The sequence below is a fragment of the Shewanella submarina genome (assembly GCF_042646185.1).
Lineage (GTDB): Bacteria > Pseudomonadota > Gammaproteobacteria > Enterobacterales > Shewanellaceae > Shewanella > Shewanella corallii.
This window is the reverse complement of the sequence record NZ_JBHRTD010000007.1, coordinates 57,672-113,391: the sequence shown is the minus strand read 5'-3', so window position 1 is coordinate 113,391 and position 55,720 is coordinate 57,672. Positions and strand designations below refer to the sequence as shown.

Below are 55,720 nucleotides of genomic sequence, written 5' to 3'. Positions count from 1 at the left end.
GAGGCTTTTCATGCCAGGGGCAGTTGCCGTTAGCGACCTTCCCTCTCGACCTGCTCATCAAGCTTTACTGCCCGTTGTGCCGTGTCGATGGAGGCGCATTATAGGGAGCTGAATTAATTGAGCAAGGGCTTTTTATCGAAACTCAGCACGACTGCTCAGGAACTGAACTTTTCGAACAAGCAATAGACCACAACGGGCAATTATGCAGCAACTTGCGCCAGAAACTGTGACAAACACCTCCTGCTACGGCTCAAATTTTCAGCAAGCCTATGGAGCTAAAGCAAATAATTCATTACCATGAACAAGGCTGTTAACAGCATTTACCTTATCTTCACATAATTTAGAGAAGAGTCTTATGCAGAAGTCATTTCTAGTTGTGGTTATTGCCGCATTTATCGGTGCTTTTGGAATTCATCAGTTTGCACCTGCATTCTCTGCTTCTATCGCTTTCTTTGCGGGCGCCATTATTGCTGCCCTGCTGTTTATGTTTCTTTCAGCATCTTCAGCCAAGAGTCAGGCCGATTATCAGGGACCTATGATGACATTATATGTAGGCAACTTGCCTTATCGGGTACACGAAGGAGAAGTAAAAGAACTATTTGAACAATATGGTGCGGTAAGCACAGTACGTTTGGTACGGGATCGCAAGACAGGTCGACGTAAAGGTTTTGGCTTTGTTGAAATGGCTGAGTCCGGCGCCAGGGAAGCTCTTGCCAAATTGAACGATTTCAATTTTCAAGAGCGTACCATTAAAGTGCGTGAAGCAAAGACCCAGGACAACGGCGACTCAGATAACAGTTGATCCTATTCTGCCGGGGGGAAGTAACTCAATTTGCTGAACCCCAGCAGCTCCAATCTCTCACATAAGCCAGGCTCAATATTTGCGGTAGTGTGATATCCCAGCAGTAACCCCATCTTTTCAGTCACCATACTATTATCAGGTAACAGTGAGTCCACTCTGCGGGCGATAGCTTTCCCCGAATCCAGTAATGACACCTTGTCACCCAGACAATCTCTCATCTCCTGCTTCAACATAGGGAAGTGAGTACAGCCCAGCACCAGCACATCAAGGTCAGTTTCCTTAATCGGTGCCAGGATTTTCATCAGGTCTTCATAATTAACCGGAGCTCCTGCCATCTTTCGCTCAGCCAACAGCACCAACTCTGAACTGGCAAACAGATGAACCTGAGAATCACCGGCAAAGTCTTCTATCAATTGTCTGGTGTAATCACGCTTGATAGTACCAGGGGTAGCCAGCAGCCCTATCTCGCCCACCCGACTCAACTGAGCCGCAGGCTTAATCGCGGGAACCACGCCAACCACAGGTATAGACAGTTGGGCGCGCAATGCAGGCAAAACCAAAGTACTGGCGGTATTACAGGCTATCACGACCAGAGCAGCATCAATTTGCCGGCTGAGTCTGACCACCAGGTCCACACAACCGGAGATCAAAACTTCATCCTGCAATTCACCGTAGGGCAGTCTTGCATTATCAAACAGGTACACATAATCCCGGCCGGGCAGCAGGCTACGGATCTCCGATAGTACGGATAAACCACCAATACCTGAGTCAAAAACAAGAATAGGCCGGAACACGCAAACTCCCATTGGCTGATAGAAAGGAGGGAAAATGAAATTTTCACACACTGGCTGGTGAAGCGTAAAGTGAAGAAACTGGACAACTGCTGGCTGTAGTATACTATTTGCGCCCCAAACGACAGACACAGGTGGTAAGAGACACATGAACTTTGCAGCTATGGACCCAACAAGCTATGACGCTCAGCTAAATGAAAAGCGAGCTTTGCTGGAACAGGATTTTGCCAAGTATCTGCCACCCGCTCTTGAAGTATTCCCATCCGAACCGACTCACTACCGCATGCGCAGTGAGTTTCGTGTTTGGCACGATGGCGACGACCTCTTCTACTATATGTTCGACAATGTAGAAAAGGTGAAAATACGTACCGACCAGTATCTGCCTGCCGGTAAGCTGATTAACGAGATGATGCTGGCTTTGATGGCAGAACTGCGTCCCAATCAGGTACTGCGCCGCAAACTGTTCCAGGTTGATTTCCTGTCGACCCTGAGTGGTGAAATTCTGGTGTCTTTGCTGTACCACAGACAGCTGGATGACGCCTGGATGGAAGAAGCCCGGGCCCTGAAGAACCGCCTGTCTGAAAAGTTCAACGTTAACCTGATCGGCCGCGCCCGTAAGCAAAAGTTCGAACTCGACCGCGACTTTGTGGTTGAGACCCTGAACGTTAATGGTCGCGACTACCACTATAAGCAGATTGAGAACTCCTTTACCCAGCCAAACGCTAAAGTCGCAGTAAAAATGCTGGAGTGGGCGCTGGATGCAACCAAAGACAGCAATGGCGATCTGCTGGAACTGTATTGTGGGAACGGTAACTTCTCTATAGCGCTGGCACAGAACTTTGACCGTGTACTGGCCACCGAACTGGCCAAGCCGTCAGTGGACGCCGCCCAATACAATATCAAGGTAAATGGTGTTGAGAATCTGCAGATCTTCCGTATGTCTGCCGAGGACTTCAGCGAAGCCATGAGCACCGGCCGCAAGTTCAAACGTCTGGAAGGCGTAGATCTGAAAAGCTATGTGTGCAATACCATCTTTGTCGACCCACCACGCGCTGGTTTGGATCCGGACACAGTGAAGCTGGTACAGGGCTATGAACGCATCCTGTATATCTCATGTAACCCGGATACCCTGAGAGACAACCTGGATGCCCTGAGCGAAACCCACAAAATCAGCCGTTTTGCTCTGTTTGATCAGTTCCCGTACACCCACCATATGGAGTGTGGCGTGCTGCTGGAGCGCAAATAATCCTGTGCTGATAAAAAAGCCGCTTCAGTCGAAGCGGCTTTTTCTTTAGAAGTAATACTTCAGTCCCAAGCTCACCATGTCATTACTAGCTGGCAAAGTGAAATGCTGCCACTCCAGGCTCACACCCAGCCCAAGCATTGCCTGCCATTCCACCCCCAAACCAAAATAGCCATCTGTTCCATGTTGTGAATCACTGGCAACTTTTACACCGTCGACATTAAATGCCCGATAGTCGTCCTCCCAGAAAAAAGCTCCCAATCGTGCTTGTGCTTTCAGTTGCGGAGTAATTGGGAGCCCCAACAAGATAGAGGTCGCAACCCCTTGCGCAGAGATAGGGTGCAGCTCCCCAGCCAAGTCATAGAATGCCTGACTATCGGGGACATTGCCTGAGTACCCTATCTCAACCTCGCCCAAATCTATGTATTCCACCGAGAAGGCCAGATAGTCGGTAAATTGATACCCGACACCTAGCTTCCACCCAAATCGCTCATCATCGATAAAAGTGATACCGGCATTCATCTCCGCCATCTGAGAGGAAATATTGCCTATATCTGTGTCAGATTGAACATAACCAAGATCACCGGAAACAAACCATGAGTTTTGCTTATCATCATTGGTTTCAGCTGACACCGTGGCTGTGCCACCCAATAATAACGCCAGAGCAGCTCCTATACGGGCGAATGGTAAACGGCACAATCCTGCCAATACCACCAGTAACAGCATTGAGATATACGACATACTTCCACCTGAGTTTTGGTTGATAACCTCTTCCTGTGCATATACAGCAACGCCACCCGGATCACGAATAACGCCATTTTCAACACCATCAGCGTCGTTGGCACCACCGTCCTTGATTGTTACCTGAACACACCAATCTCCTTCATTGAGACCTTCCTGATACAGCTCACTGCCAGGAGGAGGACAGTATCCAGGTTCCCCAGAAAAAGAGCTTATGAAGTTGTCACCATCGGAAACAAAATCAACCCAGGTGCCATCAATAAATTTGCGGTAAACAGCGTTAGCTGGAATGGCTTCACGCTGAGGCAATACAATAGATGCAGTGTCACCAGTGGATGGTAAATCATGAACTTCGAAATCGAACACACCACCAATATTGGTAAAGGAATCCGGCGTAATCGATGCGTTGGACGTAATGTCATCCTTAGTCAACTCAACCCCTTGATGCTCAGAGAAAAGAGCGAAATTACCCAAACGGCAGCTCAGGCCAGGATTACATTCGACGATATAAGCCTGCTGCTCTGAAACCCTCTCGGGCAACACATTTGGCTCATTGGAGCTGTCCAGATAATCAGGCAAACCATCAAGGTCACTATCCATAGTGCCTTCTTCAATATCTGTAATACCATCACCATCGCTATCGGCATAACCCAGCACAACAGCAGTATCCATTACCTTCAGGCGCAGTTGTGCTGAAGCCTGAAGTGATGGTTCGCCACTGTCACTAACCTGTATCCCCAGAGTCAACAAGCCAGACTGAAGCTGATCAGGGTCAAACTGCAACTTATTGCTAGCACTCTGAACATCTATCTCTGAGGTATCAAGCCACTCAAGTGTATGGGTATCAGCAATATTTACATCCCGAATTTGGGCAACAACAGTCACTTCACCAGCATCTTTGCTAATCCAGGACGTTGGTTCACCAGCTTGGTAAGCCATCAAGGATACCGAAGGTGCAATGTTTTCCTCCTCGATGAAAACCGTATGGCTGAATTTGGCACCCAAATTCAACTCATCACTCAAGGTGACAACAACTGATTCGCTCCCCTCTGACTCAACACCGTCATTGAAAATGCTGAAGGTGATAATACCTTCCATTCCTGACTCGATAGTGAGCTCACCCGAGACCAGGTCATGGTCTTCAATGCCAGCTGTACCGCTCACAGAGTACGGAATAACCAGGGGATATGCCGGAGATTCACCATTCAGGTGGACACCGATTGAGACAGTAACACCTTCAACAGCCTGCTGATCTTTACTCACTGAGACCAAGGGCGCTACGTGTACCAGCTGAACTGACTCAGCAATGTTGCCAGCCTCATCTTGGGCTTGCCAAATAACCTCATGGGTGCCAGGAGCAAATAAGGGCTTACCGTCTATCAATGACTTTGGCAAAGGCTCACAGCAACTTGTATTTACGCCGTTGATAAAGTCGGTTGCACTGGCCTTCCCCAGTTCCACGCGGGTAAACAAGGCATCGGCATCTACATAGACATCATCAGGTAGGGTAATGACAGGGGCAATATCGTCGACAAACGGATTCTGATTGGCATAACACTCTTCGCCATTGGCCATACCATCACCATCACTGTCTATCAGCGCATCGTCTGGATTATTGATATCCATTCCACAGGCCAACTCTTCAGCGTCAGCAATACCATCACCGTCAGTATCCCTAGCCAACACACGAATATTGAACTCTGGCAAACTCGCTTGGCTGAAACCATCGCTGACGGTTATCACCAGCCCGTTATACCGACCCACATCATCATAAGCAGGAGTTCCGGACAAGGTACCAGTGTTCTTATCAAATACCAGCCAGTCAGGTAGAGAATTGATGCTCAACGTCAATGGATCGTTGTCGGCATCAAACACCTCTGGGGTAAAGACATAACTATCCCCCTCGGTTATCTTGGTCACCGGTGTTCCGCTAATAACAGGGACATCATTCACTCCAGTGACAGTAACAGTTACTGTCGAGCATGAAGACTCACCCGCTAGATCCGTAACACAATAGTTAATGACCACCTCACCATTAAAGTTTTGAGGTGGGATATAAACCAACTTGTTATTGGCGATCTTTGCTGAACCCGTCTCTGTAGACACTGAGCTCAAAGTCAGCACATCACCACTATCAACATCCTCTGCTGATGCAATAATATCGACAATAAGCTCTCCGTCTTCAGCCATTGTCGAATCATCAGGGTTGGAAACTGGAGGGCTATTTGTCACTTCAACTTCAAGCAAGACTACTTCAATACCACCTCTGCCATCATCAATTGCAATGCTGACTCGATAGAGGTTATCGGGCACTGCGTTAAACGCCGGAGCAGAAACAAATGCCAACTCACCAGAGATACTATCAATTTCAAACAGATCAGTGTGCTCTCCCACTTCATCTGCACCATTACTGGAATTGTAAAGGCTGTAGCGCGGCTCATCACCGTCGATATCTGTGGCTGTAATCGTTGTTACCGAAGATTGGCCAAAGCGCACAGCAAACACATGCGACCCAGTATAGGTTGGAGCACGATTTACGTCGGCAATATCAATATCCAGAATCACTTCATTGGTTGCCAGCGCTCCCGCAGCGTCTTTGGCCCAAATACGGATATCGATATACTCCCCGGCTTGGGTGTAATCCGGGGTACCAGAAACAGAGCCTGTGCTCATGTCAAAGCCAGCCCAACCAGGCAGGTTTTCAACATAGAAGTAGGCCAAATCCGGCGAGTCAGCATCGGTAAGCACCGGAGTATAAGTAAATACCTGGCCTTCCTCGCCAAAGCGGGTCGGGCTAAGTTCTCCGGTAAATACAGGGGCATCATTGGCGTTATTCACCAGGATAGTAAACGGCACGATACTGTCTTCCAGTATGGTTCCGTCATCCAGCTCACTGCTAACTTTGATCACTATATCTGAATGGGCGCCGACATCGTCTTGCCCGGCCGTGCCGGTAAGCTCCCCTGTTGCGGTATTGAAACTCAACCAGCCAGGCAAATTCTCCACACTGAAGGTTAAATCCAATGAATCAGGATTGGTCACTACAGGGACAAAAGAGTAGGGCTGCCCCTGCAAAGCAATGTCTGTTGGCACGCCGCCAATCTTCAACATTGGGATAGTGATAACAGGCTCAGGCTTAGGCTCACCCTTGTCCTCTTCATCCAATGCAATCTTGTCTTCAAGCGCGTCAAAGTCCGCTGTATCCAAAGAGGTGTAATAAACGAACGCTACCGCGCCACCTGCGGGAATGGTTTCCGCGTTGTAGGTCAAGGTAATACCTGTGTCGCTGGTTACTATGTTGCCCTTATCTATTGGACTATCCCATGCATCAGAGACAAATGGGTCGGTATTGCTAAAGCCAAAAATAGATACCCGAACATTTTCATCTTTGGAGTAAAAGAAAATAGGCGAACGGGACTCATAGTCGGTCCATATCGGATCGCGTGAGCTGTAGGTAGATGCCTGAACGACCTCTTTGCCATCACCGGCAGCATGGCTATAGAGCACAACATTCTCGGTGCTGTACCCGCCGCCCGCATCCACGGTATTGTCCGGATCAAATGAGCGCATATAGCGCACATTCTGCATATTCTCATCTGAGATATTCGACAGAGTTACTACATTGCGGAAGTAGCTATCCTTTTCATCAAAAGTGATTTTTTGCTGAACAACCAGCGTGTCATCCCATATGGACTTCAATTTGGCGCCAACGGTTTTGTTAGCAGGGTCCGAGATATCCTGTACCGTCGTAGATAGCTGTTTCGCCCCCTGAACTGCGGAATTGGATTTGGCATGAGCCCTACCAGAATTATCCCTATAGCCGACCACAAAACGCTCTTCTGGACTGCCGGGCAAAAAGTAGTCCATGGAGATATCATCGCCCTGACCGAACCCATCAATATCGCGACTCATACCAATATTAGAGCGGGCCTTGGTGCCATAAAACCCCTTAGGCTTACTGCCTTCAGTACCAAAATCACCCCACTCAGAGATACCCAGCTCGATGTTTTTACCGCCCAGGAAAATTTCACCGTTCACCGTATCAGCACGGCTATCACCGCCTTCAACTTCATCAGGGTCAAAAGTCACAATAACGGTAATAGACTGCACGGCTTGTATGCCAGACTCATTATCAGTCGCAGACACTATGACGTGGTACTCATTGTCTCTGTCAGCATCAGTCGGATTATCCCAGTCTGGTTTGTCGATAAAGCTAAGCTTTCCGGAAGCTTCGTTCACCTGGAACAACGCCTGTTCTGTACCGCCAACTATCGAGAACAAAGGCGCCGTTTGTTGGTTCAGGGTCTTTATATTTATGACTTCACGCTGATTTTCCAGCACAGTAATCACTCGCGGCGTTACCACGGCATATTGGGTTTGATTGGCTTCCTGATAATCGGAAATACCATTACTGTTGGTATCATCAAACACGCTGGCATCATTAGGGTCTGAGTCCACATCATCCGGCACACCGTCACCGTCGCTATCAACGGCTACGGAAATGCTGATGGCCTGGCTGAATACCCCTCCCAAGCCATCGTCCGTTTGCACTCGGATAGAGAAGCTACCTGCTTCCAGGTTTGCATAATCGCTGGCGATGACTTTATCGCCAGCGATAGAGAACAGGCTGTTGTTTGTATCACCAGCACCGTCATCCAAGCTATAGGTAAAGCTCTCTGGCGCTGGGTTGTCTGCATCGACAGACAACAATTGTCCAACTTCCGCGGCGCCGTAACCCGCCACCAGGTTGTAGTTAACTAATTGGATGGCTGTGGGAGCTTCATTAGGCGGTGGAAGAACCCGCAATACCGTGCAATGCTCTTCCGTCGCTAAGCCATCAGTGATCTCAAAACACACATTGGCATCGCCGATATCCACTACATCAGGAGTGCCTAGCACATTGGTAGTTTTCAAAACAGAACGAACACGGAAATTACTCCTATCAGCAATATATAATGTACCGTCCTTGGCAATATCCATTGCGCTAGGATAACGAAACGATGCCATCAATGCGTTGGTGGAATCTTTATACGTCGGTTCGCCATCGCCAGCGAAAGTCGTGACCTCACCACTGGCAGCATCGATACGTCGAACTCTGTGAGAGCTGTATTCCAGCACATAGACATTGCCATCATTGTCGACACTAACAGCGATTGGACTGTTAAATGATGCAGACAATCGGTCAGCGCTGTTATCAGCCCCTGCGTCACCAGTACCGGCAAAAGTAATCACATCACCAGATGGCGTGATTTTTCTGATGGCATGATTGCCGCTGTCGGCGACATAGATGTTGTCGTTAGCATCAATTGCCAGCCCCTGTGGGCCGCCAAAGGAAGCATTAGTGCCGTTAGCATCATCAAACCCAGAAATGCCGGAACCTGCAAACGTGGTAACTATCCCGGTTCCGGCTTCGATTTTATTGATAGTCTTGTCTACAGGTGAGGCTGTGTAAATATTCCCTATAGAGTCAACGACGACACCATATGGACTGGATACTGTTGCTACAGTGGAGACTAAGCCGGTTGTGCGATCCAGTTTCCTGATTTTATTGTTGCCTTCATCGGCAATGATTAGGTTACCTTCATTATCCAAAGTTAAATGGCGTATATGGCCAAACGATGATGACAATCTATCTCCGTCTACTGAACCTTCGGTTCCATCACCTACGTATGTAGTAACACCATCATGGGCCAATCTCCGAATGATAAAATCAAAGAATTCCCCTATATAAATTTCTTCGCTATTTAAGGCTGTGATACCCCAAATAGTTTTAAAACTGGCCTGCATAGGATCCGCATCATTGGTCACGCCAGAAGCACCACTACCAGTCAAGGTTGTAACTTCTGTCCGATTAGTCAGTGCAGCCCAAGCTGGCAATGAGGAGCTAGATTTAATGCTCCAGGTTAGCGGGTCACCATCAGGATCGCTGGCGTTAAGGCGTAATGCCAGTGTGTCACCAACTGTTACCTCATATAATGGCTCCATATTTATCACTGGGGCAGTATTGGCAACAGCCTGACCAGCAAAAATAGAAAAGCCCATCACTCCTGACATCACTGAATGACAAGTTCTGGATAAGGAATCAGTGATTTTAGTGAAAGTTAGAGGCAGAACGGCCTCCAATTGAGCATCGGAGATAGATAGATTTTTGCGCGTCATTATCAATCCTTTTGATCACTACATGCACGACAATTTGATTGTTTGACGCAATTCCGTTAACACGCCAACAAGACCCCAAAGACTAACAATAACGACACAAATTATCCACAATCAGACAGCAACACTTTGTTTCAATTGCGTAAATTTAGTCATTACTTATTTAGTATAAATTGACTTATCTCTTAAAACCCAAGAATTGAAAGTGAGCATAAGGTGCGGGTTGCTGGTTTACCGGTTGTTCTTTGTAAACCGAAGGAATGTGACGGGAGAAATGATTCCACAACGCGGCAAAAGCTACAAAAAAGGCATACTCACTGGTATGCCTTCTAAATTCTGCAAAATATAAACTACTTGTTTTCCATCTTTTGCTGAAGGGCCTCGGCACCTTTGGCGACCATGCGCAGTTGCATCACCAACTGCTCGGCCAGCTCTTTGCGTTCAACCCGCTTCATATCCAGAGCGGCAGCACCAGCGTTGAACACCAGGGTCACCAGAGCTTCAGCCTGGGCCCGGGCCAGCTCGGGATTGCGGCCGACTCTGTCTTCCGTGTAGTGTGCCAACTCAGAAATAAAATGTTCTATCTCCCGGGCAACCGCAGCGCGGAAAGCGGCGGAGGTGCCGGAACGCTCGTGCAGCAAAATGCGGAATACGTTGGGGTTGGAATCCAGCACTTCCATAAAGGTTTCCACCGAAATACGGATAACGCTGCCACCGGCCTCAGCACGCTGGCGTCCTTTACGCATCATCTGTCTCAGCGTCAGGCCACCTTCATCTACCATGGTCAATCCAAGCTCATTCATATCCTTGAAGTGACGATAAAAAGAGGTCGGTGCGATATTGGCTTCCCGGGCAACCTCCCGCAGGCTCAGACTGGAAAAACTTCTTTCCGCACTCAGCTGGTTAAATGCTGCATCAACCAAAGCCCGTCTGGTTTTTTCTTTTTGTTGCGCTCTGATCCCCATCCTGCCGCTCACAATAATCTAAGTGGAATCAGCAAATAATACCGATTTTACAAACAAAACACAGCCCCGGCAGCAGAAGCTTCGGCCTGTTCCCACAGGCTGCAGCAACTGGTCTGTTTACATTGGCGTTACCTTGACGCATCAAAGGTTTACAACTAAATTAGCTTACAGATGTACGCTCAAAACAGAAATGGAAATCCAATGAAGCGAAAACCCCCTGTTCTTTGGCTTAATGTAGCCTTCTTTGCCCTGACCTTTTTTGGTGCACTGATATTGGTGCCCTGGCGGGGATTCACCCACGGTTTTGAAGGAATGGAATGGCTGGCCTTTGGTTTGCTGGCATTTTTCAGTGGACTGTCGATTACCGCTGGTTATCACAGACTCTGGTCTCATAAGACATACAAAGCCAGTGCCCCCGCCCGCTTTCTGTTTGCCCTCGGCGGCGCATTGGCACTGCAAAACTCAGCATTACACTGGAGCAGCGACCACAGGGTTCACCACAAACATGTGGATGACAACGACAAAGATCCCTACTCCGCCAATATGGGCTTCTGGTACAGCCATATCGGCTGGATGCTGAGGGAGTATCAGGCTCACAGGTACCACGACTACAAGAATGTGCGGGATCTGCAGAATGATGCCATCGTTATGTGGCAGCACAACCACTACCTCAAGCTGGTCGTGCTGATGAACATAGGCCTGCCGGCGTTTCTGGGTTGGCTCAATGGCGACATACTATCCATGCTGCTGTTGGCGGGATTGATGCGTCTGGTACTGGTTCACCACTGTACTTTCTTTATCAATTCTCTGGCCCATATCTGGGGCAGCCAACCCTATACAGACAAGAACACTGCCAAGGACAACGGGGTTCTGGCCTTCTTTACCTACGGCGAGGGCTACCACAATTTCCACCACATCTTTGAGTACGACTATCGGAACGGCATTAAGTGGTGGCACTACGACCCAACAAAGTGGCTGATCAACCTGCTGGCCTGGTGCGGTCAGGCCAAAGATTTGAGGAAGGTCCCACAGGAAAGAATCGAAACCGCCATGCTGCAGATGCAGCTCAAGCACGCCAGTAATAAAGTGGCGCAACTGCCAAATTGCGATGAAGTGCTGGAGACCTTGCAGTACGAGTACGATGCCCTGAGAGAAAAGCTCAGCAGCTACTACCAGGCCAAAAAGGCGCTGCTGGATGCCAGACGTCAAAAATTGTGTGTCCAGCAACTCAACGAACAGGTGTTAGCACTTAAAGTTCAACTTGCTCAGCAAGTTAAACAGTGGCGACAACTGACTCATCAGTACGCCTGAGCCACAAAACCAAGTTAAAGCCTGACGGCCACCTTGCATGGTGGCCGTATCTGATTATTATGGTCGCCATTAAACTCCATACAGATATGTCCCACATACAGGTTTGTGAACTATGGCAGAGTCCGGCATCAAACTCACTGAATACAGCCACGGCGCAGGTTGCGGCTGCAAAATTTCCCCCAAAGTTCTGAGCACCATTCTGGCGTCCCAGCTTCCGGTATTTAAAGACCCCAATTTGCTGGTCGGCAACCAGAGTCGTGATGATGCTGCCGTTTATAAGCTGAACGACGAAACCGGCATAATCAGTACCACTGACTTCTTTATGCCGATTGTGGACGACCCATTTACCTTTGGCCGAATCGCTGCAACCAATGCCATCAGCGACATCTACGCCATGGGCGGCACACCTATTATGGCAATCGCCATTCTGGGCTGGCCGGTTAATGTACTGAGCCCTGAAATCGCCCAACAGGTGGTAGATGGCGGCCGTCAGGCCTGTGCCGACGCCGGCATTATGCTGGCCGGTGGCCACAGCATAGATGCGCCTGAGCCTATCTTTGGCCTGGCGGTAACAGGCCAAATCCCGTTGAACGAACTCAAGCAGAACGACACAGCCAAGGCTGGTGATCGCCTGTATCTCACCAAGCCGATCGGTATCGGCATTTTGACCACAGCGCAAAAGCAGAAGAAGCTGGCTGATGAAGACGGGCATATTGCTGTCGATGCCATGTGTCAGTTGAATAAGATTGGCGCCCGTATCGCCAAGCTGCCGGGCGTGAATGCCATGACTGATGTCACCGGCTTTGGTCTGGCAGGTCATCTGCTGGAGATGTGCCAGGGTGCCGATGTCCATGCCTCAGTAGACCTTGCCAAATTGCCACTGCTGGAGAAAGCCAGACATTATCTTGAACTGGGTTGTGTACCCGGTGGCACCCACAGAAACTTCGACAGTTATGGTGAACACCTGCCCCAGCTGACCGATGAGCAGAAAGCACTGCTGTGCGATCCACAAACCAGTGGCGGCCTGCTGGTTGCCGTCGATGCCGATGGCGAAGCAGCACTGCAGAAATTGCTCAGGAGTGAAGGCATAGAGCCTGTCTGTATTGGTACTCTGACAGCCAAGACAAATCAGGATCAGTGGGTGGAATTGATCTGATGAGTCAGAACATCATTCCCGCCGGTCAGTATCGCGACATCTTTCTTGCTGACCGTCCCATGATCGACAGCCGTGCGCCCATTGAATTTACCAAGGGTGCCTTCCCGGCTTCGGTCAACCTGCCATTAATGACTGATGGTGAACGCCAGAAGGTGGGCACCTGTTATAAAGAGCAGGGTCAGGAAGCGGCAATGGAGCTGGGGCATCAACTGGTTCGCGGCAAGATTAAGCAGCAACGTGTCGATGCCTGGATAGACTTTATCCGGGCCAATCCCAACGCCTATCTGTATTGCTTCCGCGGTGGTCTGCGCTCGCGTATCACTCAGCAATGGATTAAAGAAGCTGGTATCGAGATCCCCTTCGTTGAGGGCGGATACAAGGCGATGCGACAATATCTGATCGAGGTTATCGAGCAGACTCCAACTCGCGTTCCCATGATGATTCTCAGCGGCATCACGGGATCGGGCAAGACTGACTTCCTGCAACTGCGCAAAGAAGCCGTGGATCTGGAAGGTATTGCCAACCACAGGGGTTCAAGCTTTGGCAAAAAGCATGATCCTCAACCTTCACAGATTAACTTCGAAAATCGACTGGCAGTGGCTTTGCTCAAGCATGAAGCTGCCGGACACCAGCGACTCTTGCTTGAGGATGAAAGCTTCCTCATTGGCCGCAACGCCATTCCCAAGCCATTCCACGAGCAGATGCAGCAGGCAGACGTGGTGGTATTGGAAGAGGCCTGGGACGACAGGCTGCAACGTCTGCTGAATGATTACGTCATTATTATGCACTCCGGCTATGTCGAGCGCATGGGTGACGAAGCCGGTATGGAAGCGTTTAAAGATTATCTGGTGCGCAGCCAGAAAGGTATCGAGAAGCGCCTGGGAGGCAAAGCGGCAGCTGAAATCCGTCAGCAGGTCGAAGATGCGCTGGTGATGCAGGAGTCCCGTAACGACCTATCAGGTCACTTATTGTGGATAGCCCAGCTGCTTGAGCTGTATTACGACCCTATGTACCACTTCCAGATGGAGAAGAAAGCGCCCCGAATTCGCTTCAAGGGCACTCATCAGGAAGTACATGAGTGGCTGGACAGCCTTAACTGAAGAAACAAGCATCAGCTAAAAGAATCCCCGGCCAATGTGCCGGGGATTTTGTCTCAGTCAGGACTATGGGTTCAGACAGGAAGGAGATTGGATCAAGGTGAAACAGGAACCATAATGGTGCACGTCAGTGACATCTGAGTGACAGCCCGTTTGCAGTGACATTAAATCTCTTTATCCAGATAGCGCTTCAATAACTTGCCCGGTACTGAACTTTCGGTCGCCACCGCCATCGCCCCCCACCTTGCCGCCTCGGCCATTGCATCAGCTAAAGAATGACCTGACAGTAACCCATGTATCAGACCACCGGCATAGGCATCGCCCGCTCCGGTGTCGTCTACCAGCTCAGCTTCGACCGCCGCAATACGAACAACACCTTGCGATGAACACAGGCTGGCGCCGGCTTCCCCATGAGTGACCACAAATGCCTGCAGCTGGTCTCCGGCAATACTCAGTGCAAACTCCCACCATGACAGTTCACTGCGTCCAGCCAGATCAGACTCAGATGCCAGCAAAATATGGCAGGGACGATGACGATTATCTTTGGCCAACTGCGCCACCACCAGGCAATGGTTCAGGGCGGTTTTGGCCCAACTGACTGAACCTTCGGCGCTGGAATTAATATAGAGCGCATCCCAGTGCTGCCAACGTGGCGGTGCCGGCAGTTCAAACAACGGGCGCTGGGGACGAATAATGGTACGTTCCCCATCAGGGCTCATCATCAGCATCATCTCGCTGGTACTGCCCTGAAGGCGGGACACCAGATGACAGTCGAGCCCACGGGTGCTGGACTCAGCCAACAACCAGTCTCCAACTTCATCACGGCCGACCTGGCTGACCAAAGCGACTCTGTGACCAGCCCACACCAACCCTAACCCTGTGTTGGCACCACCACCGCCCAGACGACGTCCCATATCCTCATAATGAAAACGTCCGCCGGTAACCAATGGCTTATCCAGTCGCAAAATGCGGTCACAATTCAGATTGGCAACCAAAACAATATTTGCCATGAGAAATCCCTGTTTTTAACCTAATTCAATGTTATGAAATGACGCCTTTAGCATCAAGTTGTTCTCAAACTATCAAAACCACTTGTTTTCAGGCCAAAAGCTCATCTTTTTTGCCCCATTTCTGAACAAAAAACACGCAAATCAATATGCTGGCAATCGTGCAATTTTATTGACCGTCAACGCAAAATTAACTCGCTTTACCAGTGTCAGAATCGGACTTAGAGTCGCGCCGAATTTATCACCATTTTTTCTCTTTTTCCGGAGCACCCAAGGTGGAAATGAGCACGACTTCCTCCAGTAAAAACAGCACTTTCGTTCCGGTTGCCGGTCTGAGTGTTTTCGCATTGGCATCAGGCTACTTAATGAGTCTGATCCCGCTGTCATTGCCATCCTTCGGGCTGGAGATTTCGCTCGCCCCCTGGTTGGCAAGCGTCTTCTATTTGGGCCTGTTATTGGGTGCAACCGGTATTGAGCCTGTCGTTGCTAAAATTGGCCACAGAATTTCATTTATTCTGTTTCTGGCAGCCCTGTTATCGACCATTTTGTTGATGATTGCTCTGCCCAGCGCCGAAGTCTGGATGCTGGCCCGTTTGTTGGCGGGTATTGCTGTTGCCGGTGTATTTGTCGTGGTTGAATCCTGGCTGTTGATGACCGACAGCGCCAAACAGCGCGCCAAACGCCTGGGCCTGTATATGACCTCACTGTACGGTGGCACCGCCATCGGCCAGCTGGGTATTGGTCAATTCGGTACCCAGGGACTACTGCCATACACTCTGGTTTGTATTCTGATCGCCACAGCTATCCTGCCACCTCTGTTGGTGAAGAAAGGCCAGCCAGCAGCGATGGAGCATCAGAAAATTGCCTGGCGCGATGTAAAGAACCTGAGCCGTCCGGCCATTATGGGTTGTCTGGTGTCAGGCCTGACCATGGGTCCAATATACGGCATGCTGCCAATTTACATCAAAAACCAGACAGGTAACGAGACTCAAACCGGTCTGTTGATGGCTATGGTGATTCTGGGCGGTATGATGGTGCAGCCTTTGGTGAGCTACCTTTCTACCCGCATGAGCAAGAGCCTGCTGATGGCCCTGTTCTGCCTGTTGGGTGCCGCCAGTGTGTTTATGTTGGTCACCGCCAATGACAATATCACCATGGCGATTGGCTACTCGCTGCTGGGCGCCAGCACATTTGCTCTGTACCCGGTCGCTATTACGCTGGCCTGTGACTCTATGAGCACCAGCAAGATAGTCGCAGCGACTCAGTTTATGCTGTTGAGCTACAGTCTGGGCAGTGTTGCCGGTCCTATGCTGGCATCCGTGTTCAAGGATATGCAATTCAGCCTGTTGATGTATCTGGGAATCTGTCTGGCCAGCACCTGTATTTACATGCTGATCAAAAGCTTTAAAGCCCCGAGAGATCAGCAGCCACTGGCCACCTGATACAGAGATCGAATCCATAGAAAACGCCTCCAACTGGAGGCGTTTTTTTATCTATAGCCTGGGGATTACGGCCTGCGGAACAGGTACTTCACGAAGGCGAGCCGGAAATGCACACTGCCCATGTAGAGAAGTGAAATCACCAGCAGATTAGCCAGTGCAATCAAGAGGAAAAACTCTGGGATACTCCAGCCCAACACCTCTAACAACACAATAGCCAACGCCGCAGAACCAATCATAAACAGCGCATTGAATATGTTGTTGGCGGCGATCACCTGAGCCCGCTCAGCCGGCCTCGCTTCAGCCTGGATAAAACTGTACAGAGGCACTATGTAGATGCCTCCACTGACACCTACCATAAACAGTGAGCTCAAAAGCCACCAGTGAGCCCCTGTGGCGGCAAAAGCTCCCAGGGTGTAACTTCCCTCAGCCGGTGGGTTAACCCACATCAGGGAAGCGTCCAGCGCGCAGCCAAACAGCATGAGTCCCAAGGCCCCCAAAGCCACCAGTCCCAATTCCACTTTGCCCCGTGCAAGCTTCACCGAAAGAAATGACCCAGTCCCAATCCCAAGGGAGAACAGTGCAAGCAGCAAGCTCACTACTGCGGGGGTAGCAAACAGTTCACTGCGGGTAAAGTTGGGGAACTGAGTCAGATAAATCGCCCCGGCAAACCAGAACCAACTGATGGCCAGAATCGCAATGAATATCTGCTTTTGTGACTTTACTGATTTAAGTATTTGCCAGTTGCCTTTGCGTTCAGTCACCTCACCAAGTGGCGGCAGAGACGGAATAAACTGACTGGCAATTAATCCAAGCAGAGCAAAGGCGACCACAGCCACAGCGCTGATAGTCTGAGCCTCAAAGGCGGACATAATCAGCCCGGCCCCCAGCGTACCGCCAAGAATGGCCATAAAGGTACCCACTTCAACCCAGGCGTTACCCTGGACCAATTCATCCGGCGCCAGGGATTGTGGCAATAAAGCATACTTTACCGGCCCAAAGTAAGCTGATTGGGTACCCATAAGAAACAATAACCCCAACATAGCCAGATAACTCTGAGTCAAAATAGCGATAGCCCCTGCGCACATCAGCAGCAGTTCAATCCACTTCAGACGGCGGATAAGCCAGGCTTTGTCACGACTGTCTGCCAGGTGTCCGGCATGGGCAGAGAAGATAAGGAAGGGCAGAATAAACAGGGCTGCCGCAAGATTGACGAACAGATCCACCGACATGGGCAATGAATCCAGACTCGCCCAGGCGATCATCAGCAGTAACACGTTCTTGTAAACATTGTCGTTAAGCGCGCCCAGGCACTGCACAACAAAGTAAGGGAAAAAACGTCTGCTGAAGAACATAGGTTCACAATCCTTATTCAGTGCATTCCTGGAGCGGGACAGGCCAAGCTCGACCTGTCAGCGCTATAGTTGCAAGGCCATCAGCATTCTGCCCTCGCCCGGACCAAAGTAATCGTCCTCGAAACCAATTTCAACAAAGCCTTCAGCCTCATACAGACACCGGGCAGGATTATCCGGAGATACCGTCAGCATGACCCGCTTTACCCCATCAGGCACAGCAGAGATACCGGCACGAATAAGCTGTTTGCCTATGCCTTTACCTCGATATTCGCTGTCTACTGCCAGTGACAGTATCCAGAAATCCTCAGGGTTGGCGGCTCGCACGGCCAACTGATAGCCCGCCAACCGACCCGAGTCGCTATCCCGTGCCAGCATCAAACCGTCATGCCAACAATCGAATACCTGGCGAAAGAAAAAGTCAGGGTAAGAGTGACTGCCAAACACCTGCTGTTCGAGCAAAAAAACTGCCGCCAAATCAGATTTGGCGGCAGCGTCGATAGAAATTACGGGATTCAATCAATGACCTTCCAATATTTTATCCCAGGCCAGTTGTGGCGCTCCCACCACAATGAAATTGGGATTTTCCATAGTCTCCCTTTCATTGTAACTCAGTGGGTTAAGGGTGATATCCATTAACTGGCCGCCAGCTTCTTCAACTATGATCTGGGCCGCACCAGTATCCCACTCGCCGGTTGGGCCAACCCGCACATAGCAATCTGCCCGGCCCTCTGCCACCAGACAGGACTTAAGCGCTGCACCACCCATGACAACCAGTTCACAGTGGCGGGGATCATGAAACAGTCGCAGTACAGATTGGGGGTCCTGACGGCGACTGACCGCCAGTCGTAATGCGGGATGCTCTGAGTCCAGAATAGGATGGCTGCTGATGCGAACCTCCCCCTGGTCACTGCGCTTATAGGCACCCAGCCCGGCAATGGCGTAGTAGCAGACGCCTGTCATGGGAACATAGACCACGCCCATAATGGGCCTGTTATGTTCAACCAGGGCAATAATCACTGAAAAATCACCGCTACCGGCAATAAACTCACCTGTACCATCCAGTGGGTCGACCAGCCAGTATCTCTGCCACTTACAACGCTCACTCAGGGCAATATCGGCGGCCTCCTCCGAGAGCACGGGAATTTCCGGCGTCAGTGCTGACAAACCTGAAAGAATAATGGCGTGGGATGCGAGGTCAGCTGAGGTCACAGGCGTATTGTCGGCCTTGATCTCCCGGTCGAACTCCCCACCCAAATAGATTTCACGGATCTTGGTGCCAGCCTCTGTGGCAACATTGATAACGGCTTCAATCAGGTTTTCAGGCTGCATAACTACTCCGGTCACTGCCCAGACATTTCCGGTGACACCGGAAAAAGATGTTACTTAAAGTTTTAGATGCTTTTGCGCCAAAAACAATGCGCTAACGCTACGGGACTCAGAAAAATCTTCCCGCTCCAGTAGTTGCTCCCATTCCTGCTGCGGCCAGGGCACCACTTCAATCGGCTCAGGCTCATCGCCTTCCAGCTGGCTTTCTGTCAGCTCTTCGGCCAGAAATATCTGCATCTTACTGGCAAAATAACCGGGAGCCAGGCTCAGCTCTTTCAACAAAGTCAGCTTGCCAGAGGCAAAACCTATCTCCTCCTGAAGCTCGCGGTTGGCGGCCTCAGCGGGTGTTTCACCGGGATCGATCAACCCCTTGGGGAAGCCAAGCTCGTAGTCATGTGTACCGGCCGCATATTCCCTCGCCAGCAACAATTTTCCCTGATGCACAGGCACCACCATCACGGCGCCGCGGGTTCCACCCTTCATTCGCTCGTAAAAACGCTCCACGTTATTGGAGAACTTCAAATGCACCTGCTCAACCTGAAACAGACGACTGCGGGCAACCACTTCCCGGTGGAGAATTTCAGGCTTTTGCCGTTGCGACATAGCGGCCTCTTAGCATAGGGTGATAATGGATGCGGACCCTGTCAAAATCCCTCTGAACTCAGTTCGCACCTTAATTAAGTTGGATACAATTAATCTTACTATTCTGTTTTTAATCCACAACTGTAATTTACTCTCTCAAGAATAAGAAAAAAGGAAAGGTATTCAATGCTTCCCTGGGACAAAATTGACACTGTGCTGCTGGATATGGATGGCACCCTGTTGGATCTGCATTTCGACAATCACTTCTGGCTGCAGCTGGTTCCCCGGGAGCTGTCGCGGGAGAAAGGGATCAGCATCGACGAAGCCAGGGCTATGGTGGAGGCTCAGTATGAGCAGGTCTCCGGCACTCTCAACTGGTACTGCCTGGATTACTGGCGTGAAACGCTTGGGCTGGATGTTCTGGCACTGCATCGGGAGATGGTCGAACGTATTCAGATGCGGCAGGACAGCATGCCGTTTCTGCAGGCGCTGGAGCAAGCCGGCAAGCTCAGGATTCTGGTCACCAACGCTCATCCCGACAACCTACAGCTCAAGCTTGAGCATACCGAGCTGAGACGCGGACTGGATAAAATGATTTCCAGCCATGAGACCGGCTATCCCAAGGAGCACCCCGCATTCTGGACGGCGTTGTTTGAGCGGTTTGAACTTGAGCCCGAGCGCTGTCTGTTTATTGATGACAGCGAACCCATACTGGCTGCCGCCCGCAAAGCCGGAGTGGGTTTCCAATTGGGTATCAAAAATCCCGACAGTCAAAAGCCCCATAAAGCGTTTGCTGACTTCCCGGCAATTGACGATTACCACTTGTTGCTGGAAGAGCTGCAATCAGGCTGAGTTGCATATCACTCTTTGTTTAATTAGGTCGAACTCCACATAGCTGTATTTGCAATCCCACCGGGAGGTTCAATTGAAAAGGGCTTTTATCTATATTGGGCTATTCGGCGCAGGTGTCGTTACCGGGCTCCTGACTAACAACCTAAGCTCTGACGAAGCAGACCTTAATCAAACATCAAATATCGCTCCAGCGACACTGCCCTCAGTCTCAAATGAAAGAGACACCAGCCATTCTTCTGAGTCTGCCGCCCCAATTGGCAACCCTCAAGACTCTCCATCAAACATTGCACAGGCTGCTGACCAGATAGATGACCGCACTTCCAGTCAAGTTAGCGATCTCCCGCTGGAGGAAGAGATCACCCAACTGTCTGCCAAATTACAGCTTTTGAAAAAACGTCTGGCAACAGAGCGAGTGTGTGCCGGTGAAGCAGTAAACAGCGATTGCGAACTCAACCTGAATACAGACTTTACCTCTCTGGTCATCAACCAGAATGGCTCAATAAACCAGAGTGAACTCAGCGCCCTGTTGCATCATGAAGACTTTCCAGTATTCATACAGCACGTAGCCGATTCCCCCAAATCTGATGTGAGTATGCAAAAAGAGGCGGCTTTGCAGCAAAAAATGTTCAGTGTCGCTGAGCAGTTCACAGGAATAACGCCACACGCAGCAGCCTGTAACGACAGTATTTGCACTGTGGAGCTAGGTTATGGCTCAGCTGAAGATTGGGAACAGGCTCAGGGGCCGCTTTATGGTGAATTATCAGGAGCCTTGTTTTTAAGCGATAACGATAACGTCATAAGACTGGTTTCGATTGTTGGCAGCGAGAGTTTTAGCGTCAAACAATAAGAAAGGGCGCATCAGCGCCCTTTTCATTAAGGTAATCAATCACAGCCCGGGGATCACGCCGGAATAACGGATAGTGTAGTAGCCATCCTGATCCTGTGGGCCAAGGAAGCCCAGAGCCTGTTTCAGGTCACCCGGCTGTGCATCGGTTTCACGAATCTTGCCATTAACCAGCAGCTTGTTGTTCTCGCCAACCGTCACCTCACCTTTGACGCCGAGTTGATTACTGTTCTCATCGGTACTCAGCACCACCTCACCATCCCGACAGGCCAGTCCAAGTTGAATATTGCCCAGCGGGTAATCACCAAACTGGTTTTTTACCGCCAGGTGATTCAGGAATACTTTACCCGTCAAGGCTTCACACCAGGGCTGACCTTGCTCCAGCTCAGGCACAATCAAACTGAGTTCGCCATCAACCTTGGTTCTGAAAGGCAGTCTGGCATTGCCAATCAAAAATCCACTGGGAGCTTCAAAACGAAGGTCTTCAGCCTGAATACCTGACATAGACCAGGACACCAGCCCCCGTCCGGCAACTGCACTGGCTCTGTTGCCTACAGACAGTTCAGCAGACACTTTCCCCATCAACAGAGGTAAAAACTGCAGATTCCAGTTCACCTGCTCCAGTTGACGCCTGTCAACCGTGACCATATCGGCGCTGCCATCCCAGATGGTACCTGTAACGCCGGCGACTTTAACCTGTGGAGGCAGGGGTGCCAGTTGCACCGCAACCCTTGCGGGAAACAAGACGACCATAAACACCAGGTAAATCAGCAACCCCAAAAGAATCTTTTTAACCACGCTTACTTCCTGTTTATTGTCGTTCAGCGAGACAACTGCACCCGGCGAACCTGAACATAGCCGGGGGTGTCGGTAGAGGAAACATCCAGATTATCCAGTGCCAGGCCTTTCTGCTGCACCAGTTCGTTCAGATACCCCAGGAGTGCATCAAAAGGCACATCATCCATCCAGAGTTGGATCTTGTCTCCCTGTGGCTGCATACGGGTAATTTCCAGACCATACTTGGCGGCGGAACCTGTGACAGCTGAACTCAAGCTTCCCCGAAATGCTGCCTGACCACCACTCTGGCGCAACGACATTATCTTGTTGGCCGTCTGCTTTACATAGCTGAGTGTTTGTTGCTGCGCCTGCAGCTGACGGCGGGCGTCCTCTTCGGCGTTGGTAATTGGGGTCCAGATTCCCCAATACAGCACACCAATCACCCCAACCATGGCAGCGGCGGACAACATTTGCTGCTCGCGCTGAGCCAGACCCGCCCACCAGGCTTTGAAATTTTCCATTACAGACTCCTCAGGGTCAGAGTGCTGGTCACCTGATCATCACTGCTGTTCATAGCGCCGGCGCTGACATCAAAATCTTTACCTGCCAACTCTCTGAACCTCTCTATCTGCCCATAGCTCTTGGCGCTGACCTGCATACGTAACTCGCCGCGATTGCTGTCGAACCTGAGGCTGTCAGGGCGCAATTCAGGCACCTGATTAAAGGACCCCTCGAGAGATACCAACATGGCAAACAGGCGATCACCACCACCCTGCCCCTGAAGTTTACCCAGCTCACTCTTCATCTGACTGCGCAGGTTCACAATACGGCTGCTGCCGGGCACGGCTTTGCGATAAATGCTCTCAGTCTGGGCTTTCAGCTCGGCAATCTGCGCGTCCATCCGATAGATATTGATCCCCTTGTTGGCCAGAGCCAACACCACCACAATACCCGCTGCTATGGCCGCATTTCGCCACAGGATTAAATGCTTGCTGAGCTCACGCTTGGGCTTATAGACCCCGCTGAGCAGGTTAATTCCAGCCTGTGGCAATCCCCTGGCCAGCACCTGCAATGGCAGCTCCAGTGGTTGCTCATGCACCTGAGTACCCGGAATTGTCATGCTGGTATATGTTGCGACTGAGACTTGCTCATCGCCGCCTGTCGGCAGCAGTCTGGGCACTATCACTTCGGACCAATCAGCCGGAATACTTTGCCCGGAACCAACAGATGTTCTCAGCAGCAGTTCACGGCCAAACATCATGGCTGCCCACTGGCAATCGGCCAGCGGCAGTGCGAGACAGTCTGGCACTATCACTCTGGCCTTGAGCCCTGCTTCGGTTAACCACTCCAGCCAGTTCTGCATCTGCTCATGAGTTACCGCGACCACGTTCAGCTGCTCACCTTCCCGGGCGCCCACCACAAAGTGCATCTGCTCGACATTATCGACCAGTTGTTCTTCCAGCATAAATGGCAGAGCTTTCAGTGCCTGACGCTGACCTTTCTCAGGCAGAGTTACCTGAGTCATGGCCAGTGCTGCGCTGGACACCAGCACTTCTACCGGACGATTGCCGGCGCGCTCAGTTAATGAGCTCAGTTCACCGGCATTGGCCAGCTCACCGGAGGCGATAATCTCCTGCTCCTGCTCTGACCACACCAGCCAGGAACAGGGCTGTTCGTAAGCACTTCCCAGGTGGATAAATAACCGTTCAATCACACTGACTCTCCATCAGCTACGCTTCTCTTCGGCAGCTTGCTTGTCTTCTGTTTTGTTCTGGGCGCCAAACTGGCGGGTAACCACTTTAAACTGGCCACCTGAATTCTTCAGCACACTCTCCATCTGGAAAATGGCGTTATCGACCCGGGCACCGGCATGCAGCAAAAAATACTTACTGTCGACCACGATACTGGACTTCATCTTGGCATCAACACCGGCTCCCGGGTTGGCGTCAGTCCAAAAATCTTCAAGATTTTCATAACCTGCTGCAGGGCGTTGACCTATCAGATTTTCCGCTTCACCTACAGAAATCTGATTATCAAACATGGCCGCCAACAGTGCGGCCTGCTCTACATCAACCGTGTTGATGTTCAACACCTGCTCGCTGTTACCCGGTATCACACACACATAGGGCGCCAGCGCCTGATAAACTTCCTGCGTTACACCCATTACGGCCCGCAACTCACTCTTGTCATTCATCAGAGTATTGGCCGCGCGATAGGGCACAGTGCGGGACTCATACTCAGAATCTTCAGCGCCGAAAGGGCTGGCGACTGTGTCTTCGTCCAGATAATCCTTAACGGTATGACTGAGGCTTTCAGCCATAAAGTCATCCATGCCCAATGCCACCAAAAGCGCCTGAAACTGGCGGGTTGGCAGTGGCATTTTGGGCTGACCATTCTCATTCTCTTCGCTTGGCTGCGACAAGGCATTGAGGTTGAAACAGCTGCGCAGATCCTTCATCTCGCCGCCAATCTCGCCATATTCGGCCGGGAAAACAACATCGGCCAGCGCCCAATACTGCTGCAGATGCACCGTACCGTCGGCATCATCCATATCCTGCTTAAGCACTTTCTTTGCCAGCTCTTCGGCGCTGATGGCGTACCAGTAAGCCTGATCATATTGGGTCAGGTTCATGGTGCGGCGCACTGACAACTGGTTACGACCGGTAATATCTGCGGCTATCACCGCAATCACGGCCACAATCAGCAGCACAACCAGCAGGGCGACACCTTTTTGTTTTTTAATCATGATCAGGTCCCCGGCTTTTGCTCACCACCGCCTCCGGAACCACCTCCAGAGCCACCAGAGCCGGAACCGCCGGAGTTATTACCACCTGTGTTGTTGCCACCGGAGTTATTTCCGCCGTTGTTGCCACCATTGTCATCGTTATCGGCTTTAACACTGCCCTGCTCAGGCAGCAGGAACTTGCGGGTGACCACCCCAAGACCATCCAACTCAACTTCCATGGCGATCGCCTTTGGCATCACACTGCCATCGGCAGTTTTCTCCCAACTGTCATTGAGAAAAAAGGCGTACTTCACCTCAAGTACCTTATCCATCAGCACTGTCTTTTCAGGTTCAGCACCCAACTCAGGATCCGGATAGGGGTAATACCAACGCTCAAGCCTGTCTTCCACATGGATATAAGCCACGGCCTGAATGCTACCTCTGGGCAGTATTCCCTCTGGGTTCAGCCAACCCAGTCGGTAAAAACTGATCCCTTCAGACTGCGAGTCCAACAGATTGGGACCAGCCTGAAAAATCGTGTTACTACGGCCGCCTTCCAGCAACCGGGGACTACGGGCCACCATCTGCGCCAGATCCCGGCCGATGGCACCAAACCCCTGTTGCATACCTTTCAGTCGCAACGAAAAATCCTGGGTTACCTGATCATTGCGCATCACTGTTTGCAACACGGCATTGGCAGTGACACCCAACATGGCAAAGATGGCGATGGCAATCAGCATCTCCAGCAGGGTAAAACCCCGGCTGCCTTTACTCCTGATTCGCCACATAACTGCTCACCTGTGCCTTGATACGCTTAAATCTCTCATCATCACTGACGCTGATACGTATCATGCGAAATTTATCGTCTGTGGTTTTCACCACTTCCCGGCGCCAGTACCACTCCTTACCCGCCAGTTCCTCTTTGCCATTTTTCTTGCCTATGGCAGGAAAAGGCTCGCTGAGTCGGGCATCAACCATCTGGTTGTCGGCTACCCATTGCGCCAGGGTTCTGTCTTCCAGCACCGGCATGTTGGACATCATCTCTGCCAGTGTCTTGGTTATGGCTACTGCCGCAATAGCAAATACCGCCATGGCAACCATCACTTCCAGCAGGGTCATCCCTTTGCCGGATTTAAATTTAATTCGCCGGGTATTCATCTTCTCTGCCCAGCGTCAGTCTGCCCAGTGGATTGGCCACCACCAGAACATCAATATCTTTGTTGTTGTCATCCCTGCCGAGAAAACTGAGCTCAAAGCCACTCATCTCGCCACTGGGAAACAAAAAAACCTGTGGGTCCAGCTTCTTTTCCTTCTTGGTGAAGCCGACATCCGCTTCTTCAAAGGGCTCATCAAACCAGGAGGTTTCTTCTTCATCCTCCTGCACCAGTGGTAAACCTTCCACCACCAGACTCAATTCGACCGGCTCTTCAAATTCGCGACGGGAGACCATACGGCCATCCTCCAGAGGAACCCATTTACCTTCCCGCCTGAGCACAAACTCATAGCTGTGATCTTCCACCACCAGGCCGACAAACTGACCGCTCATCACCACCTCGTCCAGCACCAATTCAGTGGTTGCCACAAACTGCCTGGCGTGACGCTCCAGCTCTTTTTCAGGCCCGGCGTTGTTTATCGACAGGGTAACGGCTGATGCCGCCAGCCCCATCAACAAAATGACCAGCAGAACCTCAAGCAGGGTAAAACCCGCCTGGCGGGAAGACTGCATTACTGGAAGCTCTGCAGGTTCCAGCTACCGATATCGTCTTCAGTACCTGGTTGACCGTCAGGACCCGAAGAGAAAATATCGATCTTGCCGTTTTCACCAGGGCTCAGCAGCAGATAATCATTGCGCCATGGATCCTGTGGCAAACGCTTCAGATAACCATCTTCACGATAGTTGCGTGGCTCAGGAGAGATACTTGGCTTTTGAACCAGTGCATCCAGACCCTGCTCAGTGGTTGGATAAACACTGTTGTCCAGCTTGTACATATCCAGAGCGTTTTCCAGTGCAACAATGTCAGATACCGCCTTCTGCTGATCTGCCTTGTCTTTGTTACCCATCAGGTTGGGAACTACCATGGAGGCGAGGATCCCCAGGATCACGATCACCACCATCACTTCCAACAGGGTGAAACCTGTTTGTCTGTTGCGCCTTTGCATTGTCTACTTCTCCTTAAAAGGTGACGCCATCAGGGTCACATAAAACGCTTTGCTGTCAGCCGCTGATCATATTGTTGAGCTGCAGAATCGGCTGCAGGATAGCCATTACGATAAACAGCACCACCCCCGCCATGGATACCACCAACATGGGTTCAAATACTCCAAGGGCGATATTGACGTTGGATTCAAATTCTCTGTCCTGGTTGTCGGCAGCCCGCTCCAGCATCTGCTCCAGTTCACCACTCTTTTCACCCGAACTGATCATGTACAGCATCATGGCCGGAAACAGCTTGGTATTGGTTAACGCCGCTCCCAGACTGGTACCTTCACGCACTCTGGCTGTGGCGTCCTGAACTGCGTCTCTTACCCGCACATTCTGCAATACATCACTGGCGATACGCATGCCGTCAAGCAGGGGCACAGAACTGGCCGACAAAATACTTAAGGTACGCGCAAAGCGCGCCGTATTCAGCCCTTTGCTGACCTTACCAATAACCGGCATTTTCAGCAGACTGGTATGGTATTTCATTTTGAAGCCGGGCTTCATCAGCAACCGCTGGAACAGGATAACGGCTGCTGCAATAACACCCAGAATGATCAAACCATATTGCTGCAGAAACTCGGAGCTGGAGATCAGCAGTCGTGTTGTCCAGGGCAATTCCTGTCCCATATGAACGAACTGATCCACTACCTTGGGCACCACGGCAGTCAAGAGCACGGCGATCACCCCAATGGCAACCATGGTCAGCACTATGGGATAGATCATCGCCTGGGTAAGCTTGGACTTCAGCTGTTGTCGGCGCTCTGTGTAATCGGCCAGACGATTCAATACCACTTCCAGGTGACCGGATTTTTCGCCGGATGCCACCATGGCACGGTAGAGATCATCAAATACATGGGGAAACTCGGCCATGGAATCGGCCAGAGAGTAACCTTCAACAACCCGGGAGCGAACCGCCATAATCATGGAGGCCAGCCTGTCTTTCTCACACTGCTGTCCCACAGCCTTGAGCGCTTCTTCCACCGGCAAACCGGCCGCTACCAAAGTCGCCAGCTGACGGGTGAGCAGCGCCAGTTCCGCCGTGGAAACCTTACGCTTGAACAGACGCAGGCCACCAGTGGCACTGCGGGTTTCCTTTTCGACTACGGGCTGAATATCCAGAGGCATCAGCCCCTGATCTCGCAGCTGAGTACGGGCATGACGGGCAGTATCAGCCTCAATCACCCCTTTGTTTTGCTTACCTTTGCGGTCCAGTGCTTTGTATTCAAACGCCGGCATGGATTATTCCTCCCGGGTCACACGCAGCACTTCTTCCAGAGTGGTAATACCCGCTCTGACCTTGGCCATGCCATCGAAGCGGATACTTGGCGTATGCTTACGAACGTAACGCTCGATAGCCAGCTCACCTTTACCGCCGTGGATAAGCTCACGTACCTGATCATCCACAACCAGCAGTTCATGGATACCGGTACGACCGCGATAACCGTTATAGCCACAGGCTTTACAACCTTTGGCTCTGTAAATCATTTCATCGCCATCTTCCATACCCAGCAGCTCCCGCTCACGGGCATCGGGCTTGTGCGCCTCTTTACAGTCAGGACACAGAGTACGCACCAGACGTTGAGCCAATACCCCCAGCAAACTGGACGAGACCAGGAAGGGCTCAACCCCCATATCCTGCAATCGGGTAATAGCGCCTGAAGCGGTATTGGTGTGCAGGGTGGAAATAACCAGGTGACCGGTCAAAGAGGCCTGTACGGCGATCTGTGCCGTTTCCAGGTCGCGGATTTCACCTATCATCACCACATCCGGATCCTGACGCAAAATCGCGCGCAGGCCGCGGGCAAAGGTCATATCTACCTTGGTATTAACCTGGGTCTGACCTATACCTTCAAGTTCATATTCAATTGGATCTTCCACCGTCAGGATATTGGTATCCCGGGTGTTAATTTCAGTCAGACCGGCATACAAGGTGGTGCTCTTACCTGAGCCGGTTGGACCGGTCACCAAAATAATGCCGTGTGGCTTGCGGATCAGGTCATCGAACTGAGTCCGCACAGAAGGCGTCATACCCAGCTGCGCCAGGTTCAGGTTACCGGCATTCTTGTCCAGCAGACGCAATACCACACGTTCGCCGTGGCTTGATGGCATGGTTGATACCCGCACATCCACAGCCCGGCCACCGATACGCAGAGAGATACGGCCATCCTGCGGAACCCGCTTCTCGGCAATATCCAGACGCGCCATAACCTTGATACGGGAAACCAGGAGTGACGATAGTTTACGGTTGGGCTTGAGCACCTCTTTCAACACACCATCCACCCGGAAGCGCACAACCAGCTGCTTCTCATAGGTTTCAATGTGGATATCCGAGGCTTCCTCTTTAATCGCTTCCGACAACAAGGCGTTGATCAAGCGGATGATAGGCGCATCATCATCCCCTTCCAGCAGATCTTCTGTCTGGGGCAGCTCTTCAGCAAGAGTAAACAGGTCCATCTCGTTACCGAGATCTTCCATCAACTGCTGAGCCTCAGAGGAGTTGGCCTGATAGGCCTGGGTCAGCCTGGCTTCGAACTCGTTCTGGGCAAGTTGTACCAGCGGCAGGTCTTTACCGGTAAAACGACGGGCCTCCAACAGGGCTGCAACCGGCGTTGTCTCGGTATAAAACAGGGTCAGAGGTTGATCATCTGTTTTGGCCAGCACCAGGGTATACCTGTGAGCAAAGGCAAAGGGCAAACGCTCTCTGCCCATGGCTTCAAATACTTCATCACCCTGAGCTTCAACATCCATGCCCAGCTCACTGGACATTGCCGCCAGCTCGTCATGGGCATCTTGGGTATGAGACTGCTGTGAATTAGTCATTGGATCCGTCTTTCTGCTTCTGCTCGTCCAGGGTTTTCAGCACAGGCTCTGTTTGACGCATCTTCATATCCAGACCCTTGCGATCTTTGTAACGCTCGAGGATTTCATTCACCTCAGGCGACAGGTACTCTTCCTGACTCCACTCTTCCAGAATTGGTACATCTGTATTTGGCATCAGGTTTACGCCACGCTCCTGCTGTTCCAGCTGCAGTGCGCGGAAGTAGTTGTACTTACGACCGGCAATACCTTCCATGGTGACACCATCACGAATAATGGTCGGCTTAATAAACACCATCAGGTTCTTTTTCTTCTTGCCGCTGCTGGATGACTTGAACAGGTGCCCGATAATCGGGATATCACCCAGGAAAGGTACCTTCTGTACGCTCTCCTGCACCTCTTCGTTGATCAAACCGCCCAGCACCACAATCTCGCCTGAGTCAGCCATCACTGTGGTGGTCAAACGACGGGTAGCGAAGGTCACATCCACACCGGTTTTACCATTGATACCGGATACTTCCTGCTCAATGGTCAATTTCACCGATGTGCCTTCGTTGATCTGAGGGATCACTTTCAGCTTCACACCCACTTCCTTACGCTCAACGGTCTGGAATGGGTTGGAGTTACCATTGGAGGAGTTCTGGGCACCTGTCAGTACAGGGACTTCATCACCGACAATAAAGGAGGCTTCCTGGTTATCCAGGGTAGTAATAGAAGGCGTAGCCAGTACGTTGGAGTTGGTATCGCTGGACACAGCCTGCACCAGAGCACCAAAGTCGCCCATGGTCACACCCCATGCCATACCATTCACTTTACCCAGCGCCTGCGCGAGCAGGGTAATGTCGCCTGGAGTGTCTGGGTTATCAGTACAGGTCTTGTTATCACCTGAACCAGAACAGGTCTGAGAAGCCTTTTGCGGCTGAGCCTGCCAGATACCGGCACCAATCTCGCCTATGGTTGGGCCCAGATTGTTAAACTGAGTACCACCACCTGCGGTGGTCGCCCACTGCACGCCAAAACCAACATCATCGCCTTCGGCAACTTCCACGATAATGGCTTCAACCAGTACCTGCGCACGGCGAATGTCCAGCTGGTTGATCACGCTTTCCAGGGTACGCATCTGATCCGGCTCAGCACTGATCACCAAAGCATTGGTGTCCGTGTGGGCCATAATATTGATCTTACTGTTACGGGCAGAGCGGGATTTACCCCCCTCTTTTTCCTCTTCCAGCTTCTCGGCGAAGCCGGTCAGTACATCCACCAGATCTTCAGCATTGGCATATCTCAGGTAACGTACCTTGGTGTTGCCATTACTGGCTTGCTCTTCATCCAGCTTCTTAATCAGGGCTACAACACGTTCACGGCTTTTTTCATCACCACTGACTATCACGGCGTTAATACGCTCGTCGGCCACGACTTTGGGGGCCTGACCTGGCATTTGCGCCTGATTACCGGAGGAGCGATACAGAGTGTCGATAATACGCACTACCTCTGAAGCCGAGGCATGCTTCAAATTAACCACCTGGGTTTCGACGTCACCCTGCTGATCAACCTTTTGCACAATCTCAACCAGCTTGTTTACTGTGGCAGCACGGCCGGTAATCATCAGCACGTTGGAAGGGTCGTAGTTAACCACATTACCGCCACCGGCATTGTCGTTGAGCTGACGCAGCAAAGGCGCGAGCTGTTTGGCTTCCGTGTTGTACAGGGGAACAATACGGGTCACCATCTCGTCGCCGCCGCCCGGCTTTCCATCATCAGCCACCCGGATATTAGACAGTTTGGCGTCCTTATCCTTGATCACCTTGATAATGTTGTTATCCATTTCGACCACGGCGTAGCCGTATACCTGGAGCACATTAAGGAAGAACTGGTAATACTGCTCATCGTTCAGCAGGTCATAACTGCGAACGTTGATTTTGCCGCGAATGGTTGGGTCGACGATGATGGTCTTGTTCAGGTTTTTACCAACAATATTGATAAACTCCTGAATATCAGTGCCCTTGAAGTTCGCCGCATACTGTTCTGACCAGGCAGGCTGGGCCAGCAAAGCGGCTCCGGCTACCAAAGTGGCGATCAGCTTGCGTCGAAAGCCCTTGTTATTCATTGTTATTTCCCCTGCTTCATGTTCACTGCTGCGGCAAACTGAATAAGATTTCTACCAGTTGTCCCTGACGCTCTACCATCACTGAAACTTCTGTCAGCGTCGGCAATTGGGCCATCACTTCGATGGACTGCGCCATATCGGTTAAGTCGTATCCATTAATGGACTTCGCCAAATCATTGGGTTGGAACCCGGCGGCCTTGAACAGGCTGGGGTCTTTACCCGGATTCAGGCGATAACCGGATACCTCACCATTAAGTCTGACCGGTGAAATGGCGATAAAGTCCGTAATCTTGCCGGGATCTTCCAGCAAGAGGTCCCGGGAGTATTCCAACTCCTCGGCGATTTTTTTGTTATCTCTTTGGTCCAGCCTGTCCACCTTGGCTTCCTGCAGTCGCTCATTGGCTTCGCTTTGGGTGGTATATTTAAGACCGTCCAGCATCAGGGTTTCATACCGACCATTGTTGGTAATGATCACCCGGTCGGCATAAACCTCCTTCAATGAGGCTGAGGTGCCTTTGATTTTGTCACCCAGGCTATAGGTTTCCTGACTGCCGCGGGATTCGATAACAGCCAGACCATTACGCTCGGCCGTCGAGGCCACCACACCAGTCAGCTGAATAGAAAGGGAAGTTTTGGGGGCGTCGGTAATCATCTCCGCCACAGGCTCAGCCTTGGCGGCTTTAGGCTTGTCAGACACCTTGCCGAACAAAGCCAGACGATTGATACCATCAAGTGATGCACCAGCACCGCTGGCGGCTTCAGCTGACGTGAGTGTAGGCTGCCATGCCAGCTGATTGGAATCTGTCGGGATCAGCTTCCAGCTGATCTGAGCTGCCAGATACAGAGCGATTACCACCAATAACCAGAATACCCCGGTACTGACAGGCTTTTGCGGGATCCGGCTGGCCCTGCTGAATAATTTTTCCAATAAATCCATATTCACCGGGCCTGTATGGCCTCTGTTCTGTTTATTTATCTTTATAAGACCGACTCATGCTAACCCAGCATAGGGTTTGGCAACAAGCCGATAACATGTAAGGCGTTTTGGGGCGTTGGCTAATTTTCACCAATTATGGTAACTTTTCGCGCCTGAATCCGCCCGGCTTTGAGCCGCTGAAAAGCGCACTCAAACGGCAATTCTGTCCTGCGTCAACATCATTACATCAGGCAACGACCCTATGACCCAAACACAGGAACAAGCCAAAGCTGTCCGACTGGATAAATGGCTATGGGCTGCCCGCTTTTATAAGACCCGTGCCATCGCTAAAGAGATGATCAACGGTGGTAAGGTACATTACAACGGCCAGCGCCCCAAATCCAGCAAGAATGCCGAAGTTGGAGCCCTGATCAGATTACGCCAGGGATATGACGAAAAAGAGGTCGTAATCAAGCAGCTAAGCGACCAACGCCGAGGCGCAAAAGACGCCCAGCTTCTCTACGAAGAGACGGCGGAAAGTGTAAGTAAACGTGAACAGAATGCAGAAGCCCGACGCCTGAATATTCTTCACAATCCGGCCCCTGAACATAAGCCGGATAAGAAGCAGCGAAGGGCCATACAACGCTTTAAAGATATCTAACGATGAGATCAACCATGAGCCAAGACAAACTGTATCGTTACCTGTTCGAGAACGCCGATGTGCGTGGTGAACTGGTTCAACTGGAAGAGAGCTTCCAAAGCATAGTGGGCACCCACGACTACCCACAGGTGATCAAGCACCTGCTGGGCGAACTGCTGGCCGCAACTTCACTGCTGACTGCAACACTTAAGTTCAACGGTGATATCGGCATTCAGCTGCAGGGCAATGGTCCTGTATCTCTGGCGGTTATCAATGGTAACGATGAACAACAGATGCGCGGTGTTGCCCGTTACGAAGGTGAACTGGCTGACGACGCCACCCTGGCCGATCTGTTTGGCAAAGGTTATATGGTGATCACCCTGACTCCTGACGAAGGTGAACGCTATCAGGGTGTGGTTGCCCTGGATAAGCCAACCCTGGCCGAATGTCTGGAAGAGTACTTCGCTCAATCTGAGCAGCTGCCGACCCGTATCTGGCTGTTTACCAGCGAGCACAAAGCGGCCGGTATGCTGCTGCAGGTGTTGCCAAGCCAGAGTGGTGATAATGAAGAGTATGAGCACCTGACTCAGCTGACAGCCACCATCAAGGCCGAAGAGCTGCTGGAGCTGGATGCAGAAGAAGTGCTGCACCGCCTGTATCACCAGGAAGAGGTTCGCCTGTTTGATCCTCAGCCAGTAAGCTTCAAGTGCACCTGCTCACGTGAGCGCAGTGCCGCTGCGATTCGTACCGTAGATAAAGCTGAAATCGACTCGATTCTGGCTGAAACCGGTAAGATCGAAATGGGTTGTGAGTACTGCAACAGCAACTATGTTTTCGATGCCATAGATGTAGAAGGCATCTTTGCCAATCAGAGTGCACCAAACACTCAACAGTAAGCCCTATTGCTTACTTATATAAGACAATGCCCCATCCCGCGTGATGGGGTGTTTTTTTATATGATTATCGCCACTGCACCATCATTTACTGCCCAAGCCAGTGTTTCCGACACTGTTATCACAACAAAAACCCGTCAATCCCGCACTCACTCTTGCCTTCAAGGTTCATTGGTCATACCAAAAAAGAGCAAAATTCATCCAGATTTTCCATTACAAAACCCGCACCCTTAAGTTACAATTTCGCTACAGAGGCCACCTAACACCCGAATTGATCACAAGCAAGCGGCACAGACCGTAAATCACGGGTAAAGATAAGAACAATTTGGCATCTGCGGCAGTCGGTTTAGAACCGATTGGCCAACACCCGACAGACCCTACAAGATAATGGAGACTCCACTTATGGCGGACGGAGCCAACCGCGTTCATAAGAACCTCACCACGGCAGCACTGATTGAGCTGGCGATTGCCCGGGGCGAAGGGCAACTGACAGCAAACGGTGCCCTGGTGGCGAAGACCGGCGAGCGTACCGGTCGTTCCCCCAACGACAGATTCATTGTAAAAGATGCTGATTCCGCAGCCGATATCGACTGGGGCAGCGTCAACAAACCCTTCGAGCAGGACAAATTCAGCGCCCTGTGGAGCCGGGTCAGCGAGTATCTCAGCAGTAAAGAGGTATTTGTTTCTGAACTGGAGGTGGGTGCTGATCCTGAGCACTATCTGCCGGTTGAAGTCACTACTGAATATGCCTGGCATCAGGTATTTGCCCGCAACCTGTTTATTGAGCCAAAACAGTACAATGTTGCCGGTAAAGCCCACTGGCAGATTATGAATGCCCCGGGTTTTGAGTGTGTCCCTGAACGTGACGGCACCAACTCAGATGCCACAGTTATCATCAACTTTGCTGAGCGCAAGGTACTGCTTGCCGGTCTTAAGTATGCCGGTGAGATGAAGAAGTCCATGTTCTCGGTGCAAAACTTCCTGCTGCCAGCCAAAGGCGTACTGCCAATGCACTGCTCCGCCAATGTGGGCGAGCAGGGCGACACCACTCTGTTCTTTGGTCTGTCTGGCACAGGTAAAACCACGCTGTCTGCTGATCCCAAGCGCTTCCTGATCGGTGATGACGAGCATGGCTGGGCACCGGGCGGCGTGTTCAACATTGAGGGTGGTTGCTACGCCAAGTGTATCGACCTGAGCCAGAAAAATGAGCCAGTGATCTGGGATGCCATACGTTTCGGTACCGTACTGGAAAATGTCGTTATGGATGAGCAACGTGTCCCTGACTACACCAACTCCAGCCTGACCGAAAACACCCGCGCCGCTTATCCGCTGGAGCACATTGGCCGCCGTGTTGAGATCAACCGTGGTGCAGAGCCTAATGCTGTGGTGTTCCTGACCTGTGATGTGTCAGGTGTACTGCCACCAGTATCCCGCCTGTCCAAAGAGCAAGCCGCTTATCACTTCCTGTCTGGCTACACAGCCAAAGTAGGTTCAACTGAAATGGGCAGCACCTCCGCCATTCAGTCTACCTTCTCCACCTGTTTCGGTGCTCCTTTCTTCCCGCGCCCGGCAGGGGTGTACGCTGAACTGCTGATGCAGCGCATCGAATCCTTCGGCAGCCAGGTGTATCTGGTAAACACAGGATGGACAGGTGGTCCTTACGGTGTGGGCAAGCGCTTTGACATCCCGGTTACCCGCGCCATTGTTGATGCCATTGTGTCTGGTGAACTGGCAGATGTTGAAACCGAACACCTGGATGCATTGAACCTGGATGTACCTGTTGCAGTTCCTGGCGTAGACAGCCAGTTGCTCAACCCGGTAAATACCTGGGAAGACAAAGCTGCTTACGCTGAATACGCTGCCAAGCTGGCCAAAGCCTTCAACGAGAACTTTGCCAAGTATCAGGTGCCGGACTCCATTCGCAAGGCAGGTCCAAAGGGTTAACCAGGACGACAACTTGCTTGTATATACAAGCTCTGTTGTCCGATAAAAAGGCGGCTCCTTAAGGGGCCGTTTTTTATTGTCCGTATCCCCCGCCAATTCACCCATGCATAAATAAAGAGTGCTCCCGAGAACAATGAGTTAGCTGTAGCACGCTTGACAAGCCAGTCCGTGTTGAGCAGTTTATGTGCACTGAATATAAAGCGAGCGGTGTCCCCGCGGACAAAACCGCCTCCGGAGATCCCATGCCCAGCCTTCTGTTTCCCAGCTCTTTCAACCAAAGAACCTTCACCCGATCATTGCTCGGACTGTCATTGCTTGGACTGACCCAGATAAGCTTTGCCGAGCAGCAAGCTGTCCCGCAAATCGCCGCTGACTATGTGAATGACGGAATATTGCCTCCCATTATCCAGTGGCATGGTGCCAGTGAAGCCCTGATGAAGAGCGCAGACCATCCCTGGGTGACTGAATTTGAGCTGAGTGGTGGCAAGGTCAGCCCGGATTATGAAGCCACTATGGCCTGGCTGAATAAGCTGGTTGAACACTCTCCCATGCTGAATAAGGTCAGTTTGGGCACCAGCCCTCAGGGAAGAGAGATCTGGATGGTTATCGCCACCAAAGAGGGGGTTGCAACGCCCATTGAGCTGAAGCAGCACAGAAAGCCCACTGTCCTTATTCAGGCCGGTATTCACTCCGGCGAAATCGATGGTAAAGACGCAGGAATGATGCTGCTGCGGGATATGGTGACTGGTGACAAAGGGACGCTGCTGGAACATGCCAATCTGCTGTTTGTCCCCATTTTCAGTGTCGATGGCCACGAACGCCAGAGCGACACCAACAGGGTAAATCAACGTGGCCCTGTAGATATGGGCTGGCGCACCACATCGACCAACCTCAATTTGAATCGTGACTATGCCAAGGCTGATACCCCAGAGATGCAGCATATGCTGCGGGCCATCAATATCTGGCAACCTGATCTCTATATCGACGTACATGTCACCGATGGAATCGACTATCAGTACGATGTGACCTATGGCTATAACGTCAAACAGGGGCTTAGCCCTGCCAGCTTTGACTGGCTGGAGAAGCGTTGGCGTCCGGCTGTGGACCAGGCCCTGACCCAGGCAGGCCATGTTCCTGGCTCACTGGTGTTTGCCCTGGATAAAACCGATATCAGTAAAGGCATGAGCTACTGGAATCCCTCCCCCCGATTTTCCAATGGCTATGGCGATGCCAGACACCTGCCCACAGTGCTGATTGAAAACCACAGTCTCAAGCCCTATAAACAGAGGGTATTGGGCACCTATGTGATGATGGAACAAACCCTGAAAACCTTAGCTGACGAAACTGTCAGCCTCAGAGCCGCAATACATAAGGACAAATACGCCTATCCAGACAGGGTGACACTGGCATGGGAAAGCGAAACCCAAGCCTTCACCTGGGACTTTAAAGGCATAGATTATCGTCTGGAGACCAGTCCCATCAGTGGCGCAGAGGTGGTTCGCTGGACCGGCAAACCCAGACTCTATGAAGCCCTGCCATTGGAAGGCAAAACCAAGCCTGCCATCAGCGTCAGCCGACCGGCCGCTTACTATATCCCGGCTCAATGGCAGGAGGTGATCGACAGATTGGAGATTCATGGTATCCGCATGACCCGACTGGAAACACCAACACAAGTGCGCGCCGAACAGTATCAACTGACCAATCCTGAGTTTGATGACAAGGACTATGAAGGCAGGCAAAGAGTAAAGACTGATATCAGCAAGCAGTTTGTCACTGAAACACTGCCAGCAGGTACAGTGAAAATTGATACCAAACAACCTCTGGGAGATCTGGCCATTTTGTTGCTGGAGCCTCAGTCGCCGGACTCCCTGCTGCAATGGGGCCTGTTCAACCCCATTTTTACCCGTACCGAATATATTGAAGATTACGCGGTAGAACCCATGGCAGCCCAGATGCTGGCCAATGATGCCGGGTTGAAGGCTGAGTTTGAAGCCAAACTGGAGCAGGACGAAGCCTTTAAGGCAGACCCCAAAGCCAGACTGCGCTGGTTCTACGAGCGCAGCCCCTACTTCGACAGTGAGTATCAGGTTTACCCTGTGCTGAGAGCCCTGTAATCAGAGCCCGACTGAGGGGAAAACCTCAGCACCTGTTCTGCCACCCGCCGCCCGAGATACCGGGCGGTTTTTCTGTCTTCCAGATGCAGCTCTCCTTCGGGAGCATGAGCCGAGGCCCCCTGTTGGCACCCCAGGCGATTAACACCTTTATCCCTGTAGCCAGCTGCAGCATCCAATCCCAGCCACAACATGCCATGCTGGCTGGCCAGAGTCGCCATATAGTGCAGGCTTGAGCTTTGATCGCCGTTGGGGGAACCGCCACAGGTAAAACCGGCGGCCAGTTTGTCCGTCCAGAGCTGGTCACACCAAAGATCTGAGCTGGCGTCGGCGAACGCCTTAAACTGAGCAGCCACTGAGCCCATATAGGTGGGTGAGCCGAAAATAATGGCGTCACATCCGGCCAGCGCTTCGAACAGAGCAGGATTTGCAAACCGCCCTTCCACTATCTCCTTTCCCTGGATTTGATGGCTGATAACGTCAACCTGGGGGAAGGTTTCAATCCCCTGTTCTATCGCTTCAGCCATCTGCGCCGTCACCCCGGTTCGGCTGAAATAGACTATGGCTATTCGTAATGCTGCTTTGCTCTCCCTTGCCTCAGTCATAGTTGTTTCTTTCCTCAGGGTTATCACTCAGGTAGCTGACAAACTCCACTTCAAAACCCGCCGGGTCGATATAGTAAACATTGTCCCTGAATTCGGTCGGTTGTCCCTCTTTGGCGATACTGTATCCGGCGTCCTGCATCCGTTTTCTCAGGGCGTTAAGGTCGCTGGTAACAAAGGCAAAGTGCGCCAGTCCCTGTTGATGACCTTCCAGGTTACGGTTATCTCCTTCGCCATTATCACTAAGTGCGATATAGCTGAACTCATCGCCAAAGTGCAACCAGCGTCTGGGCTTACCGTACCAGGTGCCATCGCCACCACCTCGCACATGCCAGTGAGGCATAGCTGCGCCATAAAAGCTGATCATGGCGTCGATATCGGCCACCACTAAATTGATATGTTCGAGTCTGATCATCCTGTCCTCCTACTTGTTTTCCATTACCTGATTAAAAAGTTGCTGTAACAAAGCTAAGAATCGATCCCAGGGTTGAGTGTTCATTTGCGCACTCCCATTTGTTAACTTGGTTACAAGCCTAAAACCTCAAGTTAACTTGAGGTAAAGTACTTTTTTGGATTTTTTTTCATCAGGAGGCAGAAATGGAGTTTTCAGTAGGAGATGTAGCCCGTCGCTGCGGGGTAAAAGTGTCAGCCCTGCACTTCTATGAAGAGAAGGGATTGATCAAAAGCTGGCGCAATGCCGGTAATCAACGCAGATATCAAAAAGATGTGTTCCGCCGGGTCTCAGTCATTAAAGCGGCACAGAAGGTTGGCGTTAGTCTGACGCAGATAAAGCAGGCCTTTGCCAGCCTGCCGGACAATCGAACCCCAACCTCTGATGACTGGGATAAATTGGCAGCCAGTTGGCAGCAGGAGTTGGATAAGCGTATTCGATATCTGCAGCGGCTACGGGATTCCCTGGGTGGATGTATCGGCTGCGGTTGCCTGTCGATGAAGAACTGCCCCATCTACAACCAGGATGACAAACTGGCAGAACAGGGACCCGGTCCCGTGCTGCTGGACAGAGACAAGGAATAACCATTAATTTTGTAAGTGATTGATAAGGGTCTGCAAAAACCATCTTCAAAGGTCAACAGACCCTATAAAAGTGACATAGATCACCTCCTACCACATCTGCAGACTATTTTTATTGATCTATATTAAATGCAGCTATAGATTTACCTCAAAACATGCAAATTAAATACTTATTTAAATTTAGAGGTCGCTAAATATGTTGGATCAAAAAACAATTTCAGTTGTGAAAAGCACCATCCCTCTGCTGGAGTCTGCCGGCCCGGAGCTGACCAAGCACTTTTACCAGCGCATGTTCAGCCACCATCCTGAGCTGAAAGATATCTTTAACCTGGCCCACCAGCGTAAAGGCGATCAACCTGTTGCCCTGTTCAACGCTGTGGCTGCCTACGCCAAAAATATCGACAACCTGGCGGCACTGGGCCCGGCGGTAGAGAAGATAGCCCAAAAGCACACAGGTTTTTTGATCACAGCTGAGCAGTACAATATTGTCGGCCATCACCTGCTGGAAACCCTGAAAGAGCTGGGCGGTGAAGCGGTTACTGATGAGGTCATAGATGCATGGGGTAAGGCCTATGGCTTGCTGGCCGATATCTTTATCCAGCGCGAATCTCAAATTTATGATGATGCCGCAGCTCATGACGGTGGCTGGCGCGGAACCCGTAATTTCCGGATCACAGCCAAAAAGCAGGAGTCGTCAGTGATCACCTCTTTCGAACTGACTCCAGTGGATGGCGGCCCGGTCATGGGATTTGAACCTGGTCAGTACCTGAGCCTTAAGGTGGTACATCCGGACCTGGAAAATATCGAAATTCGTCAGTATTCACTGTCTGATGCCCCCAACGGCAAAAGCTACCGCATCAGTGTGAAGCGCGACCCTGAGGGCGTGGTATCCCAGTTACTACACGACAAATTTGCTGTAGGTGACCAGCTGGCTGTTATCCCTCCCGCCGGTGACTTCTTCCTGAAAACCTCAGCAGAAAAGCCACTGACCCTGATATCAGGTGGCGTTGGTCTGACACCTGTTATGAGCATGCTTAATCAACGTCTGAATGGTGAAACCGCTGAGACTCTGTGGCTGCACGCCAGTGAAGATGGCGCTGCCCACGCCTTCGGTGAAGAGATTAACCATAAGCTGGCGCAGCATAACAAACTGGCCGCCTACACCTGGTACAGAGTACCTGGCGCGACGGATATTCAGGGCAGCCATTATGACTTTGCCGGTACCATGGATCTGAACGCTATCAATGGCACTCTGCCGACCAATGGTGACTTCTACATCTGTGGTCCAGTAGGCTTTATGGCTCATGTTAAGGCTCAGCTGACCACCATGGGCGTAGCCGATGCCCAGATACACTATGAAGTGTTTGGTCCTCATAAAGGTCTCTGATTTTCAATGGCAGACTGCGGCATCAAGAAACAGATCCACTATGAATTGATTTTTTCAGTCCGCATAAAGGCCTCTGATTTCCAATGACTGCATACGGCATCGGGAAACTGATCCACTACGAATCAAATTATTGCAGTCCCCATAAAGGCCTGTAACTCTGAATAGCAAAAGGGCTGCACCCAGTGCAGCCCTTTTCAATATACCTGTCGCAACCTTTAATCAGCTTTTAAGTGAGCGCAATGTGGTTAATCACGTTTTGGCCTTCCCCTGCGAGCCAATCAAGCCTGCGGTATTGTTTTCACTCAGGGTTTTACCGCCCTGATGCGATAAACCAGAGGCACGCTCTGCTCGCCATGCTGCAACATATATCGGCCATCACCGGCATCAACCAGGCCTTCAAAACAGTTGTAGGGGCTAAAGTCATACTCTTTAAACTCCACCAGCTGCAATCCCGCTTTTAACAGCGCATTGATCACTTCCGACACACTGTGGGACCAGGTCGCGAACAGTTCACTGTCAGCACCGGCATTCTCGGTATAGGTTCCTTCCTGCTCCATATCCGGCTCAGGCTGATTAAAGTAGCTGTAGCCTTCCAGCAGAGCCTGCACGGGATGGAACTCAGCCAGTAAAAATGTGCCACCCGACTTTAGACTGGCCGCTATGGTTTTTGCCCATTTATCCAGATCCGGCAGCCAGCACAGTACGCCATAGGAGCTGAATACAAAATCGAACTCCTGCTGCAGCTCCTGTCTTGCACTGTATACGTCGGCACAGACAAACTCAGCCACCAATCCGGCCTTGCTCGCCAGCTCTCTGGCCTGATTAACTGCTTCGGTGGAGAGATCCAGCCCAGTAACCTCGGCTCCCAGTCTGGCCCAGGACAGGGTATCCAAACCAAAATGGCACTGCAGGTGCAGCAGGCTTTTGCCCTTTACCTCGTCCCCCAGTGCATCCAGCTCAATCTCGTTCAGTGAAGATTTACCGGCCAGAAAACCGGGCACATCGTAAAAACAGGAGTCCAGATGGATGCGGGTTCTGGCATCCCACCCTTTACGATTAATCTCCAGATACTCTTCCATGGTACTTACTCCATTACTGACTCTGACAATCGAGCCAGAGCGAAAATCAAGGTGGTGAATTTACTCACTCGATGTTGGCTATCCTGCTGGAAATTAGTGACAAATACCAACTCACGTCGACGCCAAACACCACCAGCGAAAATATAACAAATAAAATCAAACAGTTATAACTTTGGCACGTTAGCTGCTATTTGCTGTAACCAAAACAGCAACAGACAAAACAGCTCTTGTGGGCGCGCTACCCACAGATTGGTTCAGGGAGATATCGAATCAGTCGGCTGTATAACAGAAGGATTATCACTATGTTTCGCCAAGCTCTTATCGCCTCTGCTATCGCTATTGGACTCAGCGGCTGTGTTATCAATGTCAACGCCGGCAGTCACAACGCCGAATTTCTGGAAAGCCGTAACCTTAACCTGAGTGCATCCGGTATTACTGCTCTGGATGCAGAAACAGGTGCAGGTCATCTGGTCATCAAAGGTGTAGAAGGCCTGGATAGCATCCGGGTTAAAGCCGACATCTATGGTGATGCGGACATGAAATATGAGCTGATACTGGAGCGCCGTGGCGATACCGCCCGACTGATTGCCAAAATTGACGACCAGATCCAGATTAACTGGGGCGACAGCCCTTCTATTGATGTCACAGTCGAAATGCCAAAGTCTCTGAATCTGGAGGTGGAGGATGGCTCAGGTGATATCAAAATCCAGGGTGGTAATAACGTCGAGATTGATGATGGCAGCGGCAGTATCAACCTGTCAGGCGCCACAGGTAATGTCGAAATCGAAGACGGCTCAGGTGATATCCGGGTGTTAGGCGGCAAGGCGGTCAAAATAGGTGATGGCAGCGGCAGCATCTCACTGCAGGAAACCGCGGGCCCCATGAATATCAAAGATGGCAGTGGTGATATCAGTATCAGCAATGCCAGTGGTGAGCTGCAACTGGATGATAACTCCGGCAGCATCAGTATCCGTAATCACAATGGCAGCATGGATATCGAAGACGGCTCAGGTGATATCGCCATTACCCAGGTTCAGGGCAGTGTCACTATAGATGACGGCTCTGGCAGCATGCGTATCAAAGATGTCACCGGCATGGTGACCATAGACGATGGCTCAGGGGATATCACTGTGCGCAATACAGGTGGCCTGAACATTATCGATGAGGGCTCAGGAAGCCTGAGTGTCGACGGTGTCGAAGGCAAGGTGACCTTGAAGTAATACTGAACAGTTCCCGACGTGGTTCCGGCAGTTTGTTGTCGCCGGAGTCCACCCTAATACCGCTGCTTACCACTCCCTGGACAGTAGCGCTTTCTCAGTCGCCAATCAGTGCCAATTTCTGATTGCGACTGAGTTTTTTTACTGCAATCTCCCGCCTGAGGGCATCACCTTTATCCCCCACCAGCTCACGATACACCAGAGTCAAAGGCCCTTTACCCCGTAAGAAACGAGCGGTCTTCTTACCATTGGCACAATGCTCGGCAAAGCGTCTGTCCACATCTATGGTGACCCCGGTATACAACTGGCCTCCAGCGCATCGCACCATGTACAAATACCAGTTTTTTTCGCCTTTCTCCGGCTTGCCTTGTTGCTCAGAAACTCGCACTATGTACCCGCTGATCGGGTATCGGAACCCGGTTGGTTTGTTCTCAGGGCGGGGTGAAACTCCCCACCGGCGGTAATTTTCATTGCTTATTCTATGGGATTAAGTGTTTGAAATCAGCCCGCGAGCGCCTGTCAGCCGAGCGGTATGACAGGGACAAGCAGATCCGGTGAAACTCCGGAGCCGACGGTAATGAGCGCCGAGCAATCGACGCACTGAGTCCGGATGGAAGAGAATGTCAGTAAAGACGCGCCGTAACCGCGGGTATACCCTGTGGTTATCTGTCGTGCGTCTGTCTGTACCTGTGGCCAGCGTTTCAGGCCGCAGCTTTCCTGTGCCCTGATCCTAACTTCCAATTATTGAGGAAACTTATTATGGATCAGTCCTTACTAAATCAATTTGGCGATGCCAATCAAAGAGTCGAACATGCACTCGATGCCCTTAAACAAGGCAAGGGCGTGTTATTGGTCGACGATGAAAACCGGGAAAACGAAGGTGATCTCATCTTCAGTGCAGAGCTGTTAACCGTGCCGCAAATGGCGCAGTTGATCCGCGAATGCAGTGGCATAGTCTGTCTGTGCATGACAGATGGCAGGTTAAAACAGCTGGATCTGCCACCCATGGTTAACAGCAACACCAGTCAGTATGGCACCGCCTTTACCGTGACCATTGAGGCCAGCCATGGCGTCACCACAGGAGTGAGTGCGGCCGACAGGGTCACCACTATTCGGGCTGCTATCGCAGATGATGCCAAACCTGCTGATCTGGCTCGACCCGGTCATGTGTTCCCGCTGCGGGCAGATCCACGAGGTGTGCTGGGACGTCGCGGTCATACCGAAGGCACAGTTGATCTGATGCGCCTGGCGGGACTAAAGCCAGCCGGCGTGCTGTGCGAGCTGACCAATGAGGATGGCACCATGGCCAGGCTGGCAGAAATTATTCAGTTTGGTCAGACACATGGTTACCCGGTACTGTCCATTGAAGATCTGACGGCCTATCGGCTTGAACGTGAAATGGCAACCGCCAGTTGAGCTTGAGCAAGTAACAAAAAAGCAGCCAGTGGGCTGCTTTTTTAGTGACTGAATACAGACTATCAGGCAGAAGCACCCGGGTCATGCATAATGCTGGCACTCTCTTTAGAGGCCATCACTTCCAGATCTTTATCAATAAAGAACAGAGCTTTACCGTCTTCCCCCACCAGGCGAATCTTGTCGACGATAGACTTGAACAGCTTCTCTTCTTCGTGCTGCTCAGCCACATACCACTGCAGGAAGTTAAAGGTGGAGTAATCCTGGGAGGTAAAGGCAGTGTGAGCCAGCTGATTGATTGCAGCAGTGATCATCTGCTCATGCTCAAGGGTGTGTTCAAACAGCGCCAACAGTGACGGGAACTCAGCCTGTGGCGCTTCAATAGCACCCAGTAGTGGCATACCGCCAGTCTCGCTCACATAGGTGAACAGGCGATGCATATGCTCCATCTCTTCGGCTGCGTGGGCACGCATAAACTTGGCAGCCCCTTCAAATCCTTTGTCTTCGCACCAGGCACTCATCTGCAGATACAGGTTGGAGGAGAAGAACTCCATATTGATCTGTTCATTCAGCTTTTCGATCATCGCCGCGGCCAGCATATCTGTCCCTCTTGTAAACATATTCAAAATACAACCTCCACATTGTCGGGAAGGGCCTGATTAAAAGCAATGAATTAAATCATAAATTACCCTCAAATGTGCACTTGAATCACTTGCTTGTGTTACATTTGCTAACCATAAGTTACACACGGAATTGTGAACGGCCGATAGGATTATCTGGCTCGGAAGGCGACAAGGACGCACAGCAATGAACCTTACCCAAACCAGTACCCGAAATCCGGCTGCCACTCTGGTTGCCCTGTTGTTGATCCTGATCTTCGGTGCCCTGGCCATTGCCAAACTTCCCATCCAGTTGCTACCCGATATCAGCCAACCGCAAATTTCCGTCTTCAACAACTGGCGCAGTGCAGCGCCTCAGGAGATGGAATCCAATATTATCGAGCCTCAGGAAAACGTGCTGCGTCAGGTCCCCGGCGTGGTAGAGATGAACGCCAACATTGGCCAGGGGTTCGGCTCCATTACCCTCACCTTTGAAGTGGGCAGCGATATGCAGGCGGCGATGATCAATGTCATCAACGCCCTCAATCAAACCCCACCCCGTCCACTGGATGCAGGCGAGCCCTTCATCAACGTTGGTGGCGGCAACGGCGGTACCCCCAACCTGGCCTCACTGCTGATTTATACCCTGCCGGACAACCCGGAAACCGATGTCGCCCGCTATCAAAAGCTGTTTGATGATTTGGTGGAGCCGAGACTGAGACAAATTACCGGTGTCGGTGCTGTACAGATGCAAAGCCGACGCCCCAAAGAACTGCATATTGAGTTTGACCCTTACCGGGCCGCCGCACTGGGTATCACACTCGACCAGCTGCGCAGCACTATCTCACGGGCTGCGGATATTTCCGGCGGTACCGCCAAGGTGGGCAGGCGCGAATACACAGTGCGTTTTGTGGGTAAATACACCCCGGAAAATCTGGGCAGCCTGATCGTCACTTACAACGATGGCCGCCCCGTCTATCTGAATGAACTGGCGGATGTCACCGTCACCACCTCAGAGCAAAGGGGTTTTACCAAGCGTAACGGTTACCCGGCTTACTACATCACTGTGGAAGGGACCTTCGATGCCAATACGGTCGCCGTACTGGATGATGTAAACCTGGCTATTGCAGAACTGAATGAGCAGGTGCTGAATCCCAAAGGCCTGACCATGGAGCTCTCCTTCGACGCCTCCATCCATATCAAGCGGGCTATCCTGCTGGTTAAGGGGAATCTGGGTATAGGCGTGTTGTTGGCTATGCTGATCCTCTATGCCTTCCTGCGTAATGTGCAAGCCACCCTGATTATCGCTTCTACCATTCCCGTTGCCCTGCTGATCGCCTTTATGGTGCTGGATGCCATGGGCAGAACCCTGAATGTTATCTCGCTGGCGGGCCTGGCTTTTGCCGTCGGTCTGGTGCTGGATGCAGCCATCATAGTGCAGGAAAACATAGTGCGGCTGCGACAACAGGGAATGGCCGCCATGGACGCCATACTCCAGGGCACTGCGCAGGTAAAAGGTGCCCTGCTGGCATCCACAGCCACTACAGTCGCCATCTTCCTGCCAGTACTCTTTATGCCGGGCGTTGAAGGACAGCTGTTTTCAGACCTGGCGCTAACCCTGTCGGTGGCAGTGGTTTCCTCCTTCTTCAGCGCGATTACCATCATTCCTGTATTCAATCAGCTATGGCTCAAGCTGCCTCAGCACACAGAAGTTCACAGTCTGTGGAACAGACTCACAGCGCTGATCCGCTCTTTAACCAACAGCAGGGCCAAAGCATCAGCCTGGTGCGCCGCGTTGATTCTGGGGACCTCTGCCATTGCCATCCTCTTGATGCCCAGACCGGACTTTCTGCCCCAGGCCAGATCAGATGGTATCTTTACCTTCTTCTCGCTGCCCCCTGGCGCCAATATTGAAACCATGAACCGGGAGTTGGGTACCCTGATTGTCGACCGGCTCAAGCCTTACTATGACAAACAGCAACAACCCTATATCAAGGGCTATAACTTCTCTGTGTTCGGCGCCTTCAATGTGTTGTTTATCTATCCTGAAGACCCGGCCCGCATTGATGAGATGATTCAACACCTGAGGGAAAAGATTCTGGTGGATCTACCCGACACTCAAGCCTTCCCCAGCCGGGGTTCGCTGCTGCAATTTGGCTTTAATGGCGGCCGCTCCATCAATATCGATCTGCAGGGGCCGGATATGGAAGCCCTGATGCAGGTCGCCGCCACCAGCATGGGAATGATCAATGAAGCCTTGCCCGGTGCCACTGTGCGTCCGCTGCCGGGGTTGTCGCTGGCTCAGCCAGAGCTGCAACTGGTGCCGGATGAACGTCGTCTGGCCCAGGCCGGTGTCGACAGAACCCAGATAGCCAATGCGATTCGCGCCTATACCTCTGGTCTGTTTGTGGGGGAGTACTTCGACGGTAATGAACGTATGGACGTGCTGCTCAAGGGACCGGAATGGGATGTACCTGAGCAACTGGCTGCCACGCCGGTATTCACCCGTTCTGCCGGGATCCAGACTGTGGGCGAACTGGCGCAGATACGCAGAACCGTGGGACCAACCCAACTGCAGCGGGTGAATGGCAAGCGTGCGGTATCTCTGCTGGTGTTCCCACCTGAAGATATGTCCATGGACGAAGCCATGGAGGTCCTCCAGTCAGGTACTCTGGATGCCATTCGCGCCAGCCTGCCCGACGATGCCTCACTGGCATTCCGCGGCACGGCCGACAGACTGAATCAAACTATCACAGATATGGGCACCAACTTCCTGCTGGCGGTGATTATTCTGTTCCTGCTGATGGCAGCTTTGTTCAAGTCTCCCAAAGACAGTGTGCTGGTATTGCTGTCTATGCCCATGGCGGTATGTGGCGGGGTGATCAGCCTGCAGTTGCTCAATCTCATCAGTTTCCAGAGCCTGGATCTGCTGACCATGATTGGCTTTATCATCCTGATGGGATTGGTGGTTAATAACGCCATTTTGCTGGTTGACCAAACCCGTCAGGGCAGCCGCGATGGTTTGTCATTGGATGACGCCATTTATCAGGCTGTCGCCACCCGGGCACGTCCCGTCTACATGAGTACCCTGACCTCCATATTCGGCATGTTGCCGCTGGTACTGGTACCCGGTGTTGGCAGTGAAATCTACCGGGGGCTGGCCGCAGTGATTGTTGGCGGTATGACCTTCAGCGCCCTGTTTACCCTGATCCTGATGCCCAGCCTGCTGCAATTGGCCGGAGCGGCAAAGTCCCAACACTTATCCCATACTCAGCAGATGAACCCAGAGGTAAGTCAATGAACAGCAAACTCACTGCATCACTGCTGACCGCAGTTTTACTGATAAGCCCACTTCTCTCCGGCACTGTGATGGCGGCAGACGCACCTGCCCGGCTGGTAGCCGTAGCCGAAGTGGAAAATCGTCCCCTGTCTCCCAAGATTATGGTGATCGGGTCAGTGCACAGCCGCAACAGTGCCGAACTGACCGCTGGCGTAAGTGGCAAGCTGGAATGGGTGCAGGAAGCCGGCACCAGAGTGAATGCAGGAGATATTGTCGCCAGGCTCGAGCAAACCCGGCTTAAACTGCAACTGGCTGAACAGCAGGCGATGACCAAACGAGAGCAGATCACACTCAATAAATTAAAACGCAACTACAGCCGACTGCAGAGCCTGGAGAACAGTCACGGCGTCACCCAAACCGAGCTGGATGATGCCAAAGCCGAACTGGAACTGGCCCACAACAATCTGGAGCTGGCACAAATCAAAACTGACCTGATTGCCGACTCATTGGCCCGCACTGAGCTGAAGGCTCCCTTTGCCGGTATCGTGACTCAAAGATTGCACCAGGCCGGGGAAGATATAGGTCCCTCTGAGTCAGTTGTCGCCATCACAGATCCTGACAACCTGGAGATACGCCTGCACGCCCCGCTGAAACACAGCCGCAGAGTGAAGGCCAATGATGAGCTGAGGATCTACCACGCCGAGGGGGAATTTACCGCCCGTATCCGCAGTCTGATCCCGGTCTCGGATGTACGCTCCCAAACCTTTGAAGCCAGACTGGACCTGCCATTGGAGATGCAGGAGCTGTTCAGTGTCGGCGAACTTGTGTCTTTAGCCCTGCCGGTTGCCCCTGCGAGGCTTACCACCCTGGTACCCAGAGATGCCATAGTGCTGCGCTCAGCCGGTGCCAGTGTATTCCGTATCAATGCCGACAACACCGCCGAAAAAATTGATGTAGCCCTCGGAGATGGCGAAGGTAAATGGATTGCAGTGGAAGGCGGGCTGAAAGAGGGCGATAAAGTGGTGATCCGCGGCGCCGAAACCCTGCAGGATGGCCAGCAGGTGAAGCTGGATTCGGCACCAACCGGCGCAGTCTCATCGGCAAGCTCAGGAGCCAGTTAATCCATCCAGACTCCTTAATGGTTTTTGCCTCAGGGATCATATAGTCATCCTGCTTGGCCGTGGCATAATAGCGGCCACCAGCCTATCGCGAAACCTATGCAGGGAGTTCATATGCAAGCCAAGCAAGATCCATGTAGCCATCCGGGACTGATGCATCCGGATCAAGCCATTCCCAAACTGCTTGATCAGGTACAGCCAACCGCTGATACAGAAGTCGTCCAGCTCAATCAGGCTATGGGTCGTATTCTGGCTGAAGATCTGGCCTCTATGCTGGATCTGCCTCCTTTCGATAACTCCTCTATGGATGGTTATGCTTTCCGTTTGGCGGATCTGCAACAAAGCAGCACCCTGAAACTGGCGGGCTACTCCTTTGCCGGTCACCCCTATGAGGGCGAGTATCAGCCTGGCACTTGTATCCGCATTATGACAGGCGCGCCAGTACCAGCCTGTTATGACACAGTGCAAATGCAGGAAAAAACTCAGGCCGATGGCGAGCTGATCACCATTGAAGCGCCCGACGCCACAGGCACCAATGTGCGTGGCCGCGGTGAAGAGCTGAAAGCCGGTGACAAGGTCTTGGTTAAAGGGACCCGAATCGGTGCCGCCGAAATGGGCGTACTGGCAACCATAGGCCAGAGTCAGGTGCGGGTATACCGTCAGCTGACAGTCGCCTTCTTCTCTACCGGGGATGAACTGCGTCCAGTGGGCAGCGATCTGGCACCGGGTCAGATCTACGACTCCAACCGTTACTCGATTCTGGGCTTGCTGCAAAAAGCCGGTGTTAACTGGCTGGATCTGGGCGTGATTGCCGATGATCCGGAAGCGATTCGCGCCGCCTTTCTGGAAGCCTCCAGCAATGCCGATATGGTGCTGACCTCAGGCGGTGTGTCTGTGGGTGATGCCGACTACACCAAGCAGATTCTGGATGAAGAGGGCGAAATCACCTTCTGGAAGATGGCCATCAAGCCGGGCAAACCTTTTGCCTTCGGTAAGCTGGGGGATGCGGTATTCTGTGGCCTGCCGGGTAACCCTGTTTCCTCCATGGTGACCTTTTATAAAATCGTGATGCCATTGCTGCAAAAAATGCAGGGCCTGCCGCCTCAGCCCAGCCTGAGCGTGAAAGCTACCCTGACCAGCCCAATCCGCAAACATCCGGGTCGGGTTGAGTACCAGCGTGCCATCCTCAGCCGTAACGATCAGGGCGAGCTTGAAGTCTGTACCACAGGCTCCCAGGGGTCGGGCATGCTGACCTCCATGAGTCTGGCCAACAGCTTTATCGTGATGCCACAGATGCAGGGCGATACCCCGGCCGGTACTCAGGTTGATGTTGAGCCGTTCAACGAAATTCTCAGTTAATCATAAGCGAAAGGTGTCGACCCAGATCGGCGCCTTGCAGGAACTCCCAATGAGTGAGCACCCACAAGAGCTGTTGTCTGATGCCGAGATGCTCAGATACAGCCGACAAATCTCTATCCGCGCCATGGATATCGATGGCCAGGAAAAACTTAAACTGGCCAGGGTACTGATTATCGGTGCCGGTGGTCTGGGCTGTGCCGCCAGTCAGTATCTGGCTGTGGCCGGTATTGGCCAGATGACATTGGTGGATTTTGATACCGTGGAGATCTCCAATCTCCAGCGTCAGGTACTGCACCAGGATGCCAATGTAGGCCAGCCCAAGGTGGAGTCAGCCAGGCAAAGCCTGACCGCTCTCAATCCCCATATCCAGATTGATACCATCAATGCGGTGCTGGATGACCCTGAGATTGATGAGCTGGTCGGTAAGCACACTCTGGTACTGGACTGCACAGACAATGTGATGGTGCGCGAGCAGCTCAACAGCGCTTGCTTTAAGCACAAGGTACCTTTGGTCTCCGCCGCAGCCATCCGCATGGAAGGCACAGTCACTGTATTCGACTACAGCGAAGACGCACCTTGCTACCACTGCTTCAGCGCCCTGTTTGGCGAGCAGCAGCTATCCTGCGTGGAGTCGGGCATTCTGGCCCCAGTTGTAGGTATGATCGGCTGCCTGCAGGCCACAGAGGCCATTAAGGTACTGACGGGTATGGGACAAAGTCTGGCGGGCCGCATGTTGATGGTGGATGCCATGACCATGGAGTTCCGTGAGATGAAACTCCCCAAGCAGCCGGGCTGTAAAGTCTGCGGCTGAGTTTCACTGACTCATCCGGATAAATACAAGCAGTGGCTCGCCAGAGCCGCTGCTTTTTTGTTTCAACGTCTCCCTCTGGCTGATCAAGCCTGTTTGCTTATACGTAATACCCCCTGATTAAAAACTTATTCAGTGACGATATGCACCGCAAACTCAAGCTACCGGAAAAGACCTGCCCGGTTTGTCAGAGGCCATTTCGCTGGCGCCGCAAATGGCGCAACCACTGGGATGATGTGGTTTACTGCTCCAAACGTTGCCGGGGTAACAGGTCAGACGCCAGCAAGTCACAGGATTAAAGCTCAACCTTGCCCTGTTTGATTGCACTGGCTCTGGCCAGCGTCGCCTGCTGCTCCCCCTCATCCAGCCTGTCCCAGTTACGGTAGATCATGCCGATCCTGGGATTGCGATTGAACTTCTCTCTGTGCTGCACCATAAAGGCCCAGTAAAGACTGTTGAATGGGCAGGCATCCTCACTGCTGCGGGCTTTGACATTAAAGCTGCAGCCGCTGCAATAGTCGCTCATTCGATTGATATAACTGCCGCTGGCCGCATAGGGTTTGGTAGCAATCAGGCCGCCGTCGGCAAACAGCGCCATGCCCCGGGTGTTGGGCATCTCCACCCACTCAATGGCGTCCATATAAATACCCAGATACCAGGCATCCACCTGCGTGGGGTCAGCGCCCCAAAGCAGACTGAAATTACCGGTCACCATTAATCGCTGGATATGATGGGCATAAGCGGTCTGCAGACTTTGCCCGATAGCGGCAGCCATACACTGCATACGGGTATCGCCATTCCAGAAAAACTCAGGCAATGCTGCCCCGGCCTGAAGATGATTGGCATCGGCATAGTCGGGCATATTGCGCCAGTAGATGCCCCTGACATACTCACGCCACCCCAGTATCTGGCGAACAAAGCCCTCCACCGAGGCAATATCCGCATCACCACTGTGCCAGGCAGCCAGCGCCTGATGAATGACCTCAGTGGGGTGCAGCATCTTGGTATTCAGGGCAAAGGACAAACGTGAATGGTACAGGCTCCAGCTATGGGGAGATTCAGCCGTCATGGCATCCTGAAAACGGCCAAACAGCGGCAGGCAGTGATGGATAAAATACTGCAGCAACTCCCTGGACTGGGCACGACTGACAGGCCACAACAGCCGAGTTTTGGCCTTGCCTATGGTGTTAACCCTATGTCGTTCAAGCCGCTGCAAAATAGCGCTGACATCATTACCAAAGCATAAAGGCTCGGGAATTTGCCCAATATCCTCGGGTTTCAGCTTGTGGCGATTATCAGCATCAAAATTCCAGCCGCCACCTTCAGGTTTGCCATCGGTCATCAAAATTCCGGTCTGCCTGCGCATCTGCCGATAGAAGCTCTCCATCAACACATGCTTGCCTTTGGCAAAGCGGGACTCTATTTGTTCAAACGGCAGTAAAAAGTGTTCGGTATCGGAGCAATCAGAACTTATACCCTGCTCCGCCAGCTGGCTTTGTAACTGCCCCAGCTGTTGTTGAAGCCGGTATTCATCAGGCCTCTGATACTCAAAGTGAGTCACCTGCTGCTCCCGGCAAATCCGTTTAATCAGAGCAGGCAGATCCCTGTCCTGGGCAGTATCATCAAGGGTCAGGTGCATCACCTTGTGTCCGGCTTGCTTGAGGGCGCCTGCAAATCCGGCCATGGCAGCAAAGAAGCCACAGACCTTTTGCACGTGATGGCGCACATAGTGGGTTTCCTGATGCAGCTCGGCGATCAAATAAAGACAATTGTCATCCCTGTGTTGATACCAGGAATGCGCAGCGTTGAGCTGATCACCCAGGATCAATCTGAGTCCCTTCATACCTGCGATCCTGTTTTCAGAGGTTGTCTGGTGTGGCGGGTCAGAATGCGACCTTTTTCACGTCTGACAGCAGGTTTGGCGCGCCAGCTCCATAGCAGCTCTCTGGCTCTGGAACCTGTGTGCTCACTATCCACAATCCGCTGCGGATAATCCCGGCCAGGATTGAAGCCATACATACCTGCTTCCAGTGGAGCCAACTCCCAGGGTGTATGAATAAGCTCATTGGGCAAACAGGCCAATTCCGGCAGCCACTGCCGAATAAAGTCACCTCTGGGGTCCTGCTCCCTGGACTGCTTCACCGGATTATAGATGCGTATGGTGTTGGCGCCGGTAACGCCTGCCTGCATCTGAAACTGGGGGTAATGAATGCCGGGTTCGAAATCGAGGAACAGCCGCGCCAGGTGCTGCACCCCTTCGCGCCAGTCCAGCAGCAGATGGTGACACAGAAAGCTCACCAACATGGCCCGCATGCGAAAATTGATATAACCGGTTTGCTCAAGGCAGCGCATACTGGCGTCCACCAGCGGATAGCCTGTCATGCCCTGCTGCCAAGCCTGCAAACCCTGCTTGTCCTGACGCCATGGGAACCGACGGTAACCGGCATTAACGCTGTGCCATTCCATTGAGGTTTCACTTTCAAACTTCTGTACGAAGTGGCAATGCCAGTGCAAGCGAGAAGACAATGCCTTAAGCGCCATACGCCAGCCGGGCTCAGACCAGTGAGCCAGCAGTTGTTGGTACACCTGCCGCAGACTCAGGTTTCCCCAGGCCAGATAGGGAGACAGGCGACTGCAGGTCTCACGGCTGATGCTTGGGCTGGATATCCCCTTGTGATAGCCCTGCCCTCTGGACTCAAAAAAACTGTCCAGCGTCAGCCAAGCCGCATCAACGCCTCCCTGCTGCATGCCGTTGGGCTGCTCAAGCCAGGCATCGTCCGGCTTAAAGTCTGTGGGAAAGGTAACGAATCTGCCCCTGTCCAGTTCAGGCGTCTGCTGTGGCGCCCTCATTGTCTGCTGCCAGTGGCTATCCCACCCCTCCCGGTTGACTGCGCCGCGAATAACGGCACCGCAAGGGGATTCATGCCACGACACGCTATGTTGATGACACCAGTCAGCCACCGCTTTGTCTCTTTCCCAGGTCTGATGCAGACCTGTTTCCTGATGACTGTAGAGACGACGAATAG

The 55,720-nt window shown here is 51.9% G+C and carries 47 protein-coding genes, 1 pseudogene and 1 riboswitch (1 of these 49 running past the window's edge); of the genes and pseudogenes, 21 read left to right on the top strand and 27 right to left on the bottom strand.

The window, feature by feature from the left end; genetic code table 11:
• Nucleotides 1–355: 355 nt before the first annotated feature.
• Entirely contained in the window at nucleotides 356–802 is a 447-nt protein-coding gene (locus ACFOE0_RS08065; RefSeq protein ID WP_115139096.1) for an RNA recognition motif domain-containing protein, read from the top strand.
• 2 nt (nucleotides 803–804) lie between these two features.
• Here ACFOE0_RS08065 and murI read toward each other — a convergent pair whose 3' ends face one another.
• Nucleotides 805–1,608, bottom strand: a complete 804-nt coding sequence (murI, locus tag ACFOE0_RS08060; protein WP_283106553.1) for a glutamate racemase — start codon at nucleotides 1,606–1,608, stop codon at nucleotides 805–807.
• Between the two features lie 133 nt (nucleotides 1,609–1,741).
• Here murI and trmA point away from each other — a divergent pair, with 133 nt between their 5' ends.
• Entirely contained in the window at nucleotides 1,742–2,839 is a 1,098-nt protein-coding gene (gene trmA, locus ACFOE0_RS08055; RefSeq protein ID WP_248937560.1) for a tRNA (uridine(54)-C5)-methyltransferase TrmA, read from the top strand.
• A 45-nt stretch (nucleotides 2,840–2,884) separates the two neighbouring features.
• Here the strand turns inward: trmA and ACFOE0_RS08050 are convergent, their stop codons facing one another.
• Both ACFOE0_RS08050 and fabR read right to left on the bottom strand, forming a co-directional pair.
• Nucleotides 2,885–9,562, bottom strand: a complete 6,678-nt coding sequence (locus tag ACFOE0_RS08050; RefSeq protein ID WP_248937559.1) for a putative Ig domain-containing protein — start codon at nucleotides 9,560–9,562, stop codon at nucleotides 2,885–2,887.
• A gap of 521 nt (nucleotides 9,563–10,083) precedes the next feature.
• The gene (gene fabR, locus ACFOE0_RS08045) at nucleotides 10,084–10,698 is read right to left on the bottom strand and encodes an HTH-type transcriptional repressor FabR (RefSeq protein ID WP_248937558.1); all 615 of its coding nucleotides are present in this window, start codon (nucleotides 10,696–10,698) and stop codon (nucleotides 10,084–10,086) included.
• 201 nt (nucleotides 10,699–10,899) lie between these two features.
• On the opposite strand from fabR, the gene ACFOE0_RS08040 reads away from it, so the two are divergent.
• From ACFOE0_RS08040 to mnmH, 3 genes are all read left to right on the top strand, one after another.
• Nucleotides 10,900–12,009 (top strand): acyl-CoA desaturase, encoded by a 1,110-nt coding sequence (locus ACFOE0_RS08040; protein ID WP_248937557.1) that lies wholly within the window; start codon nucleotides 10,900–10,902, stop codon nucleotides 12,007–12,009.
• A 112-nt stretch (nucleotides 12,010–12,121) separates the two neighbouring features.
• Nucleotides 12,122–13,165, top strand: coding sequence for a selenide, water dikinase SelD (gene selD / locus ACFOE0_RS08035; RefSeq protein WP_248937556.1), 1,044 nt, complete (start codon nucleotides 12,122–12,124; stop codon nucleotides 13,163–13,165).
• On the top strand, nucleotides 13,165–14,265 hold the full coding sequence (gene mnmH / locus ACFOE0_RS08030; RefSeq protein ID WP_248937555.1) for a tRNA 2-selenouridine(34) synthase MnmH: 1,101 nt from the start codon (nucleotides 13,165–13,167) through the stop codon (nucleotides 14,263–14,265). Before selD ends, mnmH begins: the two co-directional genes overlap by 1 nt.
• 161 nt (nucleotides 14,266–14,426) lie before the next feature.
• On the opposite strand, the gene ACFOE0_RS08025 is transcribed toward mnmH, so the two are convergent.
• Nucleotides 14,427–15,272 carry a PfkB family carbohydrate kinase gene (locus ACFOE0_RS08025; RefSeq protein ID WP_248937554.1) on the bottom strand — a complete coding sequence of 282 codons (846 nt, stop codon included), beginning with the start codon at nucleotides 15,270–15,272 and terminating at the stop codon, nucleotides 14,427–14,429.
• A 278-nt stretch (nucleotides 15,273–15,550) separates the two neighbouring features.
• Between ACFOE0_RS08025 and ACFOE0_RS08020 the strand changes: the two genes are divergently transcribed.
• Nucleotides 15,551–16,711, top strand: coding sequence for an MFS transporter (locus tag ACFOE0_RS08020; RefSeq protein ID WP_248937553.1), 1,161 nt, complete (start codon nucleotides 15,551–15,553; stop codon nucleotides 16,709–16,711).
• 65 nt (nucleotides 16,712–16,776) lie between these two features.
• Here the strand turns inward: ACFOE0_RS08020 and ACFOE0_RS08015 are convergent, their stop codons facing one another.
• The 4 genes from ACFOE0_RS08015 to nudE form a co-directional block, all read right to left on the bottom strand.
• Nucleotides 16,777–18,063 carry an MFS transporter gene (locus tag ACFOE0_RS08015; protein ID WP_248937552.1) on the bottom strand — a complete coding sequence of 429 codons (1,287 nt, stop codon included), beginning with the start codon at nucleotides 18,061–18,063 and terminating at the stop codon, nucleotides 16,777–16,779.
• A gap of 63 nt (nucleotides 18,064–18,126) precedes the next feature.
• Nucleotides 18,127–18,579, bottom strand: a complete 453-nt coding sequence (locus ACFOE0_RS08010) for a GNAT family N-acetyltransferase (protein WP_248937551.1) — start codon at nucleotides 18,577–18,579, stop codon at nucleotides 18,127–18,129.
• Nucleotides 18,580–19,392 carry a 3'(2'),5'-bisphosphate nucleotidase CysQ gene (cysQ, locus tag ACFOE0_RS08005; RefSeq protein ID WP_115139086.1) on the bottom strand — a complete coding sequence of 271 codons (813 nt, stop codon included), beginning with the start codon at nucleotides 19,390–19,392 and terminating at the stop codon, nucleotides 18,580–18,582.
• A gap of 54 nt (nucleotides 19,393–19,446) precedes the next feature.
• Nucleotides 19,447–19,992, bottom strand: a complete 546-nt coding sequence (gene nudE, locus ACFOE0_RS08000; protein WP_248937550.1) for an ADP compounds hydrolase NudE — start codon at nucleotides 19,990–19,992, stop codon at nucleotides 19,447–19,449.
• Between the two features lie 165 nt (nucleotides 19,993–20,157).
• On the opposite strand from nudE, the gene yrfG reads away from it, so the two are divergent.
• Together yrfG and ACFOE0_RS07990 are read left to right on the top strand one after the other, a co-directional pair.
• Nucleotides 20,158–20,823, top strand: a complete 666-nt coding sequence (gene yrfG / locus ACFOE0_RS07995; RefSeq protein WP_248937549.1) for a GMP/IMP nucleotidase — start codon at nucleotides 20,158–20,160, stop codon at nucleotides 20,821–20,823.
• Nucleotides 20,824–20,896: 73 nt separating this feature from the next.
• The gene (locus tag ACFOE0_RS07990; RefSeq protein ID WP_248937548.1) at nucleotides 20,897–21,670 is read left to right on the top strand and encodes a hypothetical protein; all 774 of its coding nucleotides are present in this window, start codon (nucleotides 20,897–20,899) and stop codon (nucleotides 21,668–21,670) included.
• 39 nt (nucleotides 21,671–21,709) lie between these two features.
• On the opposite strand, the gene ACFOE0_RS07985 is transcribed toward ACFOE0_RS07990, so the two are convergent.
• From ACFOE0_RS07985 to gspC, 12 genes are all read right to left on the bottom strand, one after another.
• Nucleotides 21,710–22,420, bottom strand: a complete 711-nt coding sequence (locus ACFOE0_RS07985) for a type II secretion system protein N (RefSeq protein WP_248937568.1) — start codon at nucleotides 22,418–22,420, stop codon at nucleotides 21,710–21,712.
• 68 nt (nucleotides 22,421–22,488) lie between these two features.
• Nucleotides 22,489–22,965: a type II secretion system protein M gene (locus ACFOE0_RS07980; RefSeq protein WP_380711745.1), complete on the bottom strand. Its 477-nt coding sequence runs from the start codon at nucleotides 22,963–22,965 to the stop codon at nucleotides 22,489–22,491.
• Nucleotides 22,965–24,158 carry a type II secretion system protein GspL gene (gspL, locus tag ACFOE0_RS07975; RefSeq protein WP_248937546.1) on the bottom strand — a complete coding sequence of 398 codons (1,194 nt, stop codon included), beginning with the start codon at nucleotides 24,156–24,158 and terminating at the stop codon, nucleotides 22,965–22,967. The genes ACFOE0_RS07980 and gspL overlap by 1 nt, the downstream gene beginning before the upstream one ends.
• Nucleotides 24,159–24,170: 12 nt before the next feature.
• Nucleotides 24,171–25,190, bottom strand: a complete 1,020-nt coding sequence (gene gspK / locus ACFOE0_RS07970; protein ID WP_248937545.1) for a type II secretion system minor pseudopilin GspK — start codon at nucleotides 25,188–25,190, stop codon at nucleotides 24,171–24,173.
• Nucleotides 25,191–25,192: 2 nt separating this feature from the next.
• Nucleotides 25,193–25,957 carry a type II secretion system minor pseudopilin GspJ gene (gene gspJ, locus ACFOE0_RS07965; RefSeq protein ID WP_248937544.1) on the bottom strand — a complete coding sequence of 255 codons (765 nt, stop codon included), beginning with the start codon at nucleotides 25,955–25,957 and terminating at the stop codon, nucleotides 25,193–25,195.
• Nucleotides 25,938–26,327 (bottom strand): type II secretion system minor pseudopilin GspI, encoded by a 390-nt coding sequence (gene gspI / locus ACFOE0_RS07960; RefSeq protein WP_248937543.1) that lies wholly within the window; start codon nucleotides 26,325–26,327, stop codon nucleotides 25,938–25,940. The genes gspJ and gspI overlap by 20 nt, the downstream gene beginning before the upstream one ends.
• Complete coding sequence (gspH, locus tag ACFOE0_RS07955) at nucleotides 26,308–26,895, bottom strand: type II secretion system minor pseudopilin GspH (RefSeq protein ID WP_115139078.1); 588 nt, start codon at nucleotides 26,893–26,895, stop codon at nucleotides 26,308–26,310. Before gspH ends, gspI begins: the two co-directional genes overlap by 20 nt.
• Entirely contained in the window at nucleotides 26,895–27,329 is a 435-nt protein-coding gene (gspG, locus tag ACFOE0_RS07950) for a type II secretion system major pseudopilin GspG (RefSeq protein ID WP_115139077.1), read from the bottom strand. Before gspG ends, gspH begins: the two co-directional genes overlap by 1 nt.
• Before the next feature lie 55 nt (nucleotides 27,330–27,384).
• Nucleotides 27,385–28,608, bottom strand: a complete 1,224-nt coding sequence (gspF, locus tag ACFOE0_RS07945; RefSeq protein WP_248937542.1) for a type II secretion system inner membrane protein GspF — start codon at nucleotides 28,606–28,608, stop codon at nucleotides 27,385–27,387.
• Between the two features lie 3 nt (nucleotides 28,609–28,611).
• Nucleotides 28,612–30,192: a type II secretion system ATPase GspE gene (gspE, locus tag ACFOE0_RS07940; protein WP_283106552.1), complete on the bottom strand. Its 1,581-nt coding sequence runs from the start codon at nucleotides 30,190–30,192 to the stop codon at nucleotides 28,612–28,614.
• Nucleotides 30,185–32,296, bottom strand: a complete 2,112-nt coding sequence (gspD, locus tag ACFOE0_RS07935) for a type II secretion system secretin GspD (protein ID WP_248937541.1) — start codon at nucleotides 32,294–32,296, stop codon at nucleotides 30,185–30,187. The genes gspE and gspD overlap by 8 nt, the downstream gene beginning before the upstream one ends.
• A gap of 22 nt (nucleotides 32,297–32,318) precedes the next feature.
• Entirely contained in the window at nucleotides 32,319–33,233 is a 915-nt protein-coding gene (gspC, locus tag ACFOE0_RS07930; protein WP_115139073.1) for a type II secretion system protein GspC, read from the bottom strand.
• Nucleotides 33,234–33,474: 241 nt separating this feature from the next.
• Here gspC and hslR point away from each other — a divergent pair, with 241 nt between their 5' ends.
• From hslR to ACFOE0_RS07910, 4 genes are all read left to right on the top strand, one after another.
• A complete protein-coding gene (gene hslR, locus ACFOE0_RS07925; RefSeq protein WP_248937540.1) occupies nucleotides 33,475–33,873 on the top strand; it encodes a ribosome-associated heat shock protein Hsp15 in 399 nt (132 codons plus the stop codon).
• 14 nt (nucleotides 33,874–33,887) lie between these two features.
• Nucleotides 33,888–34,748, top strand: coding sequence for an Hsp33 family molecular chaperone HslO (gene hslO / locus ACFOE0_RS07920; RefSeq protein WP_248937539.1), 861 nt, complete (start codon nucleotides 33,888–33,890; stop codon nucleotides 34,746–34,748).
• A gap of 399 nt (nucleotides 34,749–35,147) precedes the next feature.
• Nucleotides 35,148–36,689 carry a phosphoenolpyruvate carboxykinase gene (locus tag ACFOE0_RS07915; protein WP_248937538.1) on the top strand — a complete coding sequence of 514 codons (1,542 nt, stop codon included), beginning with the start codon at nucleotides 35,148–35,150 and terminating at the stop codon, nucleotides 36,687–36,689.
• A gap of 242 nt (nucleotides 36,690–36,931) precedes the next feature.
• Nucleotides 36,932–38,803 (top strand): M14 family metallopeptidase, encoded by a 1,872-nt coding sequence (locus ACFOE0_RS07910; protein ID WP_248937537.1) that lies wholly within the window; start codon nucleotides 36,932–36,934, stop codon nucleotides 38,801–38,803.
• Here the strand turns inward: ACFOE0_RS07910 and ACFOE0_RS07905 are convergent.
• Complete coding sequence (locus ACFOE0_RS07905) at nucleotides 38,779–39,405, bottom strand: flavodoxin family protein (protein ID WP_248937536.1); 627 nt, start codon at nucleotides 39,403–39,405, stop codon at nucleotides 38,779–38,781. The two genes, ACFOE0_RS07910 and ACFOE0_RS07905, sit on opposite strands and share 25 nt — an antisense overlap.
• Nucleotides 39,398–39,817: a VOC family protein gene (locus tag ACFOE0_RS07900; RefSeq protein ID WP_115139067.1), complete on the bottom strand. Its 420-nt coding sequence runs from the start codon at nucleotides 39,815–39,817 to the stop codon at nucleotides 39,398–39,400. The genes ACFOE0_RS07905 and ACFOE0_RS07900 overlap by 8 nt, the downstream gene beginning before the upstream one ends.
• Before the next feature lie 182 nt (nucleotides 39,818–39,999).
• Here ACFOE0_RS07900 and soxR point away from each other — a divergent pair, with 182 nt between their 5' ends.
• A complete protein-coding gene (soxR, locus tag ACFOE0_RS07895) occupies nucleotides 40,000–40,437 on the top strand; it encodes a redox-sensitive transcriptional activator SoxR (protein WP_248937535.1) in 438 nt (145 codons plus the stop codon).
• A gap of 193 nt (nucleotides 40,438–40,630) precedes the next feature.
• Entirely contained in the window at nucleotides 40,631–41,821 is a 1,191-nt protein-coding gene (gene hmpA, locus ACFOE0_RS07890) for an NO-inducible flavohemoprotein (RefSeq protein WP_248937534.1), read from the top strand.
• 302 nt (nucleotides 41,822–42,123) lie between these two features.
• On the opposite strand, the gene ACFOE0_RS07885 is transcribed toward hmpA, so the two are convergent.
• Nucleotides 42,124–42,900 carry a class I SAM-dependent methyltransferase gene (locus tag ACFOE0_RS07885; protein WP_248937533.1) on the bottom strand — a complete coding sequence of 259 codons (777 nt, stop codon included), beginning with the start codon at nucleotides 42,898–42,900 and terminating at the stop codon, nucleotides 42,124–42,126.
• A gap of 302 nt (nucleotides 42,901–43,202) precedes the next feature.
• On the opposite strand from ACFOE0_RS07885, the gene ACFOE0_RS07880 reads away from it, so the two are divergent.
• Complete coding sequence (locus ACFOE0_RS07880) at nucleotides 43,203–44,120, top strand: DUF4097 domain-containing protein (protein WP_248937532.1); 918 nt, start codon at nucleotides 43,203–43,205, stop codon at nucleotides 44,118–44,120.
• 94 nt (nucleotides 44,121–44,214) lie between these two features.
• Here the strand turns inward: ACFOE0_RS07880 and ACFOE0_RS07875 are convergent.
• Nucleotides 44,215–44,463 (bottom strand): annotated as a pseudogene (locus ACFOE0_RS07875) (GIY-YIG nuclease family protein); the annotation flags it as partial.
• 77 nt (nucleotides 44,464–44,540) lie between these two features.
• Nucleotides 44,541–44,743: riboswitch (FMN riboswitch) on the top strand.
• Between the two features lie 133 nt (nucleotides 44,744–44,876).
• Between ACFOE0_RS07875 and ribB the strand changes: the two are divergent.
• Entirely contained in the window at nucleotides 44,877–45,533 is a 657-nt protein-coding gene (gene ribB / locus ACFOE0_RS07870; RefSeq protein WP_248937531.1) for a 3,4-dihydroxy-2-butanone-4-phosphate synthase, read from the top strand.
• 62 nt (nucleotides 45,534–45,595) lie between these two features.
• On the opposite strand, the gene ftnA is transcribed toward ribB, so the two are convergent.
• Nucleotides 45,596–46,129 carry a non-heme ferritin gene (gene ftnA, locus ACFOE0_RS07865; RefSeq protein WP_115139133.1) on the bottom strand — a complete coding sequence of 178 codons (534 nt, stop codon included), beginning with the start codon at nucleotides 46,127–46,129 and terminating at the stop codon, nucleotides 45,596–45,598.
• Nucleotides 46,130–46,337: 208 nt separating this feature from the next.
• Between ftnA and ACFOE0_RS07860 the strand changes: the two genes are divergently transcribed.
• The 5 genes from ACFOE0_RS07860 to ACFOE0_RS07840 all read left to right on the top strand — a co-directional run bounded on the left by ACFOE0_RS07860 (nucleotide 46,338) and on the right by ACFOE0_RS07840 (nucleotide 52,993).
• On the top strand, nucleotides 46,338–49,430 hold the full coding sequence (locus tag ACFOE0_RS07860; protein ID WP_248937530.1) for an efflux RND transporter permease subunit: 3,093 nt from the start codon (nucleotides 46,338–46,340) through the stop codon (nucleotides 49,428–49,430).
• On the top strand, nucleotides 49,427–50,530 hold the full coding sequence (locus ACFOE0_RS07855) for an efflux RND transporter periplasmic adaptor subunit (RefSeq protein WP_248937529.1): 1,104 nt from the start codon (nucleotides 49,427–49,429) through the stop codon (nucleotides 50,528–50,530). Before ACFOE0_RS07860 ends, ACFOE0_RS07855 begins: the two co-directional genes overlap by 4 nt.
• Before the next feature lie 111 nt (nucleotides 50,531–50,641).
• Nucleotides 50,642–51,886 (top strand): molybdopterin molybdotransferase MoeA, encoded by a 1,245-nt coding sequence (gene moeA, locus ACFOE0_RS07850; RefSeq protein ID WP_248937528.1) that lies wholly within the window; start codon nucleotides 50,642–50,644, stop codon nucleotides 51,884–51,886.
• A 49-nt stretch (nucleotides 51,887–51,935) separates the two neighbouring features.
• The gene (moeB, locus tag ACFOE0_RS07845) at nucleotides 51,936–52,697 is read left to right on the top strand and encodes a molybdopterin-synthase adenylyltransferase MoeB (protein WP_115139137.1); all 762 of its coding nucleotides are present in this window, start codon (nucleotides 51,936–51,938) and stop codon (nucleotides 52,695–52,697) included.
• Between the two features lie 140 nt (nucleotides 52,698–52,837).
• Nucleotides 52,838–52,993, top strand: coding sequence for a DUF2256 domain-containing protein (locus tag ACFOE0_RS07840; protein WP_248937527.1), 156 nt, complete (start codon nucleotides 52,838–52,840; stop codon nucleotides 52,991–52,993).
• On the opposite strand, the gene ACFOE0_RS07835 is transcribed toward ACFOE0_RS07840, so the two are convergent.
• Both ACFOE0_RS07835 and ACFOE0_RS07830 read right to left on the bottom strand, forming a co-directional pair.
• Nucleotides 52,990–54,537, bottom strand: coding sequence for a cryptochrome/photolyase family protein (locus ACFOE0_RS07835; RefSeq protein ID WP_248937526.1), 1,548 nt, complete (start codon nucleotides 54,535–54,537; stop codon nucleotides 52,990–52,992). The two genes, ACFOE0_RS07840 and ACFOE0_RS07835, sit on opposite strands and share 4 nt — an antisense overlap.
• On the bottom strand, nucleotides 54,534–55,720 hold the 3' portion of the coding sequence (locus tag ACFOE0_RS07830) for an FAD-binding domain-containing protein (protein WP_248937525.1). Its footprint extends 307 nt past the window's final position; 1,187 of the gene's 1,494 nt are visible here — the last part of the coding sequence; its start codon lies beyond the right edge, outside the window; it ends in the stop codon at nucleotides 54,534–54,536. Before ACFOE0_RS07830 ends, ACFOE0_RS07835 begins: the two co-directional genes overlap by 4 nt.

What these genes read in the sequence shown, in the direction of transcription:
- ACFOE0_RS07855 (WP_248937529.1), top strand. Translation starts at nt 49,427, where the DNA reads ATGAACAGCAAACTCACTGCATCACTGCTGACCGCAGTTTTACTGATA.
- gspC (WP_115139073.1), bottom strand. Translation starts at nt 33,233, where the DNA reads ATGGATTTATTGGAAAAATTATTCAGCAGGGCCAGCCGGATCCCGCAA.
- moeB (WP_115139137.1), top strand. Translation starts at nt 51,936, where the DNA reads ATGAGTGAGCACCCACAAGAGCTGTTGTCTGATGCCGAGATGCTCAGA.
- moeA (WP_248937528.1), top strand. Translation starts at nt 50,642, where the DNA reads ATGCAAGCCAAGCAAGATCCATGTAGCCATCCGGGACTGATGCATCCG.
- gspD (WP_248937541.1), bottom strand. Translation starts at nt 32,296, where the DNA reads ATGAATAACAAGGGCTTTCGACGCAAGCTGATCGCCACTTTGGTAGCC.
- gspJ (WP_248937544.1), bottom strand. Translation starts at nt 25,957, where the DNA reads ATGTGGCGAATCAGGAGTAAAGGCAGCCGGGGTTTTACCCTGCTGGAG.
- gspG (WP_115139077.1), bottom strand. Translation starts at nt 27,329, where the DNA reads ATGCAAAGGCGCAACAGACAAACAGGTTTCACCCTGTTGGAAGTGATG.
- ACFOE0_RS08020 (WP_248937553.1), top strand. Translation starts at nt 15,551, where the DNA reads ATGAGCACGACTTCCTCCAGTAAAAACAGCACTTTCGTTCCGGTTGCC.
- yrfG (WP_248937549.1), top strand. Translation starts at nt 20,158, where the DNA reads ATGCTTCCCTGGGACAAAATTGACACTGTGCTGCTGGATATGGATGGC.
- ACFOE0_RS08050 (WP_248937559.1), bottom strand. Translation starts at nt 9,562, where the DNA reads ATGGAGCCATTATATGAGGTAACAGTTGGTGACACACTGGCATTACGC.
- cysQ (WP_115139086.1), bottom strand. Translation starts at nt 19,392, where the DNA reads ATGCAGCCTGAAAACCTGATTGAAGCCGTTATCAATGTTGCCACAGAG.
- ACFOE0_RS07885 (WP_248937533.1), bottom strand. Translation starts at nt 42,900, where the DNA reads ATGGAAGAGTATCTGGAGATTAATCGTAAAGGGTGGGATGCCAGAACC.
- soxR (WP_248937535.1), top strand. Translation starts at nt 40,000, where the DNA reads ATGGAGTTTTCAGTAGGAGATGTAGCCCGTCGCTGCGGGGTAAAAGTG.
- ACFOE0_RS08025 (WP_248937554.1), bottom strand. Translation starts at nt 15,272, where the DNA reads ATGGCAAATATTGTTTTGGTTGCCAATCTGAATTGTGACCGCATTTTG.
- gspF (WP_248937542.1), bottom strand. Translation starts at nt 28,608, where the DNA reads ATGCCGGCGTTTGAATACAAAGCACTGGACCGCAAAGGTAAGCAAAAC.
- ACFOE0_RS07910 (WP_248937537.1), top strand. Translation starts at nt 36,932, where the DNA reads ATGCCCAGCCTTCTGTTTCCCAGCTCTTTCAACCAAAGAACCTTCACC.
- hmpA (WP_248937534.1), top strand. Translation starts at nt 40,631, where the DNA reads ATGTTGGATCAAAAAACAATTTCAGTTGTGAAAAGCACCATCCCTCTG.
- ACFOE0_RS08015 (WP_248937552.1), bottom strand. Translation starts at nt 18,063, where the DNA reads ATGTTCTTCAGCAGACGTTTTTTCCCTTACTTTGTTGTGCAGTGCCTG.
- ACFOE0_RS07905 (WP_248937536.1), bottom strand. Translation starts at nt 39,405, where the DNA reads ATGACTGAGGCAAGGGAGAGCAAAGCAGCATTACGAATAGCCATAGTC.
- ACFOE0_RS08040 (WP_248937557.1), top strand. Translation starts at nt 10,900, where the DNA reads ATGAAGCGAAAACCCCCTGTTCTTTGGCTTAATGTAGCCTTCTTTGCC.
- ACFOE0_RS07860 (WP_248937530.1), top strand. Translation starts at nt 46,338, where the DNA reads ATGAACCTTACCCAAACCAGTACCCGAAATCCGGCTGCCACTCTGGTT.
- ribB (WP_248937531.1), top strand. Translation starts at nt 44,877, where the DNA reads ATGGATCAGTCCTTACTAAATCAATTTGGCGATGCCAATCAAAGAGTC.
- gspE (WP_283106552.1), bottom strand. Translation starts at nt 30,192, where the DNA reads ATGACTAATTCACAGCAGTCTCATACCCAAGATGCCCATGACGAGCTG.
- nudE (WP_248937550.1), bottom strand. Translation starts at nt 19,992, where the DNA reads ATGTCGCAACGGCAAAAGCCTGAAATTCTCCACCGGGAAGTGGTTGCC.
- ACFOE0_RS07835 (WP_248937526.1), bottom strand. Translation starts at nt 54,537, where the DNA reads ATGAAGGGACTCAGATTGATCCTGGGTGATCAGCTCAACGCTGCGCAT.
- ftnA (WP_115139133.1), bottom strand. Translation starts at nt 46,129, where the DNA reads ATGCTGGCCGCGGCGATGATCGAAAAGCTGAATGAACAGATCAATATG.
- selD (WP_248937556.1), top strand. Translation starts at nt 12,122, where the DNA reads ATGGCAGAGTCCGGCATCAAACTCACTGAATACAGCCACGGCGCAGGT.
- ACFOE0_RS08065 (WP_115139096.1), top strand. Translation starts at nt 356, where the DNA reads ATGCAGAAGTCATTTCTAGTTGTGGTTATTGCCGCATTTATCGGTGCT.
- ACFOE0_RS07840 (WP_248937527.1), top strand. Translation starts at nt 52,838, where the DNA reads ATGCACCGCAAACTCAAGCTACCGGAAAAGACCTGCCCGGTTTGTCAG.
- ACFOE0_RS07985 (WP_248937568.1), bottom strand. Translation starts at nt 22,420, where the DNA reads ATGGTCGTCTTGTTTCCCGCAAGGGTTGCGGTGCAACTGGCACCCCTG.
- ACFOE0_RS07880 (WP_248937532.1), top strand. Translation starts at nt 43,203, where the DNA reads ATGTTTCGCCAAGCTCTTATCGCCTCTGCTATCGCTATTGGACTCAGC.
- gspH (WP_115139078.1), bottom strand. Translation starts at nt 26,895, where the DNA reads ATGCAGTCTTCCCGCCAGGCGGGTTTTACCCTGCTTGAGGTTCTGCTG.
- gspI (WP_248937543.1), bottom strand. Translation starts at nt 26,327, where the DNA reads ATGAATACCCGGCGAATTAAATTTAAATCCGGCAAAGGGATGACCCTG.
- murI (WP_283106553.1), bottom strand. Translation starts at nt 1,608, where the DNA reads ATGGGAGTTTGCGTGTTCCGGCCTATTCTTGTTTTTGACTCAGGTATT.
- fabR (WP_248937558.1), bottom strand. Translation starts at nt 10,698, where the DNA reads ATGGGGATCAGAGCGCAACAAAAAGAAAAAACCAGACGGGCTTTGGTT.
- ACFOE0_RS07900 (WP_115139067.1), bottom strand. Translation starts at nt 39,817, where the DNA reads ATGATCAGACTCGAACATATCAATTTAGTGGTGGCCGATATCGACGCC.
- hslR (WP_248937540.1), top strand. Translation starts at nt 33,475, where the DNA reads ATGACCCAAACACAGGAACAAGCCAAAGCTGTCCGACTGGATAAATGG.
- trmA (WP_248937560.1), top strand. Translation starts at nt 1,742, where the DNA reads ATGAACTTTGCAGCTATGGACCCAACAAGCTATGACGCTCAGCTAAAT.
- gspK (WP_248937545.1), bottom strand. Translation starts at nt 25,190, where the DNA reads ATGATTAAAAAACAAAAAGGTGTCGCCCTGCTGGTTGTGCTGCTGATT.
- mnmH (WP_248937555.1), top strand. Translation starts at nt 13,165, where the DNA reads ATGAGTCAGAACATCATTCCCGCCGGTCAGTATCGCGACATCTTTCTT.
- hslO (WP_248937539.1), top strand. Translation starts at nt 33,888, where the DNA reads ATGAGCCAAGACAAACTGTATCGTTACCTGTTCGAGAACGCCGATGTG.
- ACFOE0_RS07915 (WP_248937538.1), top strand. Translation starts at nt 35,148, where the DNA reads ATGGCGGACGGAGCCAACCGCGTTCATAAGAACCTCACCACGGCAGCA.
- ACFOE0_RS07980 (WP_380711745.1), bottom strand. Translation starts at nt 22,965, where the DNA reads ATGGAAAATTTCAAAGCCTGGTGGGCGGGTCTGGCTCAGCGCGAGCAG.